Genomic DNA, 57,395 nt, shown 5'->3' with positions numbered 1-57,395 from the left:
TTGATTTCCAATGTCGTTCACCGCCGTCCATCAATTTTACGGTCGCCGTCCCGCCTTCGCCTTCAATGCGCACGCGCTTGCCTTTCACCAGCTCCAGTACGGCGAGGAAGGTCGCCACCAGATCGGACTTATCCCGTTTTTCTATGAAAAGGCTTTCATACTCCACCGCTTTCACTTTCCATAACCGGCGCAGCACATAGACAATCTGGGAAGCGACCGACACAATCCTGTGCGTGACGATCCCAGAAAACGATTGCGGGGAGGGCGGTGCAGCGCGCTTTCCACGCCCCGCCGCAGTTAAATACGCTTTTAAGAGTTCCCGCGGATCGTGGTGCCGCTTGTAACGCTTATCCGGCTCGATTTCGGCCGGTTCCCGCACATAGATATTGTAAGAAAACCGTTCCGCAAGCTGCGCCGCAACCTTTTTACACTCCTGGTATTCCAGCAACTGCCCGGTGAGTTCTTGACGAAGCGCCTCCATCTCATCGTGCTTTGGAAGGAGGGAGACCGTTTTCATATATACAAGCCGCGCCGCCATCTCCAGGAATTCACTGGAGACATCCATGTCAGCCTCTTGCATGGCATTGATCTGCTCCATATATTGATCCAGAAGCTCGGAAATCTGTATATCACAGATGTCCAACTTATTCTTGGTGATCAGATAGAGCAAGAGGTCCAAGGGCCCTTCAAATGTTTCCAACTTATAGGATAGCTTTTCCATAGGGCCCTCGTATTATAACAGGCCAAACAGCTGGTATGGGAGCTGGGCCAGCCACATCACACCGTTGTAGCAGATGTTCTGCAAAAAGCTGATCGGGCCGTCCAACAGGCCCGTAAAAAGCACCAGCATCAGAACCATCATGATGATATTCTGGTACCGGTAATAACTGTACAGCGCCCGGTTCGAAAGGAATGCGCCCACGATCCGGGAACCGTCCAGAGGCGGGATGGGCAGCAGGTTGAACACCGCCAGGCCCACATTGATGATGATATAATATTGGAAGAACACCAGCACAAAGGTTGGCACGCTGAAATTCGTCGCCAAAAGGACGCCGATATAAATCAAAGCGCCGATCAGAGAGGCCAGCAGGTTGGATACGGGTCCCGCCAGCGCTGTGATGGCCATCCCCCTCTTGGGATTCTTAAAATTGTTGGGATTGACCGGCACCGGTTTTGCCCAACCAAAACCAAACAGCAAGAGGAACAGCGCTCCCAACGGGTCCACACTTGCTATGGGATTGAAGGTCAAGCGGCCCTGGTATTTGGCCGTATTGTCTCCAAGCTTATACGCCACCCACCCATGGGCAAACTCGTGCAAAGGCAAAATACAGAAAATGACGAACAACACCGCCACGATCTGCATCAGGATACTCATAAAATCGACCGAGCCACCGCTGAACAACGAGCGAATGACACTAAACAGCATAAAAACACGCTCCTTCTAAATATAATACATCCACCCGGCGGAAAAACCAACCGATTAGGCCGTTGATGGACACTATGCTTTCCCAAGGAACCGCACAGCCCCTGTTTGCTTCCATAGCAGCAAACGCTTTTTCCATCGCATAAAATGAGCGGCCGCACCTCTTATAGGTCATCACGTTTTGTCGTTTTATTATAATACGTTTGGCTTCAAAATACAAGATATGGGAGGCCAGCGCGCGATTTTGTGGAAATGTTTGCCGCTTTGCAAAATATTCTTGCGAAAAAGCTTGCAATTGCCAGAGGAATCTGCTAGAATACTACTGTTGTAATTTTGATAAGCCCGTTAAAGGAGGTGCAGACTCATGGCAAAATGTGATGTTTGTGGCAAGGATATTGCTTTCGGTATCAAGGTTTCTCATTCTCACAGACGTGCGAACAGAACTTGGAAGCCCAACATTCGTCGCGTGAAGGCGATTGTAAATGGCAGCCCCAAGCGTATTTACGCCTGCACCCGTTGCTTGCGTTCCGGCAAGGTTACCCGTGCCGTCTAAACTGAACAAAGAAGCTGAAAGGAGTCCCAAAGGGCTCCTTTTTCGTTATAATTTTATAAGAGAAGCGATAAAAGGCTGTTGAACACATCGAGAGGGATGCGTTCAACAGCCTTTTTCGATTTCTTCCGTTATAGTCGCTCAATGCTTTTTCACGCTGAGTTTCTTTTCCGTGCCCGCACGCAAGCGCGCGATATTCGCATGATGTTTTCCGACCAGCAGCCCTCCCAGGAAAAGCGCCACAATCATGGTCAGGACGCAATACGTCGGGCTTCCAATCTGGAACATGCGGTAATCGACCAGATAGTTAAACACAAACGTGCAAATTGGGAATGCAATCCCAGCACTGATCGATCCTGCCGATACAATGCGCGTCAGCAGGACAACCACAATAAACACCACAATCACAACAACAAAACTGCGCCAGTCGATCAGCAGAATGATGGACCAACTGGTCAAGACCCCTTTTCCGCCCCGGAAACCAAAGAACACCGGAAAGTCATGCCCCAATACACAGAAGATACCAGCCAAATACGCGCCGTACTGGACAAACTCCCACGAAGAGACACCCGCCAACGGATAGGCGGCCGCAAAATATTGGAACAGCAACCTCCCGATGAAGACCGCCAGCACCCCTTTGATAAAGTCAAACGCAAAGGTACAGGCCGCCGCCCGTTTCCCCACGGAGCGGAGGACATTCGTTGTTCCAGCATTGCCGCTTCCCATTTCGCGGATATCCTCGTGGCTGAACAACTTCGTAAAAATAATGGAAGAGTTGATGCTTCCCAGCAAATAGGAAATGACCATCGTCAGGACGGCCGGCAAGACAGCGCTCATGAAAATACCCATGGATCGTTCCCCCTACCTAAATCGTTTCAGCGGATCACTTATCCCCGCGCTCCCGGATAATAAAACGCACCGGAGTCCCCTCCAAGCCAAATGTCTCACGGATACGGTTCTCCAAGTACCGCTGATAAGAGAAATGAAATAGTTCCGCCGAATTTACAAAACAGACAAACGTTGGCGGCTTTGTGGAAGCCTGCGTCATGTAATAAATTTTTAGCCGCTTGCCCTTGTCCGTAGGAGGCTGCACGCGCGCGGTGGCCTGCGCCAGCACATCATTGAGCATGCCGGTTGCAATGCGCATAGCATTCGAATTCGCCACATGCTTAATCAATTCAAACAGGCGGTCGATGCGTTGCCCGGTTTTTGCCGACAAAAACAAAAACGGCGCATAGGACATGAAGGAGAAATCTTCCTCTAGCTTTTTGCGGTAGGCCGTCATCGTGCTCCCGTCTTTTTCAACCGCATCCCACTTGTTGACGGCAATCACACATCCCTTCCCCGCTTCGTGCGCCAGACCAGCCACCTTGGAGTCCTGGTCCGTAAAGCCCACGGTTGCATCGATCATAATTACACACACATCCGCACGCTCAATCGCCATCTGCGCCCGGATGACGCTGTACTTTTCAATGGAATCATCCACCTTGTTGCGGCGGCGCAACCCGGCGGTATCAATCAAAATAAAGCGGCCGTAGGCGTTTTCCACCTCTGTGTCGATCGCATCGCGCGTTGTTCCCGCAATGTCGGAGACAATGCAGCGGTTTTCCCCGGAAATCCGGTTGACCAGAGAACTTTTGCCCACATTCGGCTTGCCGATAATCGCCACGCGGATCAGCTCCCCGTCCTCTTCCCCTTCCGGCTCTGCGGGGAGATACTCCACCACACGGTCCAGCAGATCACCGGTCCCGTGGCCGTGAACGGAGGAAACCTGGACAGGGTCCCCCAAACCAAGGTTATAAAACTCATAGAAATCCGCCGGCGGCTCGCCCACCGAGTCGCACTTGTTGACACAGAGAATGACCGGGCGGCCGCTCTTGAGCAGCATCGCCGCAATGTCGGCGTCCGTCGCCACCAGGCCGGAGCGGATGTCCGTCACCAATACAATCACATCGGCCGCATCGATAGCCAACTGCGCCTGCGCACGCATCTGCGAAAGGATCACATCGCTGGCGCTCGGCTCAATACCGCCGGTATCCACCAAAGAAAATTTGCGCCCTTCCCACTCGCAGTCTCCATAGATCCGGTCGCGCGTGACGCCCGGCGTATCGTCTACGATTGACAGGCGCTGTCCGATCAGCTTATTAAACAACGTTGATTTGCCGACATTTGGCCTGCCGACAATCGCCACAACTGGCTTAGCCATGTTCTTCCCTCCCTACCACTGCGTCCAACAGCGCATAGCCGTCGTTTGGCACAGTGATGATTTGTATCTGCAATGCCTCCGACAATTCTTCCAGGGAGACGTCGTCGAGGAAAATATCCCCTTCCCTGCGGAGCATCACATCGGGCAACAAAAGCGCGTCACCCAGTTCCCGGCCTCGGAGCTGCTTGAGGAGGTCTCCGCCTGTCACAAGGCCCGCCACTGTGATCGTGTCCCCAAAAAAGTCATTGACAATGGGGACCACATTGCATGTTAAATTATGACATCTTTGCCGCAGTTCGTCAAGCAGCGTATCCAGGAACGGGTGCGCCGCCACACCGGTGGCCAGCGTGACCTTGCGGGAACTTGCCGGCGGGACGAAATCCTCCAACGCATCCAGAAATTCCTGCTTCAAGCTCGCCATCAGCCCCACGCCGTTTTCCAGCTGGTCAAAATCGCCGTAAAAGGGCGCGGGAGGAATCGGCAGCTGTGCCTTTAAGTAAAACTCGTCCGCTGCATAGCAGATGCGCTGACCATATTTCTGTTCACAGCGGTCCCCCCAGCGCTCCAACTGACGCACCACCGCCCGTGCGGTCTCCGAATCGTATCCGGTCAGCGGATACAGCCCCTGCCGGTACTTGGTCAGCCCAAGCGGGACGACGGCCACGCTCTGCACGGAGGGCCACAAACTGGTCAGATCCTTCAACGTGCGGTCCAGCTCCTCCCCGTCGTTGATGTCCCGGCACAGCACAATCTGGCAGTTCAGCTTAATGCCAGCCTTCGCAAAACGGTAGAGGATATCCAACGATTTCCCCGCAAAGCGGTTCCCCATCATCTTGACCCGCAGTTCGGGATTGGTCGTATGCACGGAGATATTGATCGGGCTGATATGCATCTTGATGATGCGGTCCACCTCGCGCTCTTTCAGGTTCGTCAGGGTCACATAGTTTCCAAACAAAAACGAAAGGCGTGAATCGTCATCCTTAAAATAGAGGCTTTTCCGCAACCCCTTGGGAAGCTGGTCAATAAAACAAAAGATGCATCGATTGGTGCAGGAGTGCTGCTGATCCATCAGATACGTTTCAAATTCCAATCCGATGGATTCATATTGCCCTTTCCGAATCTGCACCGTGCGTTCTGCGCCCGCGTCGTCGCGCAGAACAATCGAGAGATGCCGGTCCGTCTCGTAAAAGCGATAATCCAAAATATCGCAGATTTCATTACCGTTGATGGAGAGCAGGGTTTCCCCAGGTCGGACCCCGGCATGGCTGGCAGGTCCCCCCGGCTCCACCGCTAGAATTTTTACAGGCATGTTCGTCCTCCTGTTCAGAGCAAAAAAATAGAGAAGGATCGCTCCTTCTCTACTCTTCAGAAATCAAAAATCAGGCTTCCTTCTTGATGACTTCTCTGCCGTTGTAATAACCGCAGTTGTCGCACACTCTGTGAGGCGCCTTGTACTCCCCGCACTTCGGGCATTTCATCAGTGCAGGAGCGTCGAGCTTCCACACATTGGAACGTCTCTTATTCTGTCTTGCGCTGGATACTTTCCGCTTTGGTACCGCCATGGTCAGCACCTCCTTATACAAAGCTTAGCTATCTATCAGTTGTTTAAGGACCTCCAAACGGGGGTCAATCTGATGTGTTTGACAATTGCATGCGCCTTCGTTCAGATTCTTCCCACACGTCGGACACAGGCCCTTGCAGTCTTCCTTACAGAGGAACTTTGTCGGAAGCTCCAACAAAATGTCTGTGCGGATCAACTCGTCCAAATCCAACTTGTAATCGTCTACCTGAATGTATTCGCCACTGTCCTCTTCTTTTTCCAAGGACAACACCAGCACATGCGAAAAAGGATAGACATACCGCCGCTCCACCTGTGTTGCACACCGGTCGCACGGGATTGAAAACCGAAACGCTGCCTGTGCATGCAACTGCACCAAACCAGCATGGTTCTCCACACTGCCCGCGATCTCTACCGGCGAGACAAATGGATATACACCGTTTACATCGACAGACGACAGATCCATCGAACTGCGAAACGAACGGCTGGCGCCCTCCTGTAAAAAGACATCTTCCAGTTCCAGAAGCATTTTTCACACCTCGGCGCTACATTAGCTTATTATATAGGTTCCTGCTCGCTTTGTCAATACAATTTATCGGTAAAAATTTCAAAGATACACAAAATATACGCAAAGATGCCGCCGGCACCGCAAGAGCGCCGGCGGTATCGCCTGCATAGAATACTTAAATCTGCGATGCGAGGCTTTCGATCCCCTCTGGGAGCTCGCTCTTATCCGCCGAAACCAGCAGGACAATGTTGACATTCGCCTCTTTGGAGAGCTTGTTCATCCGCTCGATCAGCTCTTCCAATGCTTTCATATCCTGGCCGATGATCTTCAGCGTGGAATCCACGAAGATATCTGTCACATCATAATTGCCAGCGCAGATACCACTGATAAAGCCAGCCAACGCATCCAAGCCGCTGATGCTGTAGCTATCGCTGTCCACGAGCCGCGCCTGATGGGAGATGTCGTATGTCAGCTTCAAGCCCTTTTCAATGACAACTACATTTCCGTCAGAAGTCTTTACCGCCTCGTTTGCGCGCTCAATCAATTTTTTCGTTTTGCCGGAACCTTTTTTACCTACGATCAGAGTAACCATTGAAACTCCCCCTGTATGATAGTATTTCCGCATTGCGGATAAAATCGCCAGAATTATTTGTGGAGTCTTGCCTCAAGAGCTTCCTTCTGCTCCTCATAGCCGGGTTTCCCAAGCAGGGCAAACATATTCTTCTTGTAGCTTTCTACGCCGGGCTGATCGAACGGATTTACACCGAGCAGATAGCCGGAAATTGCGCAAGCCTTTTCGAAGAAATAGATCAGTGCACCCAGGGATTCCTCCGAGAAATCCGGAACATGGAGGACGATATTCGGCACGCCGCCGTCGGTGTGCGCCAATACGGTTCCCTCAAAGGCCTTCTCGTTGACATAGGACATGCTCTTGCCTTCCAGGAAATTCAGGCCGTCCACATTTTCGGGATCGTTGCCGATGTACAGCTCTTGCTTTGCCTTGTCAAACAGGACAACCGTCTCAAAGAGGGAGCGGCGGCCCTGCTGGATGTATTGACCCATGGAATGCAGGTCTGTGGAGAACACCACCGATGCCGGGAACAGCCCCTTGTTATCCTTGCCCTCGCTCTCGCCATAGAGCTGCTTCCACCACTCGCACATCATCGTATAGCAGGGCTCATAGCTGACGAGGATTTCAATCTCCTTGCCCTTGCGGTAGAGCATGTTGCGCAGTGCAGCGTAAAGGTAGCACGGATTGGTAAACATATCGGCATTGTTATATTCCTGCTGCGCCTTTGCAGCGCCAGCCATCAGCGCGTCAATGTCCGCGCCGCTGACGGCGATCGGCAGCAGGCCAACGGCTGTCAGAACGGAATAACGTCCGCCAACATCATCCGGAACAACGAAGGTCTCATAGCCTTCCTTGGTAGCGAGCTGTTTGAGGGTGCCGCGCGCCTTATCGGTGGTGCAGTAGATGCGTTTTCTCGCCTCTTCCTTGCCGTACTTCTTCTCCAGGAACTCGCGCAGGACGCGGAACGCAATTGCGGGCTCCGTCGTCGTGCCGGACTTGGAGATCATGTTGATGGAGACGTCCTTGCCCTCGCAGATCGCCAGCAGCTCGCTCAATGCAGTGGAGCTGATGCTGTTGCCTGTGAAGTAGATGTCAGGCGTGTCCTTCTTCATGTTGTTATAGTTGGGCGACTTCAAAAACTCAATCGCTGCACGGGCGCCAAGGTAAGAACCGCCGATGCCGATGACAATAAACACCTGCGAATTCGCCTGAATCCGCTTTGCCGCCTCTTTGATGCGGGCAAATTCCTCTTTATCGTAATTGGTCGGGAGATCCACCCACCCGATAAAATCGTTGCCGAGGCCAGTGCCATTGTGGAGCATTTCGTGCGCAAGCTTTACCTGCGGCGCGAGCGCCTTATATTCATTTTCACCAACAAACCCGGACAGATGTTGTGTATCAACTCTGACAGACATATGAAATCCTCCTAAATATTGCATTCTTGGGTATGTTGTTATTTTACAATAGTTTGTCCATATTTGCAAGGGAGGGCACACATTTTATAATTTAATAATTTATGAACCCGAATCGCTTGTGCATTTTGTGTATTTTCTGCAAGCGGTAGAGAAAGCCGTACCCTTAGAAGAAGGGCACGGCCCTACCGAAGTCACATGGACACAAGCTGCCGGAACAAAAGCTGGAACACAGAAGAAAAGGTAATTTCGGGGATCGAAGTCTTGGCGAGGATGTTGTATTCCTTGAGGACCTCGCCGTCCAGGATACAGGTGATCTTTCCCAACACCTGCCCTTCCTCAACGGGAGCGGTCAGGTTTTCCCCCACCGAAATCTGGTATTGAATCTCTGCATCCTTTCCTTTGGGAATCAGCATCACGCCGTCGGCGGTGACGGTTGTCTCCACCTGTTCGGACATTCCGTTGAGCACCGGAATAGGCGCAAGGGCCTCCGGGGGCACCTGTGGCGTAGCGACGGACCAATTGGCAAAGCCGTAGTCCAACAGGGTGGAAGCGGTGGAAAACCGGTCCTTTGTGTTCGCAGCGCCCAGCACCACCGCAATCAGCTGCACGCCGTCGCGCTCTGCGGTTGCACTGATGCAGCTTCCCGCCTGGCCGGTTGTACCGGTTTTCAGGCCGGTGATCCCCTGATACGACTTGATGAGCTTGTTCGTATTGACCAGCTGCGTTTGGCCGTCCCGCACATAGTCGATCCAGATCTTCGTATAATCGAAGATTTTTTTATGCTTCATCAGCTCCCGCGACATCACCGCGACGTCATAGGCGGAGGTCAGATGCCCTTCCTCATCCAATCCGTTGCAGTTTTTGAAGGTGGTGTCCGCCATGCCGAGGGCCTGCGCTTTTTCGTTCATTTGCCGTAGGAACTCCTCCTCGCTGCCCGCCACATATTCGGCCAAAGCAACCGCGGCGTCATTGGCGCTGGCAACGACGGTCGCCTTGAGCATGTCGTCCACAGACATGGCCTCCCCTTCTTTAAGCCAGATGTCCGACCCGCCCATCGACGCGGCATGGGCGCTCGCTGTAACCGTATCGGTCAGAGCGATCTTGCCCGCGTCCAACGCTTCCATCACAAGCAGCAGCGTCATCACCTTGGTGATCGAGGCGCAGGCGCGTTTCTCATGCGGATTCTTTTCATACAACACCTTTCCGGTCTGTGCTTCCATCAGGACAGCGGCAGGCGCTTTGACTTCTTCTTCGGAAAGCGCGGATGCGGCGCGCATCGGCACGGACATTCCAATCAGCAGAACGGCCAGCAGCCCCGCCGCAATTCGTTTGCCTTTCATCTGTAATCTCCCTCCTCGTTCTGCTCCCGGAGCGGAGGCTGCGGCAATTGCCCTTGGCGCCCGGGAATCCAAACCGTCCAATGGACTTGTTCGGTCTTCCCTAATTCTTATGCCGCTGTCTGCCGGATTATCGCAATTCCATCCGATAAAAAACAAAAAGTTCCTGTGCGGGACAGCGGTTGAAAGGCCGTTTCGCACAGGAACCATCAAACCAGGAAATATCACCGGCGCACGGAGATCCCACGCCCAGCAAGATACGCTTTCAGATCCGGGATGGTGATCTCTCCAAAGTGGAACAGAGAGGCCGCCAAAACTGCATCTGCATGTCCAGCCGTGAAAGCGTCATAGAAATGCTCCATTGCACCGGCGCCGCCGGAAGCGATCACCGGGACATTGACACTATCGGACACCGCCCGCGTCAATTCCAAATCGTAGCCGTTTTTGACGCCGTCGCAATCCATGCTGGTGAGCAAAATCTCCCCCGCCCCCAGATCGACTGCCTGTTTCGCCCATTCGACGGCATCCAGACCCGTATCGACCCGGCCGCCGTTTAAATAAACCGTCCAGCCGCCTTCCGGACGGCGCTTTGCATCGATTGCGCACACCACGCACTGGCTTCCAAATTTTTCCGCCGCCTCCTGGATCAGGGAAGGGTTCCGGATCGCCGCTGAATTGACGGATACCTTATCCGCTCCAGCACGCAGCAGCGCGTTGAAGTCGTCCACGGTGCGGATTCCGCCCCCGACTGTGAAGGGGATGAAGATGCTGTCCGCCACCTGTGCGACCATGTCGAGGATGATATTGCGCGCCTGTGCGGAGGCCGTGATGTCCAGGAACACCAGCTCGTCCGCCCCCTGCGCATCGTAGGCCTTTGCCGCCTCTACCGGGTCCCCCGCATCCCGCAGGTTGACGAAGTTGGTGCCCTTCACCACTCTTCCGTTGTTGACGTCCAGGCAGGGGATGATTCTCTTTGCATACATGTGCCATTCCTCCTCAATCCGCGTCGATCCGCGCGACAAAATTCTGCAACATCTTGAGGCCCGTCCGCCCGCTTTTTTCCGGATGGAACTGCGTGGCAAATAGGTTTCCCCGCTGAATTGAAGCGTCAATCCGCACGCCGTACTCCGTCGTCGACGAGACAACGCTCGGATCGTCCGCATGGAGATAGTAGGAATGCACAAAGTATACATACGGATCCTCTTCCAGCCCGGCAAAAAGGCCGCTCTGGCTGCGAAGCTCCAAAGAATTCCACCCGATATGCGGCACCTTTAGCCCTCGGTCCGCTGGGATGCGGAGGATCTTCCCTTCCAAAACACCCAAGCCGCGCACGCCGGGGCTTTCCTCGCTTCCCTCAAAAAGGAGCTGCAAGCCCAAGCAAATGCCCAAAAAGGGCTTTCCGCTTTCAATAAAGTCCAGTACCGGCTGGACCAACCCTGCATTCTTCAGGCAATTCATAGAATCGCCAAAAGCGCCCACGCCGGGCAAAATTGCCGCATCGGACGCTTTGATAACTTCCCGGTCTGCGGTCACTTGCACCTCGCAACCTATATGGTGGAACGCTTTTATCACGCTCTGGATGTTTCCGGCACCATAGTCGATGACTGAGATCATTTCGTATTCCCCCATTTTCCGCGCTTCCTGCTGCTTTTTCGCATTGCTTTGCTAAAATCAGATATACATCATTTTATCATTTTCTGCGGATAAAGGCAAACGTTTTCTGCTGCCAGCCAAAAACAGAAATTTTTCCATTTGAAGAAACAACTGACATTTTGCAACCGCTCGCTTTAAAACCGGACGCTTTCAGGAACCTTCTTTTCCCATACAATGAAGAAGCCCCTTTCAACCGGAATTTCCGTGAAAGGGGCTTCTTTATAAACAACGCGACTGAAATTCTCAATAAATCATTTCCGGGCACTTCTCGCGGATGACCGACATCGCTTCTTCATCGCCCACAATGGTAACATCCGGATGGACCTGCAAAATCGACGCCGGCACCTCCGGGGTAATCGGCCCAAACAGGGACTGATAGAGGATCTCCGCTTTGCCAGCACCGTTCGCCACCAGCAGGACCTTCTTTGCCTTCATAATGGAACCAATGCCCATTGTAACCGCATATCTCGGAACTTCGTCTTTGCTGGCAAAGAACCGGGAGTTGGCGTCAATCGTCTTCTGGTTTAACGTGACGCGGTGGGTCTCCTTGATATAGCTCTCGCTCGGCTCGTTAAAGCCGATATGGCCCGTATTGCCGATTCCCAAAAGCTGGAGATCGATGCCGCCCAGGGACTCAATTAACGCATCATAGCGGCGGCCTTCTTCCGCCACATCTTCTGCCAAGCCGTTCGGCACATGGGTATTTTCCAAATGGATATTGATGTGCTTAAAGAAGTTCTCCTTCATGTAATAGTGGTAGCTTTGCTCGTGGTCCGGTGCAAGGCCGCAATACTCGTCCAAGTTTACGCTGCGCACTTTGGAGAAGTCGACGTCTCCCTTATTATACCAATCGATCAACTGCGCATACACGCCCAAAGGCGTAGAACCTGTGGCAAGGCCCAACACAGAATCCGGCTTTAAGATCACTTGTGCAGAGATGAGATTTGCCGCCTTCCGGCTCATTCCATTATAATCCGGCGCGCTGAAAATTATCATACAAACCTTCCTTTCACGGCCGCCAGGTGGCCTCCCTATTGGCCTCCGGCCGAATAAAATATTCTAAAATCCATTATACCGTTTTTTTAGAGAATCGCAAGCGTGAGAACTGTATAATTTTGTCCATTTTGTAAACAACTATGGATGATCTAACGGAATAGGAGGCCGCAAAAGACAAATGAAGAAAAACGCACTCTTATTTGCAACCGGTGGCTCTGTCTACCCGATGTTGGAAATTTTGTGCCGTGGGCATACCGATCTTTCGATGTCCGTAGCCGGTGGAATTTGCCTTTGCTTGATCGACCGCATTTGTAATCGTTCTATGAAAGGAAAATGCCTGGCCGTAAAATGCTGTGCTGGTTCTGGAATTATCACTTCTGTGGAATTCGCGATTGGTTTAATTGTCAATGTTGCATGGAAACAGGATGTTTGGGACTATTCCCATCTACCATTGAATATTATGGGGCAAGTCTGCCTCCCTTTTTCCATCCTTTGGTTTTTAATCACAATCCCTGCGCTTGCTGTTTGTAATCTGTATGATAAAATTCCATTCATCCTCTCGAAAAAGCATATGGCTAAATAGATTTTTCCACCTAAAATAGCGCTTCAATAGCAGATTGTACGCATTTGGAGAAATTGCACCAATTGCACAGAGTTTCCAAATTTTTTTGGTAATCTCACAACAGGCCCTATGCGCGAAAGCATAGGGCCTGTTCCTTATTAAGAGATCCAGAAAACGAACCTGCGGGCCGCCGTATCTTCTTCCCCGCCATAGCGGGTCCAGATCCCAGTGGATTGCCCCGGCTGCCCAATGGGAACCACCAGGAAAAACTGCTCGGTCTGTGTACGCCGCACCGGGATCACCGTAACAATGTCCGGCGTACCGGCGTAGAGTTCAATTTTAGATGGGTCTGCGGCGGAACATTTTACACCGTACCATTGCCCGCGGGCTTTATGCACATCCATCGTTGTATCAATCGAAACCGGGTTTTCGATTTTCCATCCGTTCAACCCTTTGTTTTTGACAAGGGTTGGAAAATCTTGAAAGCTGATATCGGTATCCGAACCGTTTTTTCCATCGGTTTCCACGCCCGGCCATTCGCCTCCCGTGGACATAATCTCGTTTTGCCAAAGCGCACATGCTTCATCCGGCTTTTCGACGCCGGGACGCGCATACCAAAACACATATTCCGAGAGCTGTTCCGGATAAATCATCCGGTTGTACCAGTCTTTGTTGACATAATAGGCAGCCAAATACCCGGCTTCCTGTAAACCTGCACAGACTGTGCGAATAATGTCGGTGAGTGTTTGACGGGAAGGCATCCCGTGTTTCTCCTTATAGCCGTCTCCGTCCTCCATATCAATAGCGACCGGAAAAAGCGGCTTCTTCCCTTTTAATAGGCGCAAAAGGTGTGCCAGCTCGCTCTTGGCGTTTTCTGTATTCAACGCATAGCTATACAAGTAGGCGCCCCATGGGATTCCAAGGCGGTCACAAGCTTCTACATTCGCCTCAAAATTTCGATCGTCCTGCTCCTTCAGGTCGCTTCCATAGCCGCAACGCAGCATGGCAAATTTCAGGCCCGCCTGTTTGGCTGCTTCCCAATCGACCGTGTTATGGTGGCTGATATCAATTCCTTTCATGCATCTTGTCCCCCTTTTGAATGGATTCAAACCATTTTATGCAGGACAGCATCCATTTGTGACTCTTGGAAACCATACAAAAACAGATTGATTCGCTCTGAGTGCTTTAAACCTTCCCGTTAGTTAGATACGCCCTTTCTCCTATCTCTGTTTCCAAAACCTGCCGCGTCATATCCACAATCGATTCGGGAAAGCTACTTTTGAGGTGATGAAGATGCCAAGGGAAAGCGCTTATATGATTGTGGAACGTGTGAATGGAAAACACGATTTAAAAGAGATCAAGCGCGGGTTGGACCGGCTGCACGGCGTAACTTCCGTCAGCGTGAATCCTTCCCACAATCTGGTGGCCGTGGATTACGACAGTTCCGGCACGTCTTACGACGCAATCGAACATCAACTCAATACGCTCGGCTATGAAGTCGCAGCGGACGCAAGCAACATCAACACAAGGTAATCTCCTCCCACATCTCCTAAACCATGCAAAAAGCGGACGCAGTCAACAAAACTGCGTCCGCTTTTCGTGTAAATCATGCTGTGAAATTATTCCTGCTTAATCGCCGTCAACGCACTGATTTTTACAGCGCGGTTGGCTGGGTAAAATCCAGAGATCAAACCGATCATCGTGGCAAACACCAGCGCGCCAAACGCTAACCAAACGGGGATAATGGATACATTGGAACCAGTGACCCCAACGCCAACGATCCCGCCCAAAGAAATACTATTCCCCGCAGCCGCGAAGGAGTTGATTGCAAACGATATGCCATAGCTAAACGCCAATCCCAGGATGCCCCCCATAAAGCCGATTGTACCGGCCTCCACTAGGAACATGGTGCGGATATTCCCAACCACGCATCCCAGAACCTTCATCACGCCAATTTCTCTTGTGCGTTCATAGATAGACATAATCATGGTATTGGTGATACCTAATGCCGCTACAAGCAGAGAGATGGCACCCAAACCACCCAAAATCATCTGGATGGTGCTCATTTGCTGTTCCAAAGGTTTGCGGATACTTTCCATGCTATAGGTATCTGCAAAACCCAATGCCTGGATAGCCTCTTCAACTTCTGCAACATACTCCACACTCTCAGCCTTTACGCTTACATTATCATAGCTGGATTTCGTGTTTGTCGTATCAACATCATTAATCTTATTGTACTGTTCCTGCAGCTTTTTCGCAAAGCTGACATCCATAAACACCGCATATCCCGGCGGTGGATTCCGGCTCCAGTCGTCGCCCATCACACCGATGCATTTGAGTTCGATCGGTTTCTGCTTTTTACTCGCAGTGGTCGTGCTCGTCCCCTCATCCAGGTTGCCCTGCATCTCGTTGATGACCAATTCCAACTCGTCCTTCATCGGATCCACATAAGGGTCTGGAATGGTTCCGGTCGCATCGGGCTGGGCAAAAATCATATTGTTGCTGGTCTTCTTCGTATTGTAGAAGTTATATAGCGCCGACCACCCAAACAAAATCATATTCTCTTCAAAGTCATCGCCGGGCAGCGAACCCTCCTGTACCGTATAACCAAAATCTGCGAGGGATTTCATATTGACGCCATAGATCTGCCCCTGATAGGCATACTTTCCGCTGTTGATCGTTACTGCATTCCAATCCAGCGTATACACCGGCGTGACAGCTACCACATGGGGAATCGCTTCAATTTTTGCAATCATGTCATCGTCGAGGGGGGTAGACTCCGGCGTCTGATTATAGTTGTTGATCTGGACGATTGTCAGGTCGCCCATCCCCTCCATCATGGTATTCATGCTCTCATTGATACCGATGCCAAAGGAAACCATTACAACGATCGCGCATGTGCCGATAATGACGCCGGCAACCGTCAGCAAAGTACGCACTTTACGCTTAAACAAATTGCTCAAGCTCATGCCGATCATATCTTTCCATTTCAAGGCGAGGCCCCTCCTTTCTCAATGGTGAGGCATTCTGTTGCTGTACGGTCATTTACTGCCATCCAAAGGATCATCGTCGTAGTCGTCCTCCGCTTCCAGCATCCGGAGTTTCCTTGCCTTCAGCTTCTTGCGGATAAAGACGAGGATGACAATCAGAAGAAGCGCTCCGCCGCCAACCGTCAGGCCAATCGCCCAGGTGGGAGGGCCCGCCGTTGCCGAAGGGTCCCCATCGACTGGGATATCCCCTTCTGGAACCACCCCTCCCATATCGGCAGGCAGTGGAATCACGTCGCAGGAGAATTCTTTTTTGATCTCCTTGGTTTCGCCGTTGGCGTCTTCATAAGTGAAGGTCGCGGTACCGGCCATGGTTCCCACATCCATCGGCATGAGCGAAGCCTCAAACGAATCGCCTGTTCCGGAATTCACATTGCCAATATAAGTGGACATATCCTCGGAAGTGAAGTTCCCCTCCAGATCGACCGCCAAGTTAAAAATCGTACTTTTCCCTTTGTTGACATAGCTGATGCTGAGCTGCCCCTGGTCCCCCATATAGATCGGCCCAAAGAGATCCACCTGGTTGATCTCAAAACGGTCGGGCTGTGTCAACGGGATGGAGATCGTCTCCGTCCCCTTTAGGTCCGCTTTGCGGACCCCGTCCACCACTGCTTCATATGTATAGTCGACCGTCACACCGTAAGACTTTGGCGCTGCGTCCACCTTCGGATAGAGGGCGATCTGTTCCTGGAAACTGCCGCCACCCTTCACATTCTGGATGAAGAATGTGTTCGAAGAGCGGGATGGCGTAAACGCGACGACACCCTCATCGCCATCCGGCGCGGAAGAGACGGTCATCTTCAGATTTTCGATGGCGATATCCGGGCTCGTATTGCGGAAATTCATTGTCAGCATGAATTCCGTTCCGCCTGTCACTGCCATCCCGCCGTAGTCGTAGCTCTCAATAATGATCTGTGGGACGCTGGAATTCGAGCTCGCTTCTTCCTCTGTGCTGACCTTTGTCCCCGTCACCGGAATAAACATGCGGGGAGCAACGCTGGCATCTGCCGCAAGATCGCTGGAAGTAAATTTAATGGAAAGGGGATAACTCTTTGACTCCATTTTGGCTTCACAGACCAGCGGATAGGTTAATGTTGCAGTGGCTTGTGCGGGCAACGAATCGATATATAACGTGTCCATCGCACCACGCATGGTGATTTCCGGAGCATTCGCATTGTCGAACGCCGCTACGATGTTGTTGCAAGCCACACTGCTGTTGTTTTTCACTGTGACCTTGAGGTTAAAGGCGTCGCCCTCTTTAATCCCGCTGGCCGGGTCGGTGGAATAAGACGTCACCGTCAGGATGGGCTTATCCTCCTCTTCCTCCTCATCGGAACTCGTCCCGTCGCCAACCGGGTCAAAAATTGTCTTCTGAACGGTAAAGGAATTGATCCGGCTTCCATTTTTATCGTAATAAGAAATTTTAAAGCGCAACGTACCTGCCTTGTCGTTGACACGCTTCATATATTTCTCAGGGATTGTCAACTGATAGCCAAAATCCACCCTTGTTGTGCCGTCGTCATCGGATGAAGTCGGCAGTTCAATGTCGGTGTCGTTTGTCCAAAGGATTTCGTTCTTATCCGTTGTGTAGCTCTTTTTTCCCAAAGAAATGGCACTGGTGACGCTACTGACGTCGATTTCGATCTCTTCAACCCTGGCCGACGAAGAATAATTCGAGTGGTCAAAGACGAACGTAGCCTCAAAGGGCGTGTTTTTGCTTACCGTCTGCTTATCGCTATAAACCACCGGATCGGGTTCATACTCTTCATCTGCTGCAAAAACAGGCGCCGCGGACGCCAGCATGGCGGAAAGCAGCACTAGCATAGTAAACAGCGAAATCCCCTGTTTTACAAACCTGTTCATAAAGCTCCTCCTTATTCATTCACGGCCGCAGAAGCCGGTTCTTTTTTCTCCTCATCCAAGGAGACAATAGATTGGTTCGGCTCGTCACTGATGATGCTTCCATCGTGCAAATTGATGATCCGGTCGGCATATTTCGCAATATTGACGTCGTGCGTCACGATAATCAAGGTTTCATGATGTATTTTCGCCATGCGTACCATAATTTCCATAACGCCGCGGCTTGTCTTGCTGTCCAAATTCCCGGTCGGTTCGTCGGCAAAAACAATCTTTGGCTTTGCCACGAACGCCCTTGCAATGCCGACGCGCTGCTGTTGGCCGCCGCTCATCTGCGTAGGGCGGTGCATCATCCGGCTGCCCAAACCCACAGCTTTCAGCATATGGACCGCTTCCTTGGTCCTCGTCCGTTTGTTGACGCCTTTAAACATCAACGGCATAGCGACGTTCTCAATCGCTGTCTGCGTGGGCATTAAATTGTAAGACTGGAACACAAAGCCGATGTTTCGCTGGCGGAACAGTGCCCATTGCTTTTCTGTAAACTGGGTGACGTTTTTGCCCGCAATAAAGACGCTGCCCTTTGTGGGCTTTTCCAATCCCGCCATGATATTCAACAACGTGGATTTTCCCGAACCGGACGTACCCAAAATACAACAGATTTCGCCCTGTTCAATCCGCAAATTGATCCGCCCGAGCGCGACAATTTTTTCCTCGTCCACCCGGTAAACCTTACGAATGTCTTTTACATTGATTAGGCTCATGTATCTCTCCCCATGCGCGAAACCGCCGGATTCCCGCCGGTCCCGCCAGAATATTTCCTACTTTTTCAGGAGTTTCCGCAATGGCCAACCGCTCGATAAAAAGCACGGAATTTCTCCATTTGGGCCGTACTGTGAGGCCATTATATCATATACTTCCACAAATTGCTCTATTTGTAAAAAGACTGTAATGATTTATAAATTCATAAGGCCCGCCGACAGGGGTTTCCTGTAGACGGGCCGTTTTCCCTACCTCTGAGCTTTAACCGTTCAGGAGTTTTTTCACATTTGCCATCTCTTTTGCCGTCTGTGGATTGTCCAGATATGCCCACGAATAGAGCATAAACCCATCGCAGTCCAAGCTGCGCGTGGTCTGAATCTGCTGGGCGATAATATTATCCGCCTTTTCCCATCCATTGGAATCCGTTCCCGCCTTATACAGCGCCAAGCCTATGTACATTTTCACATTGTCCGCTGTCACGAGGCTCTTCCACTTTTTGGCCAGCGTCTCAAACGGCGCGGTCGGATGGTCGTACGTCCAATAAATCTGCGGGCAGATATAATCGATGTAACCGGGCTGGCTGCACCAGGTGTAGACATCTGCGCCCGCGTTGAGATCGTTGGTGATATTCCCCTGCGGGGAGATCCCAAAGACAACATTGGGTTTGGTCTCCTTAATCATCTTATAGACGGAGGAAACCAGGCTATTGATGTTCTGCGTCCGCCACGCACCGATCGACAGCGTGGAACCGCTCTGCTGATAGGCGGCTTGGTCCAGCGTGACGTCCGTAGAATTCACATTAAACGGATAAAAATAATCGTCAAACTGTACGCCATCTACATCGTATTTTTGAACGACTTCCTTAATCCCGTTTACAATATAATCGCGCACCCCAGAATATCCGGGATTCATATAAATGGAGCCATTGTGCGTGAAGGTCCAGTTTGCCTTGGTCGGGTCGCTCTTCCAAAGATTGTACGGGCTATTGGAAGCGACCACCGGTGGGTAGTTGCCCGCTTTGATGCGCAGCGGGTTAAACCACGCGTGGAACTTCAACCCCGCCTGATGGGTGGCGGAAACCATATACGCCAACGGGTCATAGCCCGGGCCTACCCCCTGTGTCCCACTGAGGAAGTGGGTCCACGGATAATAACTGGAGGGATAATAGGCGTCGCCATGGGAACGTACATGCACGACCAACGTATTCGCGCCGCTGGCCTTCGCCTTGGCAATAATGTCGTTGAATTTCTTCTGGAAAGCCGTATAGCTCTTATCCGTTTCCTTGGTCATATCCAGGCTGAGAAATGGAACCCATACCGCACGCATTTCCTCTTCCTGAACAACCGGGGTTGCCGCTGCCGGTTCATTGTAGGAAGGGCTGCTGACCGTCCCCTCCGTCAGCGCAGATTCGCTGCTTTCTGTCTCTACGGGCGGCTGCGAATCCTCTGGTGCTGCGGGGGCCTGCGCGGAGGAATCTTCCTCCGTAGCCTGGGCGATTTGGCTGCTTTCCGGCTCCTGGGCGCTTTCTGGCTCTGTCAGCGCAGAAGAACTACTCTCCGATGCCGTCTCGCTGCTGACAGAACTGCTTGTCACAACGGAATCCTCCACCTGCTGTGGGGAACCGGAACAAGCGGCGGTCGTGCATAACATCGCTGCTGCAAGCACAGCCGCCGCGGTCTTTCTCCATTTTTTCACGTGCGTACGCTCCTTTTCTGATGGATTTCTCGGTCCTTGGGAAACATTTGTCTCGATTTCCTATGTAAAGCTCAAAATATGGGCAAATTTTAGGCATAACCTTTAGAATTCTCTCCCATGATGTCTATTATAGGCGATGATGGAATAGAATTCAAGGAAAATCCATGGATTTATAAAAAGGAAATCCTTACAAAAAATGCCTCCCCGTATATCCATAATACAAGGGAGGCATCCAAATTCTTTCAATTTTGTTAGAAATTATTTTATTCGGCTGCCAGCGCATCGCTCCGCTCGGCATGGCCGGTATAGGTGGGCACCAGCCGGTGTACCAGCTCGACCATTTTTACATTGTCCACCCCGGCAACTTTGCGCAGGCTTTCCAGATCTGCCAAGAAAGTCTCCTCATCAAAGGGAATGGGCTTTCCAATATAAATCAATTGGTGCGACGTCTTCTGGCAACCGCCCTCGCTATCCAGCAAAAGCTCTTCATAGAGCTTTTCGCCCGGACGCAGGCCGGTATATTTGATTTTAATGTCCACATCCGGCTCCAGCCCGGAAAGGCGGATCAAGTTGCGCGCCAAATCCACGATCTTGACCGGCTCGCCCATATCGAGAATAAAGATCTCCCCGCCGTGGGCCATGCCGCCGGCCTGAATCACCAAGCGGGCCGCCTCCGGGATCGTCATGAAATAGCGGATAATATCCGGATGCGTGACCGTCACCGGACCCCCGGCCGCAATCTGGCGCTTAAACAGCGGGATCACGCTTCCGTTGCTTCCCAAGACATTGCCGAAGCGAACCGCCATATAATCTGTGTTCTTGCTGTGGCGGCTGCAATATTGGATAATCAGCTCACAGATGCGCTTGGTAGCCCCCATGATATTGGTGGGGTTGACCGCCTTGTCCGTGGAGATCATCACCATGCGCTTCACGCCGTACTTATCGCAGGCCTGCGCCACGTTGAGCGTCCCGAACACGTTGTTCTTGACCGCCTCGCCCGGACTGAGTTCCATCAGGGGAACATGCTTGTGCGCAGCGGCGTGGAAGACCACATCGGGCCGGCACACTTCAAAGACATGCTCGACACGCGCACGGTCGCGCACGGAACCGATCAATACCTCCAAATTTAAGTTCGGGAATTTCATCAGAAGCTCGTTCTGGAGGTCATAGGCATTGTTCTCATAGATGTCAAAGATAATCAGGCGCTTTGGGTGGAAATGCGCAATCTGGCGGCAAAGCTCAGAGCCGATGGAACCGCCGCCGCCCGTGACCAGCACCGTCTTGTTCTTCAAATAGCCGCTGATCTCCTCCACATTGAGGTCAACTTCGTCGCGGCCCAAAAGATCGAGAATATCCACATCGCGCACCGCTGGGTGCTCCATATCGCCTTCCAAGATCTCATAAAGCGCCGGGACGGTTTTCAGCTTACAGCCGGTCTTTGCGCAGATGCTCAAAATGTCCTGACGGTCCTCTTTTTTCGCAGAGGCAATCGCCAAAACAATCTGGTCTACGTTGTAGCGTCCGGCCATGCGGGGGATACTCTCCCGGCCGCCCGCCACTTTCACGCCGTGAATGCGCGTCCCGCGCTTGCTCTTATCGTCGTCGATCGCCACAACGGGAATGCCTTTGCTCTCCGGTGCGGTTTTCATGTCCTTGATAACCATGGAGCCCATTTCCCCGGCGCCCACCACCATCACGCGGTGGAACTCCTCGCTATCCTGCTGGGAGAGCCTGCGCTTGCGGCGGTGCCACAGGCGGATGGAGAAGCGCGAACCGCCCACAAACAGGAACATCAACGCCCATCCCATCAAATATACGGGGATCGGCAGGCGGTTCGTATGAAATACGGGACTCGCCATAGTAAATCCCATCACTGCAATCAAAACGCTTGAGATGGACACCCCGAAGAAAATCTGTATCAATTCATCGAGGCTGGCAAATTGCCACATGGTCGTATAAAACCGGCATAGAAAAAAGACCACCAGGCAGATACAGGTTGCCCACGGGATCTGTATTTGAAAATACTCAAATTCCCACCACGGGACCTTTCCATCAAACCGAAGCATCAGAGCAATCCAATAGCTGAAATACACCCAAACGATGTCAAAAAGCACCTGAGGCAGGGCTGACCAAATATTGGCCCTCTTTTGTCTCATTACCATTCCCCCACAATAGAGTGATCCACAGCGTTGTAGCGCCGTATCTTTATTAAATCCGTACTTTGCCAGATGACAGCTGCCGGCCCATCTTCTCAAAAGGGTCTGTTTTCGATTATAGCATAGTTTTCCGATAAAAGGAACATTTTCTTCCAAATCTCAACAAAATGGAACCGGCCTCATGCTCCGTCCCGCCGGTCGGACGGATTTTCCCTGCGCACAACCCGCAAGGGCGGCCCCTCTAAATAGAGGATCTGATCCGCCAGGAATTGCGCCTCCTCCCGGTCGTGCGTCACCAAAAGCTTGAGCGCCTCCCGGCTGTGCTCCTGCACCAACGCCTCCATGCGCAGGCGCGTCTTTGGGTCTAGCGCGCGGAAGGGCTCGTCCAAGAGGATCACATCGCCGCCGAACGCCAGCGCACGGGCAAGCGCAACGCGCTGCCGCATGCCGCCGCTCAACTCCGACGGGCGCTTGCCGCCGTCCTCCCCCAGGCCGACTGCCTCCAACCATTTTTGGGCCTGTTTTTCATCCGGATGCCGCAGGACCACTTCCACATTCTCGCGTGCATTGATCCAGGGCAATAGGCGGTCCTCCTGGAACATATACGCGACTCTGCGTCCCTCCATCCCCAAAATCGCGCCGGAATCCAGCTTTTCCAGCCCGGCAATGCAATTGAAAAGCGTGGTCTTGCCACAACCTGAAGGCCCAAACAGGCAGACGGTCCCCTTTTCCGGGAGTTCCAGGCAAAGCTGTTCCAGGACCGGGCGCCCCTCATAGGACTTACAGGCATCTTGAATGGTCAATTTCATGCATTTTCCTCACGAAAGGTTGTATTTTTTCCCAACGGTTTTCATCAGGCGCATCATCAGCTTTTCCAGGAGGACGCTGATGACGATCACCACGGCCGTCCACGCAAAGAGGTCGGCCGTCTCGATGTAAATCTTTGCATTGTAGATATTGCCGCCGATGGAGCGCTTTGTATTGGCAAGAACCTCTGCGGCAACGCCCGCTTTCCAGGCCAGCCCCATGCCGGTTGTGCAGGCGGCGGTGAAATACGGCATAATGGACGGCAGGTAGATGCGGCGGATGGTTTTTGCAATCCCAAATTGATAGACCTCCGCCATTTGCAGCAGGTTGCGGTCTGTTTTGGCGATCCCATTGGATACGTTTCCCCAGACGACGGGCAACACCATCAAAAATGCGGTAAAGACCGGCACATAGGGGGATTCAATCCAAACCAATGCCAACAGAATGAAGGATGCCACCGGCGTCGCCTTTACGATGCTGATCATCGGGTGGAATACGTCGTACAAGAGGCGCGACACCGACGTCAGCGCGGCCAAAAGGGTGCCGGCCGTCACTCCCAGCAGGAAGCCGGAAACGATGCGCAGCATGGATGAGAATGCCGTGATCCAGAACTCTGCTTCCCCAGCGAGCTCCAAGAGTCGTCCGAATGCGCGAACAGGAGATACAATCAGTATCTCCTGTTGAACGGCCAAATATAAAACCTGCCAGAGCGCCAGCCAAAACAGGGCTGCTAAGCACTTCCGCCCCCATTCCGCCGCCCGGCTCCTCTTTGGGGAATTGCTCTTATTTGGTATAGTAAAAATCTTCACCCGGCAATTCTCCTCCGACCGACTTCGGGTTGGCTGTATACAGGATATTCAAGAAGTCCGGCATTTTCTGCTTCATCTCGTCCCCATCCATATAGACGATATTGCAGTTCGGGATGGCCTTCGCTGCCACAGCAGCGGGCATGATGTCGTATTTCTCCGAGAGCTCGGCCGCCTCTTCCACATGGCTATTGGTGAAATCAACAGACGCTTTATACTCTTCCAGGAAGGCGTCAAAAGCCTCCTTGTTCTGCTCCACAAAATCCTTACGGACCGCCAGGCATCCCATGGTCAAAACGCTCTTATCGCCAGCAACCTTGTCCCACTCGTCGGTGAGGTTGAGCGCGACCTTGACATTCGGGTCCTTGGTGGTCACTTGCGTCACGAACGGCTCGGGCAAGACGGCAATCTTGGCATCGCCCGAAAGGATGCTGGCCGCCAGCTCGCTGTGATCCGCCTTATATTCGACCGTGACGTCCGTACCAGGCTCCATCCCGTTTTCCGAGAGGATGTAATTCACCGCATATTCCGGCGTTGCGCCCTGCCCGGACGAATAAACCGTTTTCCCCCGGAGGTCTTCGATGCTGTTGACCTCCTCGCCGTTTGTCACCACATAGAGCACGCCCAGGGTATTGAGCGCCGCCAGCTGCACGTTTCCGGAGGTCTTGTTGTACAGGATCGCCGCCGTATTGGTCGGCAATGCTGCGACATCCGCCTCCCCGCTGGAGATCATGGAGACCGCGGCGTCCGGGGAAGAAGCGATGGTGACATTATACGTATTGGCGGTGCTGCCGTCCTCGCTGTCCTGCATCAGCTTGACCATGCCGAGTCCAGTCGGGCCCTTCTGGGCGGCGATGTTGATCGTAATCTTTTCAGCCGGCGTACTGGAAGGCTCTTCAGAGGCCTCCGAAGACGAAGCCGGTGTACTCTCCGGCGCTTGGCTGGCAGTTTCCTCCGTCTGGGACCCGCAACCGGTCAAAGTTGTACCCAGCATACAAAGCGTCAACGCCATAGCGGCAATCCGTTTGATCCATTTCATGAAAAATTCCTCCTTTTGTCCCACAAAAGCATCTGCAATCCTGCGCATTTGTGGAAAACTTTTCAAGAATTGCAATCTATTTGAAAAAGCACCGTACCTGCTTAAACAGATACGGTGCCGTTTTCCAACATGTAAGCTTTATTCGTTGCAGCTCTCGCAGCCACAATCGCATCCGTCATCGTCACACTCGTCGATGTCGAACTCCAGCGTCTCGCCACAATTCGGGCAATCCATCTGACCGTCCTCGATGATATCCTCGGAGAGGCAGATCGTTTCATGGCAATTCGGGCACGTTACCTCATAATAACAGGTGTCCTCATCGTCCTCGTCATCCTCATCGTCTCCATAAAAATCATCTTCCAGCGAGCCCAAGTCTTCGTCAACCGCGTCGAGCTGGTCTGCCATATCGCTATAGCCATCCTCCAGATCCGCCAGGGACATCGCCAGATCGTCCAGTAAATCAATGATCGCGTTGAGAACTTTGACCTCTTTCTTGCTGTCGTCGAGCTCCAGGCCCTCTGCCAAACCGCGGATATACGCAACTTTCTCAGTGTTCGTCATGACTTGTGCCTCCTTTAATTTCAATCAAATCAATTCTTCCCACCGCTTTCGCGGCCAAAAGCAAAAAAGTGCATACAAGGAAGCATCGAAACCGACACTTCCTTGAAAAGAGTCCCAATGTATTGTGCGTTACGCGCGCTCCATATATTCACCCGTGCGGGTGTCGATGCGGATTTTCTCGCCCTCATTGATAAAGAGCGGGACTTTGATCTCCGCGCCAGTCTCCAGCGTTGCCGGCTTTGTCGCGTTGGTTGCGGTGTCGCCCTTGAAGCCCGGGTCAGTCTTGACAACTTCCAGCTCGACAAAGTTCGGCGGCTCTACGCCAAACACGTTGCCCTTATAGGAGAGAACCTTGCAGTCCATATTCTCCTTGACAAACTTGAAGTTATCGCCCAAAACGCTCTTGTTGATCGGAATCTGCTCAAAGGTCTCGGAATCCATGAAATAGTACAGGTCTCCGTCGCTATACAGATACTGCATGTCCTTGCGCTCTACAAAAGCGGTTGGATATTTATCGTTCGGGTTGAAGGTCTTTTCCGTGACGGCGCCTGTGATGACGTTGCGAATCTTGGTGCGGACGAAAGCAGCGCCTTTGCCGGGTTTCACGTGCTGAAACTCGATGATGGAAACTACGTTGCCATCCATCTCAAACGTCACGCCATTTCGAAAATCTCCTGCAGATATCATGACCATATCCTCCAATAACTAATTTACTATCTTTAAGTGTATAATATTTCCTGCTATTTTTCAAGACATATTTTTCGTCTTTCCCCGATTACATCAGGTTCTTAAGCGCATCCAGCGCCAAAAAATAGCTAAACTTCCCGAAGCCGCAGATCTGCCCCGCGCACACATCCGCGATCACCGATTTATGACGGAACTCCTCGCGTGCGTGGATATTGGACATATGCGTTTCCACAAACGGAATCCGTACACAGGCAATTGCGTCGTGCAGGGCATAACTGTAATGGGTCAGAGCGCCCGCGTTCAGCACCACGCCGTCATAGTTTCCCCGGCATGCGTGGATTTTATCAATGATGTCCCCCTCATGGTTGGACTGGAAGATCTCGCACGAATATCCCAATTTTTGGGCGTGCTCCAAGATCTGTAGATTGATGCTTTCCGCTGTCTCATCCCCATAGACGCCCTTCTCCCGAACGCCTACCATATTGAGGTTTGGACCCAAAATCACCAGAACCCGTTTCATACGTCTCCCCCCTTTTTCTCCGACTGCCGTGCAATCCGCCGGCGAACCGGCCGCTCCAGCGTCCGGCGAACGCGAATGGAAAACCCTTTTTCCTCCCCGCGCGGTGTGAGCAATATGGATTTCATCCGGGAAAGGTTCGCTCCCACCACATCGGTAAAAACCTGGTCGCCGATCACAACCGCCTTTTCCCTGCGCGCCCCAAGTTTATGGATCGCCCGGAAATAGGCGATGGGGAGCGGCTTGATGGAAAAGGACAGAAACGGCAAATCATACTTTTCAGCGAACGGCGCCACACGCTTTGCAAAATTATTGGATAGAATCATCACACGAAAACCTCTGCTGCGCAGTTCATGCGTCCATTCGACCGTCCCTGGGAAAGGTTCCTGGGAGCCGTGATAAGCCAGAGTATTGTCCACATCCAAAAGGACGGTATCCACCCCCATCGAGGCCAGCAGCTCCGGCGTGATATCCAAAAGCGTTTCTACTGCAACTGTGGGCAAAAGCAAAGCCATCGGGCACCTCCGCTTGGGAAAGAAGCATCGGGCAGACACTTCCTTGGACGTTAAAAAAGCGGGCTTACAGCCCGCTTTTTGTGAAATTCATTCCAGTAAACGCTTATCTGTACTTACGCTTACGGGCCGCTTCGGACTTCTTCTTCCGCCTGACAGAAGGCTTTTCATAAGCTTCTCTCTTGCGAACTTCAGCAATGACACCCGCTCTTGCACACTGCTTCTTGAATCTTCTGAGCGCGCTTTCCAGGGACTCATTGTCCTTAATTCTGATTTCAGCCATTTATTTTCCCTCCCATCCGCCGAAAGGCAGGGGTTAATAGTAACTCAATTACATAAAAGTTATTATACATACACTTTTCGGCTCTGTCAAGTCTTTCCGAACAAACTCTCAAAAAACTCCACTCTGAACACGAATAGGTAGCCTTGCCTTTTACCAACGGTTCTTATTATTACATAAATTGGCAAAGAAAGCAAGACAAAACCGATAAAATTTAGAATAATCATTGCAAATCCGTAAAAGCTGTGCCATAATTAAGAAAACAAACGTACGTATTTGGGGCGCCATTTCACACAGAATGTGCAAGGGCGTTTTCTCAAAGGAGGGGTATGGGTATGGAATGGAAGGATCGTATAAAGAGCCGAAGGCTAGATTTAGGACTCACGCTGGAAAAGGTTGCGCAGGCGGTTGGTGTCAGCGCTGCAACCATCTCCCGCTGGGAGCGCGGGGAGATCTCCAGCCTGAATGCGGACAAGGTGGCTTGCTTGGCGAACGTCCTCCAGGTAACACCGGATTATTTGATGGGTTGGGAGATTCCTCCCCAGGAAGGGCAGCTCAACAACGTTTATTTCAATTTTGCCCGCGAAGCGCAGGAAAACAACATCGATCCGGACGACATCCGCATTGCCATCGATATGATCCGGAAACTAAAAAGGAAACATTCAAAAAAATGAACCGGCATTGTACAAAAGCGGAACTTTACCAATCTATCCGCATTTTACGCCATCAATGCAATATTTCTGAGAAAAACGGGCCTTTGGACCTCATCTCCTTGTGCGAAAATCTTCCAAACCTCGCCCTTGGGTTTCCTCCCTTCAAAACACCCGGGCTAAAGGGGATTTCCTGCCTCTCCACAGATGGCGGGCCGGATATTATCCTGCTCAACGGGAACCTTTCCTGGCGCGAAAACAATTTCACCTGCGGCCATGAGCTGATCCATGTCACGCTCCACCGCGACGGTCCGGCAAAGTCCTTTAACTGTTTTGAGCGCGCCCGTCCAAACCAAGATCGCTTCCTGGAATGGCAGGCGAACGAAGGGGCTGCCGAGCTTCTGCTCCCCGCGCGCTTCCTTTTGCCCCGCATCAAAGAGCGATTCTCGCAATTGCAAACCTGGCAAGACTTTGTGCATTTCAAAGGGGAATTGGCGGAAACCTTTCGCATTACAGAAGCCGTTGTGACCTTCCGTTTCGAAAGCTTGAAATATGAAATTTCTCAATATCTCTCCGGAATCCCATTAGAAGAAATCCGCCTGCTCTCTTCTTCTAAGCAGCAGGAGGCCGGTATTCACATAAAATCCCTAAACGATTTGGAGGCGGAGTGCCTCTCCCAGGAGACGGCACGTCAGCGCCGCATTTATCAGCGAACCCTGAACCTGGGTGCCATTGATTTATAAAACAAATTTTTCCTACACTTAGATCGCTAAATACATGGTTGCAGCATCTTCCTATAATAAAGCAACAACAAGGCGCTCTTCATCTTGTTAATGCCGATAAGGAAGTATCAAAAACTGACTAACTTAACGACTGACAAACAGAGATGCTAATAAGAATCCCCGGCCGGAGGACCCTCCCTCCGGCCGGGGACTTTATGCCGCCGCGATGACGCGGTGTTTCCAAGGATTACCCGTTTTTCATCTTCAGCGTCGTGAGCTCGCTGTCGGCTTCCCGCCGCTCATCCTCGCCGGCGTCCTGGCACAGGGAGAGGGCCTTCAGGCTGCGCATCAGCAGTTCAGGATCGTCCAGTGCTCTCGCGGCCTTGACACGCAGGCGCATCAGGTCGGCGCTGCTGTGCTGGTCCAGCTGGCTCAGCAGCATGTAGGCGCTCCAGGCGTCCTCCATGTCCAAGAGTTCCTGGCAGTGCTCCAGCACCCGCTGGGAGAGCCGCTCACGTATGTCCGTGAAACGCTGCTCGCCAAGGATCTCTGTGCAGGTGTTGCAGTAGCGGAAGTACCGGCCTATCTCCCTCTCCCAGCCGGGCTTCCCGCCGGACTGCTCCAGGTCCTTCATGTAACGGTCCAGCATATCAGCGCAGGCCAGTGGGGAGCCATGCTCCGCGGCCTGGCGTATGGCGTTGACATCGTTTGCCTCCAGAGCCTTTTTGTACATATCGTCCTGCTCCAGAGCCCGTTCCCGGGCCTTCATGTTCTCGTAGGCCTCTATGTCCTTCTCCACCTGCCAGAAACCCAAGTCCCGCAACTCCTGGAGTATGGCGATGGCCTCCTCCGGGCGATCCGCCATCATGTTCCGTGCCTCTTGGCGGCGGGCCTTCACCCAGTCGCTGCGCTTTATGAGACAGTATCCCACGCCTCCATCCAAGGCGGGCTTATATTCCTCCCGGGCCAGCTGTTGGACCTTGTCGTAGGCGCTGCATGGGTTGCAGGGGATGCCTGCCAGGCCGTCGCACTCCAGCATGGCCAGCACATAGCGGCAGTTCTTGTTCTTCCCCTTGCTTTGGGATAGTCCCAGCTCTGCGTAGTGGCGGGCCTTCTCGTAGTCCTGCGGGCAGGGATCCTCACCCTTGTAGTAGTCAAAGGCCAGGTTACCGCTGGGCGTGTGATTCCCCAGCTCCGAACCCATCTTCAAAAGCTCCAGGGCTTTGGCATTGTCCTTCTCCACACCCAGGCCGTCCTTGTACATCAGCCCCAGGTTATTGAAAGCGAGTACCTCCTTATTCTCCACGGCCTTCTCATACCAGTAGATGGCCTTGGCGTAGTCCTGTTCCACGCCCTGGCCGTTTTTGTAATAGAGGCCGGTGCAGAACTGGCAGAAGGAGTCGCCCTCCTCGGCCCCTTTGAGATAGCGGGGGAATGCCTTATCGTAAAGCCCCTGCAAGGCGTAGGCGTAGCCAATGCGCCGGCATTCGAGCAGCGCACCCATGGACTCGGCCTGCTCCATGAGTTGGGTTGCCTCCCGGACCTTCTCCTTGTCAGTGGAGCAGTGGTCAAGATAGTAGGAGGCCAGATGGCACATAGCGTGCCTTTCCCCCAGCTCTATGGCCTTTTGGGTATACTCCAGCTCCAGCCTTGTGTTGCGGCCTTTCTCATCCAAAGCCATTTTGTAGTACTTCCAGCCTTCGTCCTCTTTTGTGGGTTTCTTTCTTCTGAAAAGTCCCATAGTTTACCTCCATAATACAGCCGGTGTCGAGACGGCTTTAATCTAATCATTATGAGTGCGCCCCTTAGTCATCCTTGAAGCCGTGGGAGGAGTCAAACGCATCCTCCAATTTCCTTCGCTGGCTGTCCTCAAGCTCACTGCGTATTAAGCGTTCCCGAGTGTACTGCTCTGTGGAGACCTCCCCTAAGATGTGCGCCTCCTCGCGGGTGACGCCGGAGCCGCCGGTGCCGTAGGAGTGGGCACGCTCGGCCCAGTCCAGCTTGCTTCTGTACTCGTCCATACCTTGGGCCACAGCCTCTCTGCGGGCCTCCACCATGGCCATGCGCTGGTAGGCCTGGCGCTGGGCCTCGTTTGCCCGGGCGGCCTGCTCTATGGACTCGAAATGGAGCCGCAGCGCCTCCACGGCGCCGGTGAGGCCCATCTCCTCGGCCTTCCGTGCCACGGCCAGGCTGTCCTCCGAGGCTATGCCGAACACATCGTTGTAGCAGGGGGCCAAGTAACAGCCCAAGCCGCCGCCCCGGCGGAAGAGTTCCTTCTGGCAGCGGTTCCGGGCGGTGCCCCAGAACCGGCGTTGGAGCTTTTCGGAATCGTATAAGAAATGCAGCCACACCAAGTGGAAGGCGGCCTCCGTGTCACCCATGTCTGACAGTAACCCGGTGTACTCCATCTGCAGGTCCATTATCGTCTCGCACTCCCAGTCCACGGCCTTGTATATCCCGGTGGTATCGCCCCGATACTTCTGCCGCAGGTCGATGAGCATCTCGGAGATGTGGCGTATTCCCTCGACATCTCCCTGCCGGGCCAGTTGGAACACGCAGGCCATATCGTCGCTCTTCCATATGGGGTGCCGCCAACTGCCGGCCATGGGCCAGCCGAACTTGGCGGGGTCGTATTTGATGCTGTCCCAACCATTTGTGGCGCCGGGCCAGAAGGATCCCATGGAGTGCAGCCTGTACATGGCCTCTCCGTGGCCCAACTCCGCAGCCTGGCGGTATAGCCGCACTATCTCCGGGAACCTGCGGGCCTGGTGTTCCAGGGAGCGGCCCCGGCGGAAAAGAGTCTCCGCCTCCCGGCCGTAATCCGGTCGGGACCAGGGTTCCAGAGGTGCCCGGCAGGCCATGCCCTCAAAGTGGCTGAACTTCTCCTCATCGGAGCCCTCCAGCGTGATCCCCCTGTTCTCCCGGGAAAAGCTGTACATCTCCTCCCGCACCAGTATCCAGTCGCAAAAGCAGCTTATCTCCTCCAAGACCTCGTCCATGGTGGGGCCCTCGTCCCGGAGGGCGCATGCCTCCAGCTCCGATATCCGTGAGAGCAATTGGTCCCGGCGGCGGCGCATCTGGTCCCACTCCTCTGTTAGAGCTACCTTGGTAGCCTGCACCACGCTCTCGTCCAGGCGCCGTGCCTCATCCAGTTTTCCAAGGCTCTCCGGCAGCGGAGGCAAGGGCCGGGAACCCGCCAGGGTGACGTTTACGAACTCATCCCAGAATTTAAGCTGGTGTGGCGTGTCGCCGTTCTGCGCCCGTTGTTTTTCCCGGGCCAAGAAGACGGCAGCGGCTGGGCCGTACCCCGAGAAGGCCGCCTCGATAAATGCCTTTTCAAACTCGCCGCCCCTTGTGCCCAGGGAGTACCTGTTCGTGCCGTAGACCCGCCAGCCTATGTCCGCCGCGACGAAACTGCCATTTCCCGCGGCCTTCAGCAGGAAGTCCTGCATCTCCTGGCGGCTGTCGCCCACCTTGCCTATACCCAAGCGCTCCATCTCATCCACCCAAGCGGAAATGTCCCTCCGGAACTCCTCTGGTTCCTGCTGGGCGATGAGACGCCGCACAAGGCCGAGATCCGCCTTGGGGCCCGTATCCGTGAGCAGGAAGCAGATATAATTTTCTATGTCCGCATTCCTGACGGCTGTATTGTCGCTTTTCCGAGCTGCCTCAATGGCCTTCGCATAAAAGTCCCGGCGGTCCTTGGGTTTACCGGCCACCCGGCCGTTCTGGAAAAACTGCGACCCGGCGTAAAGCTGGTCGGTGATTTTCTTCTTGAAAAGTCCCATTCCCTCCGCGCTCCTCCCATAGCTTGATGGCCCTATTCTATCATAGCCCCACTGAAATTTCCACATAAGTCAGAAAATAATGAGAGACAATTTTACACCCCAGTGACGCCACCGTGATGGGAGGAGGCGTTATCAAAAGATATGTCCCGCATGGGACAGGACTACCTGAAAGTCGGTTACTATACTGAAAGCTTCTTTGCGGAACGTGATATATCGTCGGCAATCCCATAGCGTTCAAAGATGAATTCATCCCCGACATTATAGCAAAGGACATGCACCCGCATGGGGATCTGCACAGTATTGTGCTTGTAATTCAGGGTACAACTTTTTATCAATGACGGTCAATTTGACTTTATGTTGCATTTGATAACCTCCTTTAACTTTTAATCGGTTTCATCTGATCCCACGTGAAAAATTGGGGCAAGGCTCTGGCTAAGACAAACGGAGTGTTTTTGCTATCCACGAATCACAACCACTAGTAAACTAGTGGTTTGCTCAGACCCCAGAGGGGTCAGTACTTGCTGACCCCTGGAAAGGGTACTGAAAAATATCATCGCATCGTTTGCCCTGCTACTGGTAAACCAGTTCTCTTTGGTACTTCATAGCATTCTGCGAGAGGGACACTTTTCGCGAAAATCCCCGCCTTCCTTTCAGAACCTCCGTACCATTCTTTTTCCTTTGAAGAACGAACGATTTTTTTACTTTTTCTTTTGCCAAGGTTTTTTTACCTACCCCCGGTAGAACCGGGGGTTTTGTCATGCTGAAAGCGATAAAAAGGCTGGGTTCCGCAAAATTTTGCGGAACCCAGCCTTCTTTCAGCTGTTTTTATCAACCGAATGGAATTTCTTCAAATTTCCCGTCTTGTTGCTGCGCTTGTCCAATTCGGCCTCTACTTCTTCCAAGGTGATGCCGGACTGCACCATCAAGACCATCAAATGGTACAGCAGGTCGGAAATTTCCATCACCGTCTCGTGATTTTCGCCGTTTTTGGCCGCGATAATCACCTCGCTGCACTCTTCTCCGCATTTCTTGAGGATTTTATCCAACCCCTGCTCAAACAGGTAGCAGGTATAAGACCCCTCCGTATGGCTGTCCCTACGGCTTAAAACGGTCTCATACAAATTCTTGAGGGTGTCATTCATAAACCATTCATCCCTTTTATCGTTTCAATTTACTCGTCCCGCCGCCAAATCTCATTGAAAAAGCAGCTGTGCGCACCGGTGTGGCAGGCCGGCCCCGTCTGCTCCACCTGGACCAAGAGCGTATCGCTGTCGCAGTCCCCATGGATGCTGATAATTTTCTGTAGATGGCCGGACGTGGCCCCCTTATTCCAGAGCTCCTGCCGGGAACGGCTGTAAAACCAGGTATAACCCGTTTCCAACGTCTTTTTCATAGATTCGCGGTTCATATAGGCAAGCATCAGGACTTCGTTTGTGCCGACCTCCTGCACAATGGCAGGCAGCAAATCGCCCTTCTGAAAAAAGCTCTCAATGAACGCATCGTCCGTGCGGTATTTCCCTTCCATCACGCCTCCTTGACCCCTTTGCAGAGGTCGACTGCCTGGCGCAGGCTGAGATCGCGCGTATACAACGCACGGCCACAGATCGCCCCGTGCAGCTTCAGCGCCGTAAGCACCACAATGTCCGTCAAGCTGCTGACGCCGCCGCTGGCGATCACCTTACAGGACACCGAACGGTTGAGCTTGTCCAGCATGGTGAAATTCGGGCCGTCCATCATGCCGTCGCGGGATATATCCGTAAAGACAATGTATTTCACCCCAGCGTCTTCCATGTGTTTGGCTAAATCAATATAATTCACGGTAGAGGTCTGCGTCCAGCCTTCCGCCGCAACATTTCCGTCGATGGCATCGATGCCGACAGCGATCTTATCCCCGTATTTGGCAACCGCTTCCTTGACAAGCGCAGGATTATTCAGCGCGGCAGAGCCGAGGATGATGCGGGAAATGCCATGGTCCATATAATAATCAATCGTTTCCATGTTGCGGATTCCGCCGCCCAACTCGACTTTCAAATTGCACTGCTTCAATACGTCAAAGATCATATCCGTATTCACCGGGACTGCTTCTTTTGCGCCGTCCAGATCCACCATATGGAGCCATGTTGCGCCCATCGCTTCAAAGGCCTTGGCTGTGTCCGCTGCACTTTCCGCAACGGTATAAGCGGAATCGTACTTTCCCTGTACAAGGCGCACACATTTTCCATCTTTGATGTCAATTGCAGGCAGAATAACCATCTTCTTGCCTACCTCCTATTCCGTATTCCATAAAATTCCGTTGCAAAAAGGAACTACAGGTGGAACTTACAGGGAACCTTTTGTGGAAAGGACACCGCCGCCGGTTTGGGCCGTTGCCAGCCGCAACGCGTGGGCGACCGCTTTAAAAATCGCCTCCACCTCGTGGTGCGCATTTGCCCCGTATTCCAAGCGGACATGCAGCGTAATCCCGGCATTCATTGCGAATGCACGCAGGAATTCTTCCGTCAGGCACAGATCATATTCGCCTGTGCGCTCCTGGGAAAATTCCGCCCGAAACGCCAAAAATGGCCTTCCACTTACATCCACCGCAGCAAACGCAAGCGCTTCATCCATCGGGATGTAAAAGCTGCCAAAGCGTGCAATGCCGGACTTATCGCCGAGGGCCTTGGCAAACGCCTTCCCGAGAACAATCCCCGTGTCCTCCACGGTGTGGTGCCCGTCCACATAGAGGTCTCCCACCGCCTTGACCTGCAAACCAAAGCCGCCGTGTACGGCAAAGGCCGTCAGCATATGGTCAAAAAAGCCGATTCCTGTCGAGATCTCTACGGCGCCGCCGTCCAGCGAAAGCGCTATGGCAATGTCGGTTTCCTTTGTCTTCCGGGTCTCCTGTGCGGTTCTCATGGCTGTACCTCACTTTTTGAATCCAATTTATTTTACACCATTTTTACGGATTTGTGGAGGATGAAAGTAGAGATTCTAAATTTTTTAACAATTGTGCATTTTCTTCCGCGCTACCCGCTGTAATTCTGAGCGTATCGCCCATAAATCGCACAGCGATTCCCCTCTCCAGGAGCCCTTCAAACACTTCTTTGGCCCTTGGCATGCGCACCAGCACAAAATTGGTACAGCTGTCATAGACATACAACTGATCCGGATATTTGCTCTCCAGCTCTTTCAAAGAAGCCTGGAGCGCCTTCCTGGAAAGGATGATTTCGTCCAACGCTTGATGAAGAACTTCCTGCTCGTTCATCACGAGCGCACCAATCTTTTGCGATACTGAATTTACATTATACGGGGATTTCACCGCGCGCAGCGTCTGCGTCAGTTTCGGATTTGCCACGGCAAAGCCGAGACGGACCGCCGCCATGCCAAACGCCTTCGAGCAGGTGCGCAAAATAATCAGGTTGTCATACTGCGCCACCTCGCCCAGGAGGGATTGATCCCAGAAATCCATATATGCCTCATCCAGGACCACCAACGCAGAAACGGAGGTAATCAGCTTGCGTACCTCTTCGCGGCATAGTCCAAGGGACGTCGGGTTGCAGGGGTTGGAAAACAGGACCACCTTCGCCCCACTCTCGTTTACCGCGGCGATCAATGCATCCACATCGATCGTGAGATCCTCTTTTTTCTGATAGACCACGCTCTCCGCCTCAGCCAAAAAGCCATAAAAGCGGTACATGGAAAAGTCGGGTTCCACGGTCAAAATCTTATCGCCGCGCATCAGGAACGACGATGCGATGATAAACAGCCATTCATCCGAGCCGTTGCCCGCAGTTACAAGCGCGGGGTCAATGCCGTAGTAAGCGCCAAAGCTTTCGCAGAGCTCCGTGGCATTCGGGTCGGGATACCGGTTGAACGCAATGTCCGCCATGGCGTACTGCGCCTTTTCCAAAAGCTCAATGGGCAATTCCAAAAAGGACTCGTTGGCGTCCAAACGGATGGAGTAATCTCCGGAAATCGGATCGTATGGTTTCAAATCCTTTAATTTATCGTTCAGCGTATAGGGCATGGTCGTTCCTCCGTTCTATAATGGACGTTCAATTGGCGGCCTCTTGCTTATCGCGTACGCGGATCGAATTGGCGTGCGCGGTCAAGCCCTCCGTCTCTGCGAGCTTAATGATATCCTCCTTTGCCTGCATCAAGGCGTCCTGCGTATAATAGATGAAGCTGGACTTCTTGACGAAGCTGTCCACCGAAAGCGGGGAGAAAAAGCGCGCCGTCCCGCTGGTGGGAAGCACATGGTTCGGCCCTGCAAAGTAGTCACCCAGAGGTTCCGGCGACCAGTTTCCGAGAAACACCGATCCCGCGTTGTCGATCTTCCCGATAAACTCCATCGGGTTCGCGGCACAGACCTCCAGATGTTCCGGGGCCAATGCATTGGCAAACTCAACCGCTTCCTCCATATCGTTGCACAGCATCACTGCGCCAAAATTGTCCAGGGATTGGTTGATGATGTCCTTTCGGGACAGGCCTTCGATCTGGCGGTAAACAGCGGCGATGGTTTCCTCTGCGATGCGCGCCGAAGTGGTGAGCAAAATCGAAGAGGCCAGCGGATCGTGTTCCGCCTGGGACATGAGGTCCGCTGCCAAAAATTCCGGATTTGCCGTATCGTCTGCGAGAATCAGGATCTCGCTGGGGCCGGCAATCATATCGATGTCCACCGTGCCATAGAGCTGGCGCTTTGCCGTAGCGACAAAGATATTTCCCGGCCCAACGATCTTATCCACCTTGGGAATGCTCTCCGTTCCAAAGGCCAACGCTGCCACAGCCTGCGCCCCGCCCACCAGGAACACGCGGTCCACACCGGCCACCAGCGCGGCCGCCAGAATATCCGGGTTGGGCTTGCCGTCCTTTCCGGGCGGCGTCACCATGACAAGCTCCTTGACCCCGGCGATTTTGGCGGGGATCGCGTTCATCAAGACCGAGGAAGGATAGGCAGCCGTGCCGCCGGGCACATACAGCCCCACACGGGCAAGCCCGCGCACACGCTGGCCCATAATGACCCCGTTGGCCTCGGTCTGCAACCAGCTCTGCTGCTTCTGCCGGGCATGGAAATCTCGGATGTTTGCAGCTGCTCTCTCCAAAGCCGCAACAAAGGCGGGGTCGCATGCTTTAATCAGCTCCTGCATATCCGCCTTTTCAATCACCAATTGTTCCGGAACGCTTCCGTCGAACCGCTCCGTATACATGCGCACAGCGGCATCCCCGTCGCGTCGCACTGTCTCTACAATTTCAGCGACAGCGTCGTCCACCTTCTTGCCGGAATTCGCGCTGCGCTCTTTTAGTTGCTGGATAAAGGCGCGGCCAAAATCGCCGCCCTGTTTCACATATTGAATCAACGCTCCCGCCTCCTTTATGCCTGTTTCTTTGCCTGTTCCATCTGCGCAACCAGCTCTTCGATCTCCGCCTTGCGCAGTTTCAGGCTTGCAGTATTCACGATCAAACGTGCGGAGATGTCACAGATGGTCTCCACGACCTCCAAGCCATTTTCTTTCAGGGTTGTACCCGTTTCCACAATATCGACAATGGCATCGGACAACCCCAGCAGGGGGGCCAGCTCCACCGATCCTTCGATCTTGATAAAGCGGATGTCCATCGCCTTGCTTTCAAAATAATTGCGCGCCACATTGGGATACTTGGTAGCAATGGTCCGGCTGGCATACCCGCCAAAGAAATCGCTCCCTTTCGGCGCGGCCAGCGCAAATTTACAGCGGCCAAACCCCAGGTCCAGCACTTCATAGAAGCTGGTCCCATTTTCCATGATGGTATCCTTCCCCACCACGCCCAAATCGCACACGCCGTGCTCCACATAGGTGATGACGTCCGCCGCCTTTGCAAGCACCACTTCCAAGCGGTCTCCCACGGGCAAAATCAGCTTCCGGCCCTTGTTATGGACCGCTTCACAATCGTAGCCGATGCGCTCCAGCAGGGCCACGGTATCCTTTTCCAACCGGCCCTTTGTCAGGGCCATTCTCAATGGTTTCATAACGACTCCCCTATAGATTGATGGTTTCCACGCAATCGCTCACACAGTCGACCCGGTGAATCCCCCGCACCTTTGCATAATGCAGGGCCTCCTCGCGCGTCTCAAATACGGAACTCTCACATTTGCAGCCTTGTCCCGCCAGGCGGGATGCATATTGCAACGCCTTGATCTCATACCCTTCGTCGCTATGCACCAAGACTTCCACCGGCGTTGCCGCCGGGATTTTTCCCTGCTTGAGCAGCAGTTCTGCCAACCCATCCACATTGACGCCAAAACCAACCGCGGGCATCGGCGTGTCAAACTGGGCCAAAAGCTTGTCATAACGGCCGCCGAGCAAAACGGCGTCACCCACATTTTCTACATATGCGCTGAAAATCACGCCTGTGTAATAATCATTGCGCTGGACCAGCCCCAAGTCTACAATCATCCGGTCTCCAAGGCCCAATTCCACCAGCGCCTGGTACAATTCGTGCAGATAAGCCAACGTCTTGCTGGACGTCTCATCACTGCACAGCGGTGCCGCCTGCGCAAAGACCTCTTCCCCGCCGAATAAGCGCGGCAACCGGCGCATCGCGTCCACCGGACGGCTGTTTTCCAGCTGATCCAGAATGGTGTTCAGCGCCGCGTAATTCTTGGACTCGATGGTGCTGCGGATATCCTCCCGCAGGTCGTCGCCAATGGGAAGCTGCGCGGCCAACGCGCGGAAGAATCCAGCGTGGCCCAATTCCAGGCGGAAGTTCGGGACGCAGCGGCTCAGCGCTTCCACTGCGGTAACGATGACTTCCAAATCTGCCCGGCGTCCGGGCGCTCCCAAAAGCTCAATTCCGGTCTGGGTCGCCTCATTGTTGCGGCCGGTGAGCCCTGGATTGCTGCGGTAAATCTTTTGATTGTAATATAAGCGCACCGGCTTCGGCAAGGTTTGCAGCCGGGTCGCAGTCAGGCGCGCGATCGGGATAGTCGAGTCGGGCCGCATTACCATCAAGCGGCCGTGGCGGTCGCTCATCTTGTACATGGTTTCCTGGCTGATTCCGGAAAAATCCGGATCGAACACATCGTAAAATTCCAGTCCCGGCGTCACAACTTCGTTGAATCCTCTGGAAGAAAAGACGTCCGACAGCGTCTGTTCTACATAGCGCCGCGCCAGGCATTCTTCAAATAGAAGATCCTTGGTGCCTTCCGGTGTAATCTTGTTGTATTTCTTCATAACAACCTACCGTTTCTCCTCAAAATGCATGCGGGATTCCCCGCTCCGCTTTAGCGTGCTAATATAATAGCATAGTGAACTATATGTGTCAACCTATTTTAACGGATTTTCTCGAAATCCAGCTATCCATCCGGAAAAAGCGGGCCTGCTCTTGGCAAGCCCTCATGCAATCAAATCCTTCAACTCTTCCAAGCGACGGATCGTATAATTCACCCGCACGTCGCCGGGCATTTGTCCTCCATCTGGACAATACCAGCAGGTATCGATTCCCGCGTTGTTGCCACCCCGGATATCGGAACTCAACGAATCCCCCACGATCAACGTCTTTTCCGCCTGGAAGCCGGGGATGCGTGCAAACACATAATCAAAATATGCCTTCATCGGCTTTTGATACCCAGCGTCCTCCGAGACAAAAATCCCTTTCATATAACGGTCCAAACCGGAATCATGGAGGCGGCTATACTGGGTGCGGGAAACGCCGTTGGTGACAATATACAGGTCGCAGAACCGTGCGCAATATGCGCAGACCTCCTCGGCCCCCGGAAGCAAAAACGCCCCCCGGCCCAGCTCTTCCTGGTATTCATCTTCAAACGCGCGCCCGTCGCCATCGATGCCAAGCGCGCGGAACAATTCCACAAAGCGGCTGTAAATCACTTCCTCGCGGGAGATCTCGCCACGCTCGAACCGGCCCCAAAGCGCACTGTTGATCGCATGATAGGTCTCTTTGACGGAATCATTCAGCAAATATCCATGGCGCTGGAAGGTCGTTTCCAAAGCGGCACGTTCCGAGGCTTTAAAGTCCAAGAGCGTGCCGTCCACGTCCAGCAACAGCGTCGTATACGTTCCCAAATCTCATTCTCCTGTCTTTTCAAATGGAATCGTTTTTAAACCATTCCCAGCTTTGCTTTCGCAATGTCATCCCCCTGTTCGGCCGCCTTCCGGTAATAGCGGAGCGCCTTTGCACGGTCCGCCTGACATCCCAGCCCCCAGAAATATAGATCGCCCAGCTTTCGATACGCCTTGAAACAATTCTGCTCGCAGGCCTGTTCATACCAATGCCGCGCTTTCTCATATCCCGCCGCAGTATGTAAGCTGGCATAAAGATTCGCCACATCCACTTGGGACAATGCATGTCCATGTGCTGCCGCTTTCTCATACCACTCGATTGCAGCATCAACATTTTGTTCCACACCCAACCCATATTGATACTGGTAGGCGGTATTGTATTGCGAATCCACCTGCCCGGTTTCCGCCGCAGACTGGAACCATCGCAAGGCCTCCTTGAAGTCTCTCCCTACAAAACCATAACCCAAATAGTACATTTGTCCCAATTCATATTGTGCTTCCACTTGGTTATGTTCCGGCTCCGATGCTCTCCGAAACAAATCCGCAGCTTTCTGATAATTCGGTTTCTGCTTTCCATATCCGTCTTTATAGAGCTTGCCCAGATGGTAGCAAGCGTAAGAATCATTTAAATCTGCGGCCTTTTCCCACCACTTTACAGCGTCATCGAGTAACAATGTTTCACAAGTTGCTGCCAATGGACTATATGCACCCACATATCCATACTCTGCAGCCTGCTCATACCAATATTTGGCCTTCTCTAAATCGCGCTCACAGCCCAAACCAGCTCTGTATAGCCAAGCTAGCCCTTCCATCGCCGGTACATATCGATTATCCGCCGCTTTTTTCTCCCATTGAAAAGCCTTATCAAAATCCGGCTCTCCCATCACCCCTCGATAATATAAGCTTGATAGGCGGTATTGCGCCGCAGGATCATCATTATCTGCTGCTTCGCGTAGATATTCGATTCCTTTTCTCGTATCCTGCGGGACCAAGATCCCTTCGGAATAAATACATCCCAGCAAAAACTTGGCTTGTACATCCTTTTTAGCCGCTTGATCTTCCAAACCTTTGATATAATCCTTTAGTTCTTCAGCATGATCAATAATTCCCGGTTGCTCTTCGGAAGCGCTCCCATGAGCCGGCCCGCCTGCTAAAAATTGATGCAATCCCTTACGGAAAAGGAGCTCATTGCTTTCCGCGATTTCACTCTTTACAAAAGAGTCATATAAAACGGAAAGATCCTCTTCGGATTGCAGATCCAGACATTGTATCCCTTTTAGCGGCGTTCTTTCCAAATCCTTATAGGTGACCGGCGAAACCGTCAACGGATAGATCTCCTGGTTCAGCGCCCAAGCCGCTCCCAATTCCGCCAAGCAGAATGGGCTTTCCAAATACGCCTGTGTAATGAGCATCACAACCACTTTACAACCGGCAATTTCCTGCTTGATCCTCGGAATGAATTCCTTTCCCGGCGGCAACGTTCCTTTCAGGGAAGTACAAAAGATTTCCCTTCTCTGGATGTCCATGGATGAGACAAAAAAATCAACGACACGTTCTACCAATTCCTTATCCGCACTTGCATGGCTGAAAAAGATTCGGTTCCCCATCTGCTCTTCCTCCCCCTTCTTTCTCCCTCAATCCAATGTTTTCATACTATGAATGTACTCCTCCGCTGCGCGGCGGTTGCTCTCAATCTCTTCCTCTGTGAGCGGGCGGCGCACCCTGGCCGGTACGCCCAACAGCATAGAACCATCCGGCACTTGCATCCCCTGCGTCACCAGGGCGGACGCGCCAATGATGCAATTTTTCCCGATCTGCGCCCCATTGAGCACCACCGCGCCCATTCCGATGAGCGAATTGTCCCCAATGGTGCAGCCGTGCAAAATGGCGCCGTGGCCCACGGTGACCCCGTCCCCAATCTGGATGGGATGCCCTTCGTCCACGTGCAGCACACAGCAATCCTGAATATTGGAGCGGGCGCCGATGACAATCGGGGCATTGTCCGCACGTACCACCGCATTATACCATACGGAGCTTTCCTCGCCGAGTGTCACCTCGCCCACTAAAACCGCGCCGCGTGCCACGCGGGCGGTTGAAGCAATCTGTTGTTTCTGTTCCATCGTTGTCCCTCTCCCTGCCTCTAAAACAGCGTCATCTGCGAACTGGCCGGCAGCTCCTTCAGGGAGCCGGCCTGCTCCAACATTTCAATGACCGCTTTGGACACCTTAGAGCGCGCCTGCAGGTCGTCAACGGAGATATACGGGCCGCCCGTCTCCCGCGCTTCTGCCAGAGCGTTCGCCGCCGCTTCTCCCACGCCTGCCAGGGAAGAAAACGGCAAGCGAATCTTCCCGTTTTCCACCACATATTTTTTCGCATCCGATTTATATAGATCCACCGGGAGCACTTCGATCCCGCGCGCCAGCATTTCATTCGCAATCTGGAACGTGGAATAGGCCGCTTCCTCCTTGGCGCTGGCCTCCTTGCCCTTCATGCTGATTTCATTCATGCGGCGGCGCACCGCTTCGCGCCCCTGGATGACCGTTGCGCCGTCAAAGTCCTCGCCGCGCACACTGAAATAGGCCGCATAATACTCCACCGGACGGTGCACCTTATACCATCCCAAGCGCAAAGCCGAAATCATATAGGCGGCCGCATGCGCCTTCGGGAACATGTATTTGATCTTCATACAGGAATCGATGTACCATTCCGGCACATTGTGGTCCCGCATCGCCTGTTTATGTTCGTCGGTCAAAAGCTTCGGCGCCTTTCCCTTACGCACGATCTCCATAATCTTAAACGCCATCTTGGGCTCCAGGCCCTTTTGCAGAAGGTATGTCATAATGCTGTCGCGCGTACCGATGACCTCGGAAATGGTGCAAGTCCCCTTTTTGATGAGGTCCTGCGCGTTTCCCAGCCACACGTCCGTGCCGTGGGACAAACCGGAAATTTGCAGCAGGTCGGAGAAGGTCTTCGGTTTCGCGTCCACCAGCATCTGCCGCACAAAGGGCGTCCCCAGTTCGGGGAGCGAAAAGGTCCCCGTCTGGCAGTCGATGTCCTCCGGCGTGACCCCCAGCGCCTTGGGCGACTCGAACAGGGACATCACCTCTGGGTCGCTCATCGAGACGGACATCACGGGGATGCCCGTGTATTCTTCCAGATAGTGATAGATGGTCGGAACGTCGTGCCCGAGCTCATCCAGCTTACAGATCGTATCGTGGATGGAATGGAAGTCGAAGTGTGTTGTGATATTATCGGAATTCGGGTCGTTGGCCGGATGCTGCACTGGGCAGAACTCAAAAATATCGTGTCCTCTCGGCACGACCACCATGCCGCCCGGATGCTGGCCCGTGGTGCGCTTGATGCCGGTACAGCCGATCGCCAAGCGCTGCTCCTCTGCGCGGTGCAGAACCATGTTGTGTTCTTCCGCATATTTCTTGACGAACCCAATCGCGGTCTTATCCGCAACCGTCGCGATGGTTCCGGCTTTAAACACGTGGTCCTTGCCGAACAGCGTCTCTGTGTACCGGTGCGCCCCCGACTGGTATTCGCCGGAGAAGTTCAAATCGATATCCGGCGTCTTGTCGCCGTCGAACCCCAGGAAGGTTTCAAAGGGGATGGTGTGGCCGTCGCGGTTGTAATCCGTGCCGCATTTGGGGCATTTCTTCGGCGGAAGGTCAAAGCCGGAACCGTAACTGCCATCCGTGATAAATTCGCTGTTCTTGCAGTTTGGGCAGATGTAGTGGGGAGCAAGGGGGTTGACCTCTGAGATACCGGACATGCTGGCCACAAACGATGAGCCAACCGAACCACGCGATCCCACCAGATAACCGTGGGCCTCGGAGTCCGCCACCAGCTTCTGCGCCGTCATATACAACACGGAGAATCCATGCTTGTTGATGGAACCGAGCTCGCGCTCCAAGCGGTCTTGGACGATCTTCGGCAGCGGGTCGCCATAGATTTCCTTGGCGCGCTTCCAGCAGATCTCATTCAGCTGTTCTTCCGCCCCATCGATGAACGGCGGGAACACGCCCTCCGGAATCGGGCGTACCTGCTCCACCATATCGGCGATCTTTTGGGTGTTCGTCACGACGACTTCATACGCCTTTTCCTTCCCAAGGTAAGCGAATTCCTCCAGCATTTCCGCAGTCGTCCGCATATACAAGGGCGCTTGATGGTCGGCGTCGTCAAAGCCCTGCCCGGCCATCAGGATTTTCCGGTAATCCCCGTCCTTCGGGTCCATAAAATGGACGTCGCAGGTGGCGACCACCGGCTTGTTGAGTTTTTCACCCAATTTGATGATCGTCCGGTTGAACTCCCGCAGGGTCTCTTCATTTGGTACGTCGCCATTGCGCACCATGAACATGTTGTTTCCCAGCGGCTGAATCTCCAAATAATCGTAGAAGCTTGCAATTTCGCACAGCGTATTCCACGGCTGCCCGTTGAAAATCGCCCGGTACAGCTCTCCCGCTTCGCAGGCGCTCCCAATCAGCAGCCCTTCGCGGTACTGCGTCAACACGCTCTTTGGAATGCGCGGCTTCTTGAAGAAATAATCCAAATGCGAGAAGGAGATCAGCTTATACAGGTTCTTCAAACCGGTCTGGTTCTTGACCAAAATAATTTGATGATAGGGGCGCATCTTCTTTGGGTCGCCCCCCGCCAATGAGGTGTTGATGTCCTCCACGGTTTTTGCGCCTGTATCCTCCTTTAGCCGCGTCATCAGGATGATAAAAATCTTCGCCAGCACCGCCGCGTCGTCGCAGGCGCGATGGTGGTTGAACGGGTCCAATTTTAAGTGTTTGGCAACCGTATCGAGTTTATGGTTTTTCAGATCCTTGAGCATGGCGCGGCACATGGGGAGGGTATCGATATAGGCATAGGGGAACTCCATCCCACAGCGCTCCGCCGCAATGCGGATGAACGATGTATCAAACTCTGCATTGTGCGCGAGGAGCACCGCATCCTTCCCGCAAAAAGCATAGAACTGTTTGAGCGCTTCTTTCTCCAGGGGAGCGTCCTTCACCATTTCATCCGTGATCCCGGTCAGCTCTGTGATCTTCGGCGGGATCGGCATCTGCGGGTTGACAAACGTATCGAAACTTTCCACCACCTCGCCGTTGCGGATGCGCACCGCGCCGATTTCGGTGATGCGCTCCTTGTTGGGGCTCAGGCCGGTCGTCTCAATATCAAACGATATGAATTCATCGTCCAGTGTGTTGCTGGAATGGCCGGTCACAGCGGGAACCATATCGTTGATGAAGTACGACTCCACGCCGTAGATCACCTTGAATTTCCCGCCTTTCCCGGTGATCCGCTCCAAGGCGTTCATAGCGTCCGGGAACGCCTGGGCCACGCCGTGGTCCGTGATGGCGATGGCGGGCTGCCCCCACGCATAGGCGCGCTCGATCAAATCCCCTGCGGAACTTACGCCGTCCATGCTGGACATATTGGTATGCAGATGCAGTTCCACGCGCTTTTCCGGCGCATCGTCCACCACCTTGAGCTGTTCCACCGTGGAAATCCCCTTGGGGCGCAGCACAATCTCGCGGTCGTACTTATCATACTCCACATCGCCGCGCACCAGGATGGACATCCCCTTTTTCAGCGTGTCCAACATTTTGCACTGGGCGACGAGTTCAATGATTTTTAGCGTGATCGAACTGGTATAGTCCGTTATATTGATCGAATAGATTTTGCGGTTCTGGTCGCGCGTCAATTTGGAATCCACCGAAAAGATTTCGCCCCAAACCGTCACGCTGCCGATGTCCGGCGTGATACGGCTGATTGGAACCGGCTTCGCTTTCGCGGGGCGGCCATAAAGCTCCTTTGCGGTGTCCAGCAAGACGGTTGGCAGCATGGTTTCCGGCGTGCGGACGCTGATGCACTTCTTTTGCTTCTTTGGCGAAGCGCTTTTTTCCATGCTCTGTTCGTATTCCTCGATTTCCTGTACCACCGCTTCCCGCCGCAGGGTTTCCTCCTGCTTCTTTTGCTTTTCGATATAGGCCACACTGTCGCTGTCCAGCGTGAGCGTGCCGTCGAACTCCACCTGCACCGAAACTCCAAATTCCTCCCGGATGATGTCGGAAAGAAGGCGGTCTGCATGGCGGGACAGCAGCAGGTTCCCTCCGCCGTGGCTGAGCGTCACAATCAGCTTATCGCCCTCCAAACGCGCGGAGGACTGGTTTAATGTCCCGTTGATGCTGGCATCCCGCCGTTTCAGCTCCTGCACCAGGTTGGGATAATATTCCACGGTAAAGCACTCCTGCGGGAACTGCGGGTCGAGCACTGCCCGATGCAATTGCAACGTTTTGCAGCTGGCAATCTCCTTTTCCGCGTGAAACAACGTATTGCGGTCCACCAGCGCCGGGAAAGCGACCTTCGCGGTCAACACGCGGTTGCGCGTATCGATCTGCAGGCCGGTCAGCTCACCGTGGTGCATGCTCTCCGGGTAACGGGAAAGCTCTATGTATGGGCCAAAGAATTCACCAAAAGTCTTCAAGTTCCAACAGCCTCCAAATTGGTATCAAACGGTTTGACGGGGAATCCCCCGGTTACAGCGCCTCCACTTCCTTGACCAGCTCGTCCACCAGCTTGTCCTCCGGAACTTTGCGGACAATCTCCCCTTTTTTGAAGAGCAGCCCCACGCCGTCGCCGCCTGCAATGCCGATGTCCGCTTCGCGGGCCTCTCCGGGCCCATTGACCGCACAGCCCATCACTGCCACCTTGATCGGCTTCTTACAATGGGAAAGACGGCGTTCCACCTCACCCGCAATGGCGATCAGGTCGATCTTGGTGCGGCCGCACGTCGGGCAGGATACAAACTGAATCCCCTCATTGCGCAGATTCAGCGCCTTTAAGATGTCCATACCCGCCGCAATTTCCTTCACCGGGTCCGCCGTCAAGGAAACCCGGATGGTGTCGCCGATCCCGCGCTGCAACAGAGAACCGATCCCGATGGAGGATTTTACCAGCCCCATGCGCTCCGTCCCCGCCTCCGTAACGCCGAGGTGGAGCGGGTAGCCGCACCGCTCCGCACAGAGTTCATACGCCCGGATCATCGTATCCACGTCGGAGGATTTGATCGAAAGGATAATATCGGTAAAATCAAAGCGCTCCAGCAGCGAGGCGTGGTAGAGCGCGCTCTCCACCAGCGCTTCGGGGGTCGGGGCGCCGTATTTCGCCAAGATCTCCTTCTCCACAGAGCCGGAATTGACCCCGATGCGGATGGGGATCCCCCTTTGCCGGCAGGCGTCCGCCACCGCTTTCACATGGTCGCTCCTGCCGATATTGCCGGGATTGATGCGGATTTTGTCGATTCCTGCGGCGGCGGATTCCAGCGCCAGGCGGTAGTCAAAGTGGATATCCGCCACCAGAGGAATCTGCACCGCCTGTTTGATGGCGGGAATCAGGGCGACCGCCGCCTGGTCAGGAATCGAAACGCGAAGAATCTCACAGCCGGCGCGCTCCAATTCCACCGCCTGCCGCACGTTCCCCTCGATATCCGACGCGGGGACGTTGAGCATGGACTGCACGCTGATTGGCGCGCCGCCGCCGATCGCCACTTTTCCCGCAAAAACCTGTTTGGACTGCCGTCTCATGCGCCGATCCCCTTTCCTGTCACAAGCCGCAGAATATCGCTAAAGGTGATCACCACCATGAGGCACATCAGGAGCACAAACCCTGCGGCATTTACCCAACCTTCGTACTTTGGATTGACCGGTTTGCGGCGCACAGCTTCCACCAACAGGAAGACAAAGCGACCGCCATCGAGCGCCGGGAAGGGCAGCAGGTTGACCACGCCGAGGTTAACCGTGATAATCATCATCATGTATAAGATGTTATTGATCGCGGTGCCAAAGCTCTGCTGCAACCCCTGCGACGCCACTTCTCCGATCGCGCTGGCCGCGCCGACCGGCCCAGCCATATCATTTAGGCCGAATTTCCCTGTCACCAGGCCGGCAAGGCTGTACCACACCATCCGGACCGTGGAAACCGTATCCTGGAACGACTTGGTGATCAACGTCCCCACATTTTTGGGGATTGGGTTTACATAGAAGTCCAACATCAGGACTTTCGTCCCATCGTTATCCCTTGTATTAAATTTGACATCTTCAAACGTCAAAGTCTGGCCGTCGCGCGAAACCTCGATGTCCACCGCGTCCGGGTTCGCCGTCGCCAGCGCAAAGCTGAGGTCGCGGTCCGTGGTGACCTTATACCCGTCTACCTTTGTAAAGGTATCGCCGACCTGTAAGCCGGCCGCCTGGGTCGCCGCGCCCTCCTGGAACTCCGCGATCGTTGTGGAGCTGAAGGCCGGCTGCTGCACTAACAAAATCATCATCAGGACAAGCCCCAAGACGATATTCATCACCGCGCCCATCACGACGACTAAAATCCGTTTCCAAACGGGTTTGTTATTAAATGCGCCTTCGTCATCACTGTCCTCGTCCTCGCCTTCCATGGCGCAAAAGCCACCGATGGGCAGCAGGCGCAGGGCGTAGGTCGTCTCCCCCTTTTGGAAGCGGAACAGCGTCGGGCCCATACCGATTGCAAATTCGTTTACCCGTATCCCGCTCAATTTTGCTGTCATAAAATGGCCGAACTCGTGGATGAAAATAATGAATCCAAAGAGCAGGACGGCAATAATTACCAATAAAACCTGTAAGATAACAATCACCTCAAACCTTCGCCTTCTGGCGCACAAACGCGCGCGCCGCTTGATCGGCGTTCAATATATCCTCAACGGATGCAATCTCCGCATCCGGTTGATGCTCCATCGCCTGCATGACCAATTCCCCGATCTGCAGGAAAGAAATCTTGCGGTCCAAAAACAGCCGGACTGCCTCCTCATTTGCGCCGTTTGCCGCCGTGGAAGCCAAGCCTCCACGCAACAAGGCACGCTTACAAGCGCGCAAGCACAGGAAGGTTTCCTCATCCGGCTGCGAGAAATGCAGGGCGCCGCACTTGATAAAGTCGAGCGGTTCCACCGGGGAGGGGAAACGCTGCGGCCATGTGAGCGCATATTGAATGGGGATGCGCATATCCGGCACGCCGAGCTGCGCCAGGACGGAGTGGTCGGCGTATTCGACCATCGAGTGGACGATGCTTTCCCGATGTACAACCACATCGATCTGCTCCGGGGCGACATCAAACAGCCAGAAGGCCTCTGTAATTTCCAAGCCCTTGTTCATCAGGGTGGCGGAGTCAATGGTCACCTTCGCCCCCATATTCCAATTGGGGTGCTTGAGCGCCTGCTCCGGCGTGACGGACACGAGCTCCTCCCGCGTTTTGCCAAAAAACGGCCCTCCGGAAGCGGTCAAAATGAGCCGTCCCAGCGCCTTTTTCTCCGGGCATCCCTGCAAGCACTGAAAGATGGCGGAATGCTCGCTGTCCACGGGCAGGATATGGACGCCCGCTTCGCGCGCCGCCTTCATCACCAGCGCGCCGCCCGCCACAAGGGTCTCTTTATTCGCCAATGCCACATCCTTTTTCGCAGCGATTGCCGCCAGGGTTGGGCGCAGACCGACCATCCCCACCACGGAATTGCAGACTACATCCGCACAGGCGATGGAGGCAGCTTCACAAAGCCCCTCCATCCCCTGCACCACGCGGACCGGGGTATCTGCAACCGCGATACGGAGATTTTTCGCCGCATCTAAGTCAAAAACCGCAACAAGTTGCGGTTTCCATTCTCTGATTTGATTTTCAAGCATCGCCACATTGCGGTTTGCTGCAAGCGCACAGACACGCATCCCCAAGCGGCGTGCAACGTCGAGGGTCTGTGTGCCAATGGAACCTGTAGAACCCAATATGGAAAGCATCTGTTTCATAAAAAATCCCCTTTCAGGGCGAGGGGCGGGCCATCTGCGAAAATCGCACCGGCCGGCCCCTCTATGAAGTATTATGAACCGTTCTCTCGTTTTATATCACGATAGGCAAAAACTGTACCAAAAAATAAACAAATGGCGCTACAAAAATCACGCTGTCAAAGCGGTCCAGAATCCCACCATGGCCCGGGATGATTTCGCTAAAATCCTTGATATGGCAGCTTCGTTTAATCAGCGAAAACGCCAGGTCGCCAATAACCGAGAGCCCCGCCCCCACAAAGCCGATCACCAACAGCGATAGATAGGAGACATCGACCTCGTACGAATAAAACAGCGCCTGGAAGACATAGCCAAACACCAGCATGGCCACGACGTTTAAGACAAACCCGCCGATCAAACCCTCCACCGTTTTTTTCGGGCTGATCTGTGGGCATAGCTTCCGTTTCCCCCAGAAGCTTCCTGCAAAAAATGCCCCGGCATCCGCAATCCACGCGGAGAAGATCGCGATAATCACATAGAACATCCCATGCCCGCCGCCAGACTCCCGCAGGCCAACCAAGGTCTGCAAAGCAGTTGGAATCAAAAGCGACATGCTGTACACAACGCCGATCTCCCGGAAGGTGAACAATTGATGGTAAAAAATCAACGCGCTAAAAATGACGACCGTATAAATGTAATAGGCCGCCTGCTGCCACGTGCCCTGAAGCAGTGGCAGCACAGCGGCAAAAACGACACTGGGGATCAATAAAATATAATTTTTGGACATGCCTAGGGCAGAGATAATTTCTACGACGCCCATCACAGAGATGAGGGCAATCGCCAGATTGAGCGCTAAGGGAAACATCTGATTAAAGAGCACAATTGCCAGCAAAAAAACAACCAATGCTGCTCCAGAAACCACTCTTGATTTCAATTATATCCCTCCAAAGCGCCGATTTCGTTTGGCAAATTCATCCAAGGCGCGATCCAAATCCTGCGTGGTGAAGTCCGGCCATAAGATGTCCATAATCACATATTCGCTGTAAGCAGATTGCCATAGCAAAAAATTAGAAGTACGGTTTTCCCCGCTGGGGCGAATAATGAGATCCGGGTCCGGCTGCCCGGCGGTATAGAGGTAGCGGGAAATTGCGTCTTCGTCGATTTCATCCGGCTGGATTACGCCGGATTTCACCTCCTGCGCCAACCGGCGCACCGCATGTGCGAGTTCTGCGCGCCCACCGTAATTCATGGCGATATTGAGTACCATGCCGGTTTTATTCTTGCTGGATTCCTCCACCCGCTCAATCAAGTCGCGCAAAACCGGGTCGAAAACAGAGACATCTCCGATGAAACGCGTGCGGATATTCTCCTCCGTAAAATCCCGGAGCGCCTCCTCCAGATACTGCTTGAAAAGGCGCATCAAGGCCTTGACTTCCTCCTGCGGCCGTTTCCAGTTCTCTGTGGAAAACGCATACACCGTCAAATAGGGGATGCCGATCTGACTGCAATATTTTGTAATCGTTCGGAAATTGGAGGCCCCGGCCACATGACCCGCCGAACGCGGCAATCCGCGCTTTTTGGCCCAGCGGCCATTTCCGTCCATGATAATCCCCACATGGCGTGGAAGAAGCTCTGCTTTTCGAATTCCGCTCGCATCTTTCATCGTATTCGTCCCATCTCTATTCATGAATATGCAGGAGCATTAGATCTCCATGATTTCTTTTTGCTTCTTTTCAAAGATGGAATCGATCTCTTTGCAATACTTATCCGTGAGATCCTGCGTCTTCTTCTCGCCTTTCTTCAGGTCATCCTCGCTGATCTCCGCTTTCTTTTCCATCGCCTTCAGCTTCTCAATGGCATCGCGGCGGATGGAACGCACCGTGATCTTCGTCTCCTCCGCCATCTTGCTGACCTCTTTGACAAGCTCCTTGCGGCGCTCCTCGGTCAACTGCGGGAAGGTCATCCGGATCACCTTGCCGTCGCTCTGCGGGTTGATGCCGATGTCGGACGCCTGAATCGCCTTTTCAATCGCACGGCACACCGACGCATCCCACGGCTGGATCACCAATACGCGCGCCTCTGCCACAGACACCGCTGCCAGCTGGTTGATCGCGGTGGGCGCCCCGTAATAATCCACTTTTACCTTATCCAGCACAGCCGGATTTGCCCGGCCCACACGGACCCCCGCATAGGTGTGCTCCAAATTTGCTGCGCTCTTTTCCATACGCTCTTCCGCGTTCTTCAATACTTCTTTCACTGTTCTTCCTCCTTTACAATGGTGCCAATCGGTTCCCCGCAAATGGCTTTTTTGATATTTTCCGGCTGGTCAATGCTGAACACCAGGATCGGAATGTTGTTATCCTTGCACATGGTGGCAGCGGTACTGTCCATCACCTGCAAGTTTTGATTCAATACATCCATAAACGAAAGGGTATCGTACTTTACGGCGTTCGGATTTTTCTTCGGGTCGCTATCATAAACGCCGTCCACCATCGTGGCCTTGAGGATAATATCCGCATCAATCTCGGCAGCGCGCAAAGAGGCCGCTGTATCGGTGGAGAAAAAGGGGTTGCCCGTTCCACATCCGAACACTACGACACGGCCTTTTTCCAAATGCCGCACGGCGCGGTTCCGAATATAGGGCTCTGCGATCTGCTGCATGGAAATGGCGGTCTGCACACGCACCGTCAGCCCCAACTGTTCCAACGCATCCGCTACGCCGAGCGCATTGATGGTAGTTGCCAGCATGCCCATGTGGTCTGCACGGGTGCGGTCCATCTGTCCGCTACTGCGGCCGCGCCAGAAATTGCCTCCGCCTACGACAATGGCAATCTGAACGCCCATGTCCACGCATTCTTTAATCGGGCGGCAGATGCGCAAAACCGTCTCAAAATCAATGCCATGCGTCTCGTTTCCCGCAAGGGACTCCCCGCTCAACTTTAAAAGGACCCGCTTATATTTCGGTTGCAAATGAAACAACTCCTATTATATATTTTGTAGATTGTGTAACAGCTTCTATTATTTTACAATATGCATTCCGCAATGTAAAGCATTTCCTTTGCATTTCACGCATTATTCACAAGTCCGCCATACTCTTGTCCACAGCCGCTTATTGTCCTGCGCAGAAAGAAACGGACGCCGTCGTTCTTTGACAAAATTCCAGCAACAAGCTGGGACTGCCTCCAGGGGCCCGGTGCTGGAACACCCCCAAGCCCTTTACGTTCCCGCACTCGACATCCCACCTGAAAGGTGGCTTTTGTTGCGTTTGCCCTTGATAAACATATAAAAGGGCGGCGGGATAATCCCATACCTGCTTTCATGTATATTATCTATCAACATAAACCTGCGCTTCATAATTCCATTGTAAAATCCCTGATACGACGATGAGTTGCACCGTAAAACGCGGTGCTACGCCATAATCTGTTTGGGCTATGTGAATCAATTTGCGCAGCGTTTGCTCTTGATTTTCTTCCGTGCAGTTCGCGCATAGGTATTTCCCTTTTGGAAGCACCTTTATGCCGTCTATATTCACATAATCCATACAGACAGCAAAGAGCCTTGTCATTCCGTTTTCCGTGTATATGCCAGCTAAATCCTCAAAGGAAAACTGCTCTTTTAAGGCAGGCGTAACTTTGTCGTAGAAATGGCTGAGATAATTCCAAAGATTGTCAAGCGTTGGAACTTCTAAAGTATCTGAAAGCAAAATAACACGCTCTGGATAATCTTTGACAAAGGAGCTATTGAACTTTTGTTGCCTCTGCAATTTACTTTCATAGTCCGCTTTTGCCAACTGGATTTTTGATTTGCTGTACTGGAGCGCCGCCATTTTTTCATCAGCCTTTTTTTCTGCTTTCGCTAAAAAATCGATAATTTTTTCAAGATCGTCATATTCTAAAACCGTCTTGATCTCCTGCAAAGATAAGTCCATCAGCTGCAAAGCCCGCACCGTATTTAGGCGGACAATGTCTTGTTCGGTATAATAGCGGTAATTCGTCCATTCATCCTTTTTGCTTGGCTTCACTAATCCGATACGGTCATAGTGCCGCAGCGTTTCGTTCGTTGTATGGGCTGCCTTTGCCGCTTCCCCTATTGAAAAATAGTTCTTCATTTCTATTTTCTCCTATTGACTTTTGTGTAACACAAAGGTTTATACTTCATTCTAGCATAAGATATTGCGAAAGACAATCCATATTGCAATGCTGTTTAGGAGGAATGGCTACATGATCGAACTTAAGCAAGTAACAAAGCAGTACGGGCAAGCAACCGTGCTAAAAAACATTACCCTTTCGATTGGCGAACCGGGTATCTATTGCTTGCTTGGCAGGAATGGCGCGGGCAAAACAACGCTTCTCAAATCCATCGCCGGGTATCAGAATATTACAAGCGGCTCGATTCAAGTTGACGGTAAGGCAATAACAACATCGACTTTGGATACAGGCGTGAGTTATATTGAAAACTTTGCAAAGCATTTTAATCTTCCGGTGCGGAAACTGCTGCGGATTGCCTCGGAAGTGAACCCAAACTACGATGATGACTTTGCCTCGGAAATGATGGAACGTTTCGAGTTGGACGGCAAGAAGAAATTTCATCATCTTTCCCTTGGCATGAAAACGATGGTTTCAACGATTATCTGTTTGGCAAGTAATAAAGAGGTCATCCTTTTAGACGAACCTGTCCTGGGCTTCGATGCTATTATGCGTGTGGAATTTTACGATATGCTGACAGAGAGTTTTCAGAAACATCCGCGAATGATTATCGTATCCACCCACATCATCGAAGAAATCGCAAAGACCATTCAAAAACTGATCATTATTGATAAAGGAAGCATCCGCTTCTTTGATACATTGCAAGCGGTTGAAACAAAAGCATTTTGTATCAGTGGGCTTCAAAAAGATGTGGAGGCCGCAACCCGAAATCTCAATATCATCGGTCAAGATGCGGTTGGAGGCCTTGTAACAAGTTATATTTTCGACAATCCTCCTGAACAGACGGCTTCCTTGGAAATCCAGCCACTGTCTTTGCAGGATTTCTTTATACAAATGGTGGGACATAAAGGAGGTGTAAAAAGATGACGGCTATTTTTGCGATTGTAAAACGCTTGCTTGCAAGCAATAAAATCAGTTTCATCCTGACGGCTCTTGTGGTCCTTTGTGCCACATCCTCCGGCGATGTTGTTTTGAGCAATGGAAATTACACTTGGCTGCTTGCTGTATTGACCCCATTCTTTTTTGTCTTTTATGCTTTCAAAAAGCTCATGCATTTGGGAGCGAGCAAAAAAGATTACTATCTCGGTTGTCTCATCAGCTATGGGATCCTAGCGTTTTGTATTTCCCTGGTCAATACAGTCATCCATCGGTTGATTGACCCCATATATCCCGCACAAACCGTTATTAATATGATGGACGTGTGTCAATGGACAGAAAATGGGATGATCGTTGCGGGATTGCAGCAAATGTTCTTTTTGCTGCTCGTTATGGTTTTTCTTCATATGCTATTGTCCATGCAGACGCATTGGTATGGGTGGCTAACGGACGCGGTATTAATTGCAATTATTTGTATTTTTACGCCGATTGCACCATTACGCGCTATCCTGGCTGGATTTTTCCAGATAATCATGTTTAACAGCAATGCAGCCCTGCACATTTGTATTTGTCTGTTACTAAGCACCGCTTTATCGCTCGGAGGGCTTGTGGTCTTAAAAAGAAAAACTCTATAGACAAGAGGGAGCGCCATGATTCGGATCAAAGCAGTTGACGCACAAAATATATTGGATGTGTGCAAATTGACAAAAAGCCAAGATGGCATTGGTCTGGCAATAGGGAGATGTTCCTGTTGCAACGCAATTTTTATCGCGGAAGCAAAATATTCCCCAGGAATGCACCCCCATGCAATCTATCACAACCATGTGCTAATTGGCTTTTTCATGTACCAGCGTGCAGAAAATCAAGCTGATACAGCAACCATCTACCGCTTTATGATAGATGATCGATTCCAACAGAGAGGACTTGAGGAAAAAGCCTTAGAGCATATCTTGAAAGGCCTAAAAATTCAAGGCGTTAAAAAGGTCGTTTTCATCATAAATAGCACAAACGGAAACGCGAAAAATCTGTCCCTTTCTTTTGGTTTCCAGTTCACGGGGAAAATGGAGCATGGCGAATACTACTATGCATTAAAATTGTAAATTTGATCTATAAACTGATGGAGGAACTACTATGAAAAAAATGATTTCACTTGCATTGTGCCTTCTGTTGGGCTGTTTTGTTTTGGCGGGTTGCTCGAACAGCAGCGAACCATTTGAGGAAAAAAGCTATACGCCGGATACGCCGATCCATGAAATCCATCTTGATGTGCAGGACCGAGAAATCGAAGTGTCGTTGTCCGAGGACGAACAAGTCCATATTCAATATTACGAAAATAGTAAAGAGTACTACGATATTTCCGTTTCTGACGATAATGTATTGACGATGGCCAGCGCAAGCGATAAAGAATGGACGGATTATATCGGAGGGAAGCCCTCCGCTGAAAATCGGAAAATATCGCTGCAGATCCCGGATGCACTTTTAGACACCCTGGCACTATCTACAACAAACGAGGATATATCCCTCCCTGCACTGGCTGTAACCGGAAGTATCAATATTTCCTCCAACGGAGGGAATATTTCCTTTGGAAATTTAGATGTAGGTAGCGCTCTGACCCTAAACGTTAAAAATGGAGATATTTCCGGCGCGATTGTAGGAAGTTATGATGATTTTTCGATCCAGTCCGAAATAAAAAAAGGGGAAAGCAATCTGCCGGACAAAAAAGATGGCGGGGAAAAAGCGCTGGTAGTGTCAAGTATTTTTCGCAAAATGGTTTGCAGGCCCTGGCATGAGAGAAGTCAGCCAGCAATGGAGGCATCCT

General features: G+C 52.7%; 59 protein-coding genes (2 of these 59 only partly in view). 9 read left to right on the top strand and 50 right to left on the bottom strand.

What is annotated here, in order from left to right; all coding sequences use genetic code 11:
• Nucleotides 1–11, bottom strand: partial view of an SMC-Scp complex subunit ScpB gene (gene scpB / locus I2E77_RS11015; protein ID WP_087229179.1) — the 5' end (the start) only. The gene continues 550 nt to the left of window position 1, outside the view; 11 of the gene's 561 nt are visible here — the first part of the coding sequence; the start codon lies at nt 9–11; its stop codon lies off the left edge, out of view.
• On the bottom strand, nt 1–721 hold the 5' portion of the coding sequence (locus tag I2E77_RS11010) for a segregation and condensation protein A (RefSeq protein WP_191395742.1). 20 nt of this gene lie to the left of the window's left edge; the window shows 721 of its 741 coding nt (coding positions 1–721); it begins with the start codon at nt 719–721; the stop codon falls past the left edge of the window. Before I2E77_RS11010 ends, scpB begins: the two co-directional genes overlap by 31 nt.
• Before the next feature lie 12 nt (nt 722–733).
• Entirely contained in the window at nt 734–1,426 is a 693-nt protein-coding gene (locus I2E77_RS11005) for a site-2 protease family protein (RefSeq protein ID WP_087229185.1), read from the bottom strand.
• A gap of 361 nt (nt 1,427–1,787) precedes the next feature.
• Between I2E77_RS11005 and rpmB the strand changes: the two genes are divergently transcribed.
• Nucleotides 1,788–1,976, top strand: coding sequence for a 50S ribosomal protein L28 (gene rpmB / locus I2E77_RS11000; protein WP_054323139.1), 189 nt, complete (start codon nt 1,788–1,790; stop codon nt 1,974–1,976).
• Nucleotides 1,977–2,114: 138 nt separating this feature from the next.
• Here rpmB and plsY read toward each other — a convergent pair whose 3' ends face one another.
• The 11 genes from plsY to nagB form a co-directional block, all read right to left on the bottom strand.
• The gene (gene plsY, locus I2E77_RS10995; protein WP_191362482.1) at nt 2,115–2,822 is read right to left on the bottom strand and encodes a glycerol-3-phosphate 1-O-acyltransferase PlsY; all 708 of its coding nucleotides are present in this window, start codon (nt 2,820–2,822) and stop codon (nt 2,115–2,117) included.
• Between the two features lie 34 nt (nt 2,823–2,856).
• On the bottom strand, nt 2,857–4,179 hold the full coding sequence (der, locus tag I2E77_RS10990; RefSeq protein ID WP_191362483.1) for a ribosome biogenesis GTPase Der: 1,323 nt from the start codon (nt 4,177–4,179) through the stop codon (nt 2,857–2,859).
• Nucleotides 4,172–5,488, bottom strand: coding sequence for a DUF512 domain-containing protein (locus I2E77_RS10985; protein ID WP_195451218.1), 1,317 nt, complete (start codon nt 5,486–5,488; stop codon nt 4,172–4,174). Before I2E77_RS10985 ends, der begins: the two co-directional genes overlap by 8 nt.
• A 70-nt stretch (nt 5,489–5,558) precedes the next feature.
• Nucleotides 5,559–5,741, bottom strand: coding sequence for a 50S ribosomal protein L32 (rpmF, locus tag I2E77_RS10980; RefSeq protein ID WP_087229200.1), 183 nt, complete (start codon nt 5,739–5,741; stop codon nt 5,559–5,561).
• A gap of 24 nt (nt 5,742–5,765) precedes the next feature.
• On the bottom strand, nt 5,766–6,266 hold the full coding sequence (locus I2E77_RS10975) for a YceD family protein (protein WP_087229203.1): 501 nt from the start codon (nt 6,264–6,266) through the stop codon (nt 5,766–5,768).
• A gap of 154 nt (nt 6,267–6,420) precedes the next feature.
• Entirely contained in the window at nt 6,421–6,837 is a 417-nt protein-coding gene (locus tag I2E77_RS10970; RefSeq protein WP_191362486.1) for a hypothetical protein, read from the bottom strand.
• 53 nt (nt 6,838–6,890) lie between these two features.
• Nucleotides 6,891–8,231 carry a glucose-6-phosphate isomerase gene (locus I2E77_RS10965; protein WP_087229209.1) on the bottom strand — a complete coding sequence of 447 codons (1,341 nt, stop codon included), beginning with the start codon at nt 8,229–8,231 and terminating at the stop codon, nt 6,891–6,893.
• Nucleotides 8,232–8,422: 191 nt separating this feature from the next.
• Nucleotides 8,423–9,571 (bottom strand): D-alanyl-D-alanine carboxypeptidase family protein, encoded by a 1,149-nt coding sequence (locus I2E77_RS10960; protein ID WP_087229212.1) that lies wholly within the window; start codon nt 9,569–9,571, stop codon nt 8,423–8,425.
• Nucleotides 9,572–9,792: 221 nt separating this feature from the next.
• Nucleotides 9,793–10,551: an imidazole glycerol phosphate synthase subunit HisF gene (hisF, locus tag I2E77_RS10955; RefSeq protein ID WP_087229215.1), complete on the bottom strand. Its 759-nt coding sequence runs from the start codon at nt 10,549–10,551 to the stop codon at nt 9,793–9,795.
• A 13-nt stretch (nt 10,552–10,564) separates the two neighbouring features.
• Complete coding sequence (gene hisH / locus I2E77_RS10950) at nt 10,565–11,182, bottom strand: imidazole glycerol phosphate synthase subunit HisH (RefSeq protein WP_087229585.1); 618 nt, start codon at nt 11,180–11,182, stop codon at nt 10,565–10,567.
• A 282-nt stretch (nt 11,183–11,464) separates the two neighbouring features.
• Nucleotides 11,465–12,217, bottom strand: coding sequence for a glucosamine-6-phosphate deaminase (gene nagB / locus I2E77_RS10945; protein WP_087229218.1), 753 nt, complete (start codon nt 12,215–12,217; stop codon nt 11,465–11,467).
• Nucleotides 12,218–12,395: 178 nt separating this feature from the next.
• Here nagB and I2E77_RS10940 point away from each other — a divergent pair, with 178 nt between their 5' ends.
• Nucleotides 12,396–12,800 (top strand): putative ABC transporter permease, encoded by a 405-nt coding sequence (locus I2E77_RS10940; RefSeq protein WP_191362488.1) that lies wholly within the window; start codon nt 12,396–12,398, stop codon nt 12,798–12,800.
• A gap of 137 nt (nt 12,801–12,937) precedes the next feature.
• Here I2E77_RS10940 and I2E77_RS10935 read toward each other — a convergent pair whose 3' ends face one another.
• On the bottom strand, nt 12,938–13,858 hold the full coding sequence (locus tag I2E77_RS10935) for a GH25 family lysozyme (RefSeq protein WP_195451217.1): 921 nt from the start codon (nt 13,856–13,858) through the stop codon (nt 12,938–12,940).
• A 214-nt stretch (nt 13,859–14,072) separates the two neighbouring features.
• On the opposite strand from I2E77_RS10935, the gene I2E77_RS10930 reads away from it, so the two are divergent.
• Complete coding sequence (locus tag I2E77_RS10930) at nt 14,073–14,312, top strand: heavy-metal-associated domain-containing protein (RefSeq protein ID WP_087229225.1); 240 nt, start codon at nt 14,073–14,075, stop codon at nt 14,310–14,312.
• 86 nt (nt 14,313–14,398) lie between these two features.
• On the opposite strand, the gene I2E77_RS10925 is transcribed toward I2E77_RS10930, so the two are convergent.
• From I2E77_RS10925 to rpsU, 13 genes are all read right to left on the bottom strand, one after another.
• Nucleotides 14,399–15,772, bottom strand: coding sequence for an ABC transporter permease (locus I2E77_RS10925; protein ID WP_087229227.1), 1,374 nt, complete (start codon nt 15,770–15,772; stop codon nt 14,399–14,401).
• Nucleotides 15,773–15,820: 48 nt separating this feature from the next.
• On the bottom strand, nt 15,821–17,689 hold the full coding sequence (locus I2E77_RS10920; protein ID WP_087229230.1) for a COG1361 S-layer family protein: 1,869 nt from the start codon (nt 17,687–17,689) through the stop codon (nt 15,821–15,823).
• Nucleotides 17,690–17,700: 11 nt separating this feature from the next.
• Nucleotides 17,701–18,444 carry an ABC transporter ATP-binding protein gene (locus tag I2E77_RS10915; protein ID WP_191441247.1) on the bottom strand — a complete coding sequence of 248 codons (744 nt, stop codon included), beginning with the start codon at nt 18,442–18,444 and terminating at the stop codon, nt 17,701–17,703.
• A 259-nt stretch (nt 18,445–18,703) separates the two neighbouring features.
• Complete coding sequence (locus tag I2E77_RS10910; protein ID WP_191395749.1) at nt 18,704–20,137, bottom strand: glycoside hydrolase family 10 protein; 1,434 nt, start codon at nt 20,135–20,137, stop codon at nt 18,704–18,706.
• Nucleotides 20,138–20,400: 263 nt separating this feature from the next.
• Nucleotides 20,401–22,293: a nucleoside-diphosphate sugar epimerase/dehydratase gene (locus tag I2E77_RS10905; protein ID WP_087229239.1), complete on the bottom strand. Its 1,893-nt coding sequence runs from the start codon at nt 22,291–22,293 to the stop codon at nt 20,401–20,403.
• Nucleotides 22,294–22,472: 179 nt separating this feature from the next.
• Nucleotides 22,473–23,102: an ABC transporter ATP-binding protein gene (locus tag I2E77_RS10900; RefSeq protein WP_195451216.1), complete on the bottom strand. Its 630-nt coding sequence runs from the start codon at nt 23,100–23,102 to the stop codon at nt 22,473–22,475.
• A gap of 9 nt (nt 23,103–23,111) precedes the next feature.
• Nucleotides 23,112–23,909 carry an ABC transporter permease gene (locus tag I2E77_RS10895; RefSeq protein ID WP_330608930.1) on the bottom strand — a complete coding sequence of 266 codons (798 nt, stop codon included), beginning with the start codon at nt 23,907–23,909 and terminating at the stop codon, nt 23,112–23,114.
• Nucleotides 23,884–24,945, bottom strand: coding sequence for an ABC transporter substrate-binding protein (locus I2E77_RS10890; protein ID WP_087229248.1), 1,062 nt, complete (start codon nt 24,943–24,945; stop codon nt 23,884–23,886). Before I2E77_RS10890 ends, I2E77_RS10895 begins: the two co-directional genes overlap by 26 nt.
• 138 nt (nt 24,946–25,083) lie before the next feature.
• Nucleotides 25,084–25,506: a CD1247 N-terminal domain-containing protein gene (locus I2E77_RS10885; RefSeq protein WP_087229251.1), complete on the bottom strand. Its 423-nt coding sequence runs from the start codon at nt 25,504–25,506 to the stop codon at nt 25,084–25,086.
• Nucleotides 25,507–25,635: 129 nt separating this feature from the next.
• On the bottom strand, nt 25,636–26,193 hold the full coding sequence (efp, locus tag I2E77_RS10880; RefSeq protein WP_087229254.1) for an elongation factor P: 558 nt from the start codon (nt 26,191–26,193) through the stop codon (nt 25,636–25,638).
• An 88-nt stretch (nt 26,194–26,281) separates the two neighbouring features.
• Nucleotides 26,282–26,713 (bottom strand): type II 3-dehydroquinate dehydratase, encoded by a 432-nt coding sequence (gene aroQ / locus I2E77_RS10875; protein ID WP_087229258.1) that lies wholly within the window; start codon nt 26,711–26,713, stop codon nt 26,282–26,284.
• On the bottom strand, nt 26,710–27,225 hold the full coding sequence (locus I2E77_RS10870) for a YqeG family HAD IIIA-type phosphatase (protein ID WP_191362493.1): 516 nt from the start codon (nt 27,223–27,225) through the stop codon (nt 26,710–26,712). Before I2E77_RS10870 ends, aroQ begins: the two co-directional genes overlap by 4 nt.
• A gap of 103 nt (nt 27,226–27,328) precedes the next feature.
• The gene (gene rpsU / locus I2E77_RS10865) at nt 27,329–27,505 is read right to left on the bottom strand and encodes a 30S ribosomal protein S21 (RefSeq protein WP_054324066.1); all 177 of its coding nucleotides are present in this window, start codon (nt 27,503–27,505) and stop codon (nt 27,329–27,331) included.
• A gap of 332 nt (nt 27,506–27,837) precedes the next feature.
• Between rpsU and I2E77_RS10860 the strand changes: the two genes are divergently transcribed.
• Both I2E77_RS10860 and I2E77_RS10855 read left to right on the top strand, forming a co-directional pair.
• Nucleotides 27,838–28,176: a helix-turn-helix domain-containing protein gene (locus I2E77_RS10860; RefSeq protein WP_172749491.1), complete on the top strand. Its 339-nt coding sequence runs from the start codon at nt 27,838–27,840 to the stop codon at nt 28,174–28,176.
• Nucleotides 28,173–28,895, top strand: a complete 723-nt coding sequence (locus I2E77_RS10855) for an ImmA/IrrE family metallo-endopeptidase (RefSeq protein WP_087229266.1) — start codon at nt 28,173–28,175, stop codon at nt 28,893–28,895. The genes I2E77_RS10860 and I2E77_RS10855 overlap by 4 nt, the downstream gene beginning before the upstream one ends.
• A 226-nt stretch (nt 28,896–29,121) precedes the next feature.
• Here the strand turns inward: I2E77_RS10855 and I2E77_RS10850 are convergent, their stop codons facing one another.
• From I2E77_RS10850 to I2E77_RS10740, 22 genes are all read right to left on the bottom strand, one after another.
• The gene (locus I2E77_RS10850; protein ID WP_195451215.1) at nt 29,122–30,615 is read right to left on the bottom strand and encodes a tetratricopeptide repeat protein; all 1,494 of its coding nucleotides are present in this window, start codon (nt 30,613–30,615) and stop codon (nt 29,122–29,124) included.
• Nucleotides 30,616–30,679: 64 nt separating this feature from the next.
• Nucleotides 30,680–32,662, bottom strand: coding sequence for a hypothetical protein (locus I2E77_RS10845; RefSeq protein ID WP_191362496.1), 1,983 nt, complete (start codon nt 32,660–32,662; stop codon nt 30,680–30,682).
• Between the two features lie 815 nt (nt 32,663–33,477).
• A complete protein-coding gene (gene hisE, locus I2E77_RS10835) occupies nt 33,478–33,804 on the bottom strand; it encodes a phosphoribosyl-ATP diphosphatase (RefSeq protein WP_087229275.1) in 327 nt (108 codons plus the stop codon).
• Between the two features lie 29 nt (nt 33,805–33,833).
• Nucleotides 33,834–34,187 (bottom strand): phosphoribosyl-AMP cyclohydrolase, encoded by a 354-nt coding sequence (hisI, locus tag I2E77_RS10830; protein ID WP_087229278.1) that lies wholly within the window; start codon nt 34,185–34,187, stop codon nt 33,834–33,836.
• Nucleotides 34,187–34,915, bottom strand: coding sequence for a 1-(5-phosphoribosyl)-5-[(5-phosphoribosylamino)methylideneamino]imidazole-4-carboxamide isomerase (gene hisA / locus I2E77_RS10825; RefSeq protein WP_087229281.1), 729 nt, complete (start codon nt 34,913–34,915; stop codon nt 34,187–34,189). Before hisA ends, hisI begins: the two co-directional genes overlap by 1 nt.
• A 66-nt stretch (nt 34,916–34,981) precedes the next feature.
• Nucleotides 34,982–35,557: an imidazoleglycerol-phosphate dehydratase HisB gene (gene hisB, locus I2E77_RS10820; protein WP_191395754.1), complete on the bottom strand. Its 576-nt coding sequence runs from the start codon at nt 35,555–35,557 to the stop codon at nt 34,982–34,984.
• A 43-nt stretch (nt 35,558–35,600) separates the two neighbouring features.
• Nucleotides 35,601–36,668, bottom strand: a complete 1,068-nt coding sequence (locus I2E77_RS10815) for a pyridoxal phosphate-dependent aminotransferase (protein WP_191441720.1) — start codon at nt 36,666–36,668, stop codon at nt 35,601–35,603.
• 28 nt (nt 36,669–36,696) lie between these two features.
• A complete protein-coding gene (gene hisD / locus I2E77_RS10810) occupies nt 36,697–37,998 on the bottom strand; it encodes a histidinol dehydrogenase (protein WP_087229290.1) in 1,302 nt (433 codons plus the stop codon).
• 14 nt (nt 37,999–38,012) lie between these two features.
• A complete protein-coding gene (hisG, locus tag I2E77_RS10805) occupies nt 38,013–38,645 on the bottom strand; it encodes an ATP phosphoribosyltransferase (RefSeq protein WP_191362498.1) in 633 nt (210 codons plus the stop codon).
• A 10-nt stretch (nt 38,646–38,655) separates the two neighbouring features.
• Nucleotides 38,656–39,849 carry an ATP phosphoribosyltransferase regulatory subunit gene (gene hisZ / locus I2E77_RS10800; RefSeq protein ID WP_191362499.1) on the bottom strand — a complete coding sequence of 398 codons (1,194 nt, stop codon included), beginning with the start codon at nt 39,847–39,849 and terminating at the stop codon, nt 38,656–38,658.
• A gap of 162 nt (nt 39,850–40,011) precedes the next feature.
• Entirely contained in the window at nt 40,012–40,698 is a 687-nt protein-coding gene (locus I2E77_RS10795; protein WP_191362500.1) for a YjjG family noncanonical pyrimidine nucleotidase, read from the bottom strand.
• 35 nt (nt 40,699–40,733) lie between these two features.
• A complete protein-coding gene (locus tag I2E77_RS10790) occupies nt 40,734–42,302 on the bottom strand; it encodes a TIR domain-containing protein (protein ID WP_195451214.1) in 1,569 nt (522 codons plus the stop codon).
• A 27-nt stretch (nt 42,303–42,329) separates the two neighbouring features.
• Entirely contained in the window at nt 42,330–42,815 is a 486-nt protein-coding gene (locus I2E77_RS10785; RefSeq protein ID WP_195451213.1) for a gamma carbonic anhydrase family protein, read from the bottom strand.
• Between the two features lie 20 nt (nt 42,816–42,835).
• Nucleotides 42,836–47,191 carry a PolC-type DNA polymerase III gene (locus tag I2E77_RS10780; protein WP_191448888.1) on the bottom strand — a complete coding sequence of 1,452 codons (4,356 nt, stop codon included), beginning with the start codon at nt 47,189–47,191 and terminating at the stop codon, nt 42,836–42,838.
• A gap of 52 nt (nt 47,192–47,243) precedes the next feature.
• Entirely contained in the window at nt 47,244–48,290 is a 1,047-nt protein-coding gene (gene ispG, locus I2E77_RS10775; protein WP_087229308.1) for a flavodoxin-dependent (E)-4-hydroxy-3-methylbut-2-enyl-diphosphate synthase, read from the bottom strand.
• Entirely contained in the window at nt 48,287–49,366 is a 1,080-nt protein-coding gene (locus I2E77_RS10770) for a M50 family metallopeptidase (RefSeq protein ID WP_191362505.1), read from the bottom strand. The genes ispG and I2E77_RS10770 overlap by 4 nt, the downstream gene beginning before the upstream one ends.
• A gap of 1 nt (nt 49,367) precedes the next feature.
• Nucleotides 49,368–50,519, bottom strand: coding sequence for a 1-deoxy-D-xylulose-5-phosphate reductoisomerase (dxr, locus tag I2E77_RS10765; RefSeq protein WP_087229311.1), 1,152 nt, complete (start codon nt 50,517–50,519; stop codon nt 49,368–49,370).
• Between the two features lie 91 nt (nt 50,520–50,610).
• Nucleotides 50,611–51,429, bottom strand: a complete 819-nt coding sequence (locus I2E77_RS10760; protein WP_087229314.1) for a phosphatidate cytidylyltransferase — start codon at nt 51,427–51,429, stop codon at nt 50,611–50,613.
• Nucleotides 51,430–52,158, bottom strand: coding sequence for an isoprenyl transferase (locus I2E77_RS10755; protein ID WP_195451212.1), 729 nt, complete (start codon nt 52,156–52,158; stop codon nt 51,430–51,432). It abuts the gene before it with no gap.
• 39 nt (nt 52,159–52,197) lie between these two features.
• Nucleotides 52,198–52,752 (bottom strand): ribosome recycling factor, encoded by a 555-nt coding sequence (gene frr, locus I2E77_RS10750; RefSeq protein WP_087229320.1) that lies wholly within the window; start codon nt 52,750–52,752, stop codon nt 52,198–52,200.
• Entirely contained in the window at nt 52,749–53,465 is a 717-nt protein-coding gene (gene pyrH / locus I2E77_RS10745; protein WP_087229323.1) for a UMP kinase, read from the bottom strand. The genes frr and pyrH overlap by 4 nt, the downstream gene beginning before the upstream one ends.
• 355 nt (nt 53,466–53,820) lie before the next feature.
• Complete coding sequence (locus tag I2E77_RS10740; RefSeq protein ID WP_195451211.1) at nt 53,821–54,603, bottom strand: MerR family transcriptional regulator; 783 nt, start codon at nt 54,601–54,603, stop codon at nt 53,821–53,823.
• A 112-nt stretch (nt 54,604–54,715) separates the two neighbouring features.
• On the opposite strand from I2E77_RS10740, the gene I2E77_RS10735 reads away from it, so the two are divergent.
• From I2E77_RS10735 to I2E77_RS10720, 4 genes are all read left to right on the top strand, one after another.
• Entirely contained in the window at nt 54,716–55,567 is an 852-nt protein-coding gene (locus I2E77_RS10735; RefSeq protein ID WP_195451210.1) for an ATP-binding cassette domain-containing protein, read from the top strand.
• Nucleotides 55,564–56,211 carry a hypothetical protein gene (locus I2E77_RS10730; RefSeq protein WP_195451209.1) on the top strand — a complete coding sequence of 216 codons (648 nt, stop codon included), beginning with the start codon at nt 55,564–55,566 and terminating at the stop codon, nt 56,209–56,211. The genes I2E77_RS10735 and I2E77_RS10730 overlap by 4 nt, the downstream gene beginning before the upstream one ends.
• Before the next feature lie 15 nt (nt 56,212–56,226).
• A complete protein-coding gene (locus I2E77_RS10725) occupies nt 56,227–56,676 on the top strand; it encodes a GNAT family N-acetyltransferase (RefSeq protein ID WP_195451208.1) in 450 nt (149 codons plus the stop codon).
• 31 nt (nt 56,677–56,707) lie between these two features.
• Nucleotides 56,708–57,395, top strand: a 688-nt coding sequence (locus tag I2E77_RS10720; protein WP_195451207.1) for a DUF4097 family beta strand repeat-containing protein, incomplete at its 3' end; no start/stop codon positions are given.

It is taken from the genome of Anaeromassilibacillus sp. 1001302B_160321_C8, assembly GCF_015554745.1.
Classification (GTDB): Bacteria; Bacillota; Clostridia; order Oscillospirales; family Acutalibacteraceae; genus Anaeromassilibacillus; species Anaeromassilibacillus stercoravium.
The sequence above is the reverse complement of the archived record's forward strand: the minus strand, read 5'-3'. Positions and strand labels throughout refer to the sequence as shown.

Bases quoted from the DNA above. Each gene is read 5' to 3' on its own strand.
- I2E77_RS10930 (WP_087229225.1), top strand. From the start codon at position 14,073: ATGCCAAGGGAAAGCGCTTATATGATTGTGGAACGTGTGAATGGAAAA.
- I2E77_RS10920 (WP_087229230.1), bottom strand. From the start codon at position 17,689: ATGAACAGGTTTGTAAAACAGGGGATTTCGCTGTTTACTATGCTAGTG.
- I2E77_RS10860 (WP_172749491.1), top strand. From the start codon at position 27,838: ATGGAATGGAAGGATCGTATAAAGAGCCGAAGGCTAGATTTAGGACTC.
- I2E77_RS10965 (WP_087229209.1), bottom strand. From the start codon at position 8,231: ATGTCTGTCAGAGTTGATACACAACATCTGTCCGGGTTTGTTGGTGAA.
- I2E77_RS10890 (WP_087229248.1), bottom strand. From the start codon at position 24,945: ATGAAATGGATCAAACGGATTGCCGCTATGGCGTTGACGCTTTGTATG.
- I2E77_RS10845 (WP_191362496.1), bottom strand. From the start codon at position 32,662: ATGGGACTTTTCAAGAAGAAAATCACCGACCAGCTTTACGCCGGGTCG.
- I2E77_RS10870 (WP_191362493.1), bottom strand. From the start codon at position 27,225: ATGGCTTTGCTTTTGCCCACAGTTGCAGTAGAAACGCTTTTGGATATC.
- I2E77_RS10855 (WP_087229266.1), top strand. From the start codon at position 28,173: ATGAACCGGCATTGTACAAAAGCGGAACTTTACCAATCTATCCGCATT.
- hisZ (WP_191362499.1), bottom strand. From the start codon at position 39,849: ATGAAGAAATACAACAAGATTACACCGGAAGGCACCAAGGATCTTCTA.
- der (WP_191362483.1), bottom strand. From the start codon at position 4,179: ATGGCTAAGCCAGTTGTGGCGATTGTCGGCAGGCCAAATGTCGGCAAA.
- I2E77_RS10725 (WP_195451208.1), top strand. From the start codon at position 56,227: ATGATTCGGATCAAAGCAGTTGACGCACAAAATATATTGGATGTGTGC.
- I2E77_RS10935 (WP_195451217.1), bottom strand. From the start codon at position 13,858: ATGAAAGGAATTGATATCAGCCACCATAACACGGTCGATTGGGAAGCA.
- I2E77_RS10970 (WP_191362486.1), bottom strand. From the start codon at position 6,837: ATGGTTACTCTGATCGTAGGTAAAAAAGGTTCCGGCAAAACGAAAAAA.
- I2E77_RS10740 (WP_195451211.1), bottom strand. From the start codon at position 54,603: ATGAAGAACTATTTTTCAATAGGGGAAGCGGCAAAGGCAGCCCATACA.
- rpmF (WP_087229200.1), bottom strand. From the start codon at position 5,741: ATGGCGGTACCAAAGCGGAAAGTATCCAGCGCAAGACAGAATAAGAGA.
- I2E77_RS10785 (WP_195451213.1), bottom strand. From the start codon at position 42,815: ATGGAACAGAAACAACAGATTGCTTCAACCGCCCGCGTGGCACGCGGC.
- hisH (WP_087229585.1), bottom strand. From the start codon at position 11,182: ATGATCTCAGTCATCGACTATGGTGCCGGAAACATCCAGAGCGTGATA.
- hisB (WP_191395754.1), bottom strand. From the start codon at position 35,557: ATGAGAACCGCACAGGAGACCCGGAAGACAAAGGAAACCGACATTGCC.
- nagB (WP_087229218.1), bottom strand. From the start codon at position 12,217: ATGATAATTTTCAGCGCGCCGGATTATAATGGAATGAGCCGGAAGGCG.
- I2E77_RS10905 (WP_087229239.1), bottom strand. From the start codon at position 22,293: ATGAGACAAAAGAGGGCCAATATTTGGTCAGCCCTGCCTCAGGTGCTT.
- efp (WP_087229254.1), bottom strand. From the start codon at position 26,193: ATGATATCTGCAGGAGATTTTCGAAATGGCGTGACGTTTGAGATGGAT.
- I2E77_RS10975 (WP_087229203.1), bottom strand. From the start codon at position 6,266: ATGCTTCTGGAACTGGAAGATGTCTTTTTACAGGAGGGCGCCAGCCGT.
- hisA (WP_087229281.1), bottom strand. From the start codon at position 34,915: ATGGTTATTCTGCCTGCAATTGACATCAAAGATGGAAAATGTGTGCGC.
- hisG (WP_191362498.1), bottom strand. From the start codon at position 38,645: ATGAAACCATTGAGAATGGCCCTGACAAAGGGCCGGTTGGAAAAGGAT.
- I2E77_RS10790 (WP_195451214.1), bottom strand. From the start codon at position 42,302: ATGGGGAACCGAATCTTTTTCAGCCATGCAAGTGCGGATAAGGAATTG.
- I2E77_RS10730 (WP_195451209.1), top strand. From the start codon at position 55,564: ATGACGGCTATTTTTGCGATTGTAAAACGCTTGCTTGCAAGCAATAAA.
- ispG (WP_087229308.1), bottom strand. From the start codon at position 48,290: ATGAGACGGCAGTCCAAACAGGTTTTTGCGGGAAAAGTGGCGATCGGC.
- I2E77_RS10735 (WP_195451210.1), top strand. From the start codon at position 54,716: ATGATCGAACTTAAGCAAGTAACAAAGCAGTACGGGCAAGCAACCGTG.
- I2E77_RS10940 (WP_191362488.1), top strand. From the start codon at position 12,396: ATGAAGAAAAACGCACTCTTATTTGCAACCGGTGGCTCTGTCTACCCG.
- I2E77_RS10815 (WP_191441720.1), bottom strand. From the start codon at position 36,668: ATGCCCTATACGCTGAACGATAAATTAAAGGATTTGAAACCATACGAT.
- hisF (WP_087229215.1), bottom strand. From the start codon at position 10,551: ATGTATGCAAAGAGAATCATCCCCTGCCTGGACGTCAACAACGGAAGA.
- I2E77_RS11005 (WP_087229185.1), bottom strand. From the start codon at position 1,426: ATGCTGTTTAGTGTCATTCGCTCGTTGTTCAGCGGTGGCTCGGTCGAT.
- rpsU (WP_054324066.1), bottom strand. From the start codon at position 27,505: ATGGCTGAAATCAGAATTAAGGACAATGAGTCCCTGGAAAGCGCGCTC.
- hisI (WP_087229278.1), bottom strand. From the start codon at position 34,187: ATGGAAGGGAAATACCGCACGGACGATGCGTTCATTGAGAGCTTTTTT.
- I2E77_RS10885 (WP_087229251.1), bottom strand. From the start codon at position 25,506: ATGACGAACACTGAGAAAGTTGCGTATATCCGCGGTTTGGCAGAGGGC.
- I2E77_RS10900 (WP_195451216.1), bottom strand. From the start codon at position 23,102: ATGAAATTGACCATTCAAGATGCCTGTAAGTCCTATGAGGGGCGCCCG.
- hisE (WP_087229275.1), bottom strand. From the start codon at position 33,804: ATGAATGACACCCTCAAGAATTTGTATGAGACCGTTTTAAGCCGTAGG.
- I2E77_RS10755 (WP_195451212.1), bottom strand. From the start codon at position 52,158: ATGAAAGATGCGAGCGGAATTCGAAAAGCAGAGCTTCTTCCACGCCAT.
- I2E77_RS10985 (WP_195451218.1), bottom strand. From the start codon at position 5,488: ATGCCTGTAAAAATTCTAGCGGTGGAGCCGGGGGGACCTGCCAGCCAT.
- rpmB (WP_054323139.1), top strand. From the start codon at position 1,788: ATGGCAAAATGTGATGTTTGTGGCAAGGATATTGCTTTCGGTATCAAG.
- aroQ (WP_087229258.1), bottom strand. From the start codon at position 26,713: ATGAAACGGGTTCTGGTGATTTTGGGTCCAAACCTCAATATGGTAGGC.
- dxr (WP_087229311.1), bottom strand. From the start codon at position 50,519: ATGAAACAGATGCTTTCCATATTGGGTTCTACAGGTTCCATTGGCACA.
- plsY (WP_191362482.1), bottom strand. From the start codon at position 2,822: ATGGGTATTTTCATGAGCGCTGTCTTGCCGGCCGTCCTGACGATGGTC.
- I2E77_RS10960 (WP_087229212.1), bottom strand. From the start codon at position 9,571: ATGAAAGGCAAACGAATTGCGGCGGGGCTGCTGGCCGTTCTGCTGATT.
- I2E77_RS10915 (WP_191441247.1), bottom strand. From the start codon at position 18,444: ATGAGCCTAATCAATGTAAAAGACATTCGTAAGGTTTACCGGGTGGAC.
- I2E77_RS10850 (WP_195451215.1), bottom strand. From the start codon at position 30,615: ATGGGACTTTTCAGAAGAAAGAAACCCACAAAAGAGGACGAAGGCTGG.